Origin of the sequence: Veillonella criceti (assembly GCF_900460315.1) — a bacterium.
GTDB classification, from domain to species: Bacteria; Bacillota; Negativicutes; order Veillonellales; family Veillonellaceae; genus Veillonella_A; species Veillonella_A criceti.
In genome coordinates, this window is sequence record NZ_UHIO01000001.1 from 1307843 (window position 1) to 1365513 (window position 57671).

Below are 57671 nucleotides of genomic sequence, written 5' to 3' on the forward strand. Positions count from 1 at the left end.
CCGCTTGTTGTGCATCTTTAAAGACATAACTTGTAGTCTGATGAATTGGTACTGCCCGCGCACCGGTTTCATCGATTACTTGACCTTCATGTAATTGAATTGTTTCAAATTTGTACTGTTTGTTGTTGCTCATAATAAAATCTCTCCTTTTTCTCTCCGTCGGTTTCTCACGCCGACAATACCTAATCTCTCAATTTTACGGCATCTCTCCAGCTAGGCTATCATTGAAGATGCTCTTTTTAATTATAAAATAATAATAAACTTAACTCATTCACGATGAAGCCGTTGACGCTTCATTTTTTTTATTTGCTCAATAATATAAGGTGTTTCTTGATATACATAATAATTGAGCCAATTAGTAAATAATAAAGTCCCCGTGGACCGCCAACGTACAATAGGTGCTTTTTTAGGGTCATCATCTGGATAATAGTTTTCAGGTACCGCTATATCAAGCCCAAGTCCCCTATCACGTTCATACTCGCGTTGTAATGTATCACGATCATACTCTGAATGGCCAAAAACAAAAATATGTTTATTATCTAAACTACGTACGATAGCAGCTCCCGCTTTTTCAGAAGCAGCTAATATTTCGAGTTGTTTATTAGCCTTAATTTTATCAATAGGCACTGTGGTATGACGTGAATGAGGCATATAAAATACTTCATCCATACCACGCAACAACATAGGTTGCGTATTCAACACTTCATTCTCAAAAACTCCAAATAACTTACTTGGCAATAATTCCTTGTTAATTCCGAAGTGATAATATAAACCAGCTTGAGCCCCCCAGCAAATATACAAAGTGGAATATACATGATCTTCACTCCAGTCCATAATTTGCGTCAACTCTTGCCAATAATTAACCTCCTCAAACGACATTAATTCAATAGGTGCACCTGTAATAATCATACCATCAAAGTACTGCTCTTTAATTTCATCAAAGGTTCGATAAAACGAGCTCAAATGATATTCTGAAGTATGTGCCGCTTTATGTGTCACCATATGTAACAAGGTAATGTCTAATTGCAACGGTGTATTACTTAAGGCTCTTAATATTTGTGTTTCTGTAATTTCCTTAGTAGGCATTAGATTCACAATTAAAATTTGTAGTGGCCGAATATCTTGTGATTCTGCTCTTACCGTGTCCATGACGAATATATTTTCATCTGCCAATCGGGCAATGGCTGGCAAATCTTTTACCACCGTTATGGGCATTGCTACATCGCCTCCCCTATACCTAAACTCTCTACTTTCTCAATCCCCTACAGTTCTCTCTTTTTCTCAACTTTGTGTAAAACTCATTCTCAATACATAACAATAGGTAATCCTTGCATCGCAAAAGGTCTCTCACCTCTTTTGCTTCGCTATTAACAGTCAATACAGGTATAAAAAAACATCCTCTATTCACCACTGTGAACAAGGACGTTATAAACGTGTTACCACCTTGATTTAGTCAAGTCTCACAACTTAACCCTCAACCAGTACGTCTTACTAAACTGATACCTAAGATTATACTGTGGCATTATAACGGTTGCATCCGCCGAGACTAAAGCTTTCGCATTCCACCTCGGATACTCCAAGACCATTTTCCTCGCATTCTTTTGCATCCCTTTCCACCTTACGGGACTCTCTGTGCCAACGCCCTACGAATACTTATCTCTTCCTCGTCAATTCTGTATTTACCTGTTACCGATGTTGTATCGATGTGACTACTATACCAGCCCTCAAAAAAACTGTCAACAGAGTTTTTACACTATTCTCTTGTAAATGGACATTATGAGAGCTATTCCTTAGACACATATGACGCTCCCCATTTTACCTTTATAACCCTTAATCCTATATATAGTCTGGGGTATTCACTACCCCTTTCAGTAAATGAGTAAAATTTGATATAGCCCTAAACTATAACAAACCACAAACAACAACTATAAAGTTGTCCACTGTACAAATAACAAAAAAGGAACTGTCTATATCATTCTAACACTAGAATAGAATATACACAGTTCCTCAAATCATTAATTTTACTCAACGTATCAACAAGTAAAATTTAGCCAACTTTATTTTTAATGTCTAAGCGAAGTAAAGAACGTTGTAAGGCTAATCGTGCACGATCAAAATCTATATCAGCACTTTTACTATGTAACCGTTCTTCCGCTCTCGCTTTTGCCCGTTTTGCCCGTTCCACATCAATATCTTCTGGCAGTTCACAGTTTGGCGTCACAATGGTTACGGAATTATCTTTAATTTCCAAGAAGCCACCAAAATTAGCCAAATATGTTTTTTTACCATCTGTAGTATCAATACGTAATGGCGCAATTTCTAATGCTGCCACTAAGTTAGCATGGCGTGGTAAAATCCCTAAATCGCCAAGCTCAGTCCGAGCTACAATAAAGCTAACTTCACCTGTATAGACTGTTGAATCAGGAGTAATAATATTCAAATGCATAGTTTTACCACTACTCATGAATTATTCCCCCTTCTCCAACAATTCCTTTCCTTTTTCAACCGCTTCATCAATCGTGCCGACCATATAGAACGCATTTTCAGGTAAATTATCATGCTTACCTTCTAAAATTTCTTTGAAACCACGTAAAGTTTCTTTTAATGGTACATATTTCCCTGGCGAACCAGTAAATACTTCAGCTACGAAGAATGGTTGGCTGAGGAAACGTTGAATTTTACGAGCACGTGCTACTATTAATTTATCTTCTTCAGACAATTCTTCCATACCAAGAATCGCAATAATGTCTTGCAAGTCTTTGTATTTCTGCAATACTTCCTGCACACCACGGGCAATCTTATAATGTTCTTCGCCTAATACTAGTGGATCAAGAATACGACTCGTAGAGTCTAATGGATCCACAGCTGGGTAAATACCAATTTCTGCAATAGAACGGGATAATACAGTCGTAGCATCCAAGTGAGCAAACGTAGCCGCTGGTGCTGGGTCAGTTAAGTCATCGGCTGGTACATATACAGCTTGTACAGACGTAATAGACCCTTCTTTAGTCGATGTAATACGTTCTTGGAGCGCTCCTACGTCATTAGCCAAAGTTGGCTGATAGCCTACGGCCGATGGCATACGACCAAGTAAGGCCGATACTTCAGAACCAGCCTGAATAAAACGGAAAATATTATCTACGAATAACAATACGTCCTGTTTCTGTACGTCACGGAAGTATTCTGCCATAGTCAAGCCTGTCAAAGCAACGCGCATACGAGCTCCTGGTGGCTCATTCATCTGGCCATATACTAATGCAGTTTTAGAAATAACGCCAGATTCCTTCATTTCATTCCAAAGGTCATTCCCTTCACGGGTACGTTCACCTACACCGGAGAATACGGAATAACCACCATGTTCAGTCGCAATATTATGTATTAATTCCATAATTAATACAGTCTTACCTACACCAGCACCACCGAACAAACCGATTTTACCACCTTTTACATACGGTGCAATCAAGTCAACAACTTTAATCCCTGTTTCAAGAATTGTTGTTTCTGGTGCTAAATCATCAAATTTAGGTGCTGGGCGATGAATTGGCCACATTTCAGCAGATTTCACTGGTGTATCATCATGGTCAACGGTTTCACCTAACACGTTAAAAATACGGCCAAGCACGCCATCCCCAACGGGCACAGAAATAGCAGCACCCGTATCGACTGCTTCCATACCACGAGTTAGGCCATCGGTAGAGCTCATAGCAACGGCACGAACCGTGTCGTCCCCTAAGTGTTGCATAACTTCAACTACAATCACTTCGTCTTTACCAGATTCGCTTGTCTTTTTAATATGTATTGCGTTGTAAATAGCTGGTAAGTTCCCGGCCGTAAAAAGAACGTCAACTACTGGTCCAATGACCTGTACAACTTTACCTATATTATTACTCATTTAAGAGGTCTCTCCTCCTTTGTAGTTACCCTATTGCAAGGCATTTGCGCCGCCCACAATTTCCGAAATCTCGTTTGTAATGCCAGCTTGGCGTAATTTATTGTATTCCAAATTCAATGTACTAATTAATTCACCTGCATTATCGGTTGCGGACGTCATAGCCGTCATACGAGCACCAAGCTCACTAGCAGAAGCCTGCAATAATGCATTATACATAGTAATTTCTAAATATTTAGGTAACAATTGATTGTAAATAGTTTCTACATTTGGCTCATAAATATATAACTCATTTAATTCGCCTTCCACATGACTTTCGGTTTCAATGGGCAATAATTTAAGACTTTGCACATTCTGGGTTAAGGAGTTAACAAAATGTGTATAAATCAAAATCACCTCATCCACAGCACCCTCTAAAAATAATTTCGTAGCTTCTTGCACGATTTGACGAGCATGGCTATATTCAGGCTTATCAGAAAACCCTACATGGGAATGAGTAATGCCATAATGATGATACTGTAGAAAATCAGTGGGTTTACGACCTACTGTAATGGTTTCAAAAGCAGATGCCTCTTTACCTTCAGTCGCTTGCAAAAAGAATTTAATCAAATTACTAGTGTATGCACCAGCTAAGCCTTTATCAGCCCCCACCAAGATATAACAAGTACGATTTACTTCACGCACCTGCATCAATGGATAAGTGGCTAATACTTCACTATCTAATGTACTCGCTACATTATTAAGAATCTGACCTAGTTTTTCCGCATATGGTTCTGTAGATTTAGCTTTGGTTTGTGCACGGCGCAATCGAGCAGAGGCCACCATTTTCATGGCTTTTGTAATCTGCTGCGTATTCGACACACTTTTAATGCGTTTACGCAAATCTTGTGCACTACTCATACCCCTATGCCTCCTCGGTAATTAAGTGATGGGATTCCCCAAAAGCTTTAATACATTCTTGAATTGCTTTTTTCAATAATTCTTCTGTTGCTTCATCTAATTTTTTAGAAGACGCAATATTCGTTAAAATTTCACTATAATTACCATGTACATAGCGTAATAATTCAGCTTGGAATACTGGTACATCAGCTACTTCAATAGTAGCAAAATAGCCATTAATCCCTGCATATAAACATACAACTTGTTCTTCAACTTTTAGTGGTGAATATTGTGGTTGTTTCAGCATTTCTGTCAAACGCTCACCACGATCAAGTTGTGCTTTTGTCGATTTATCAAGGTCAGAACCAAACTGAGCAAAAGCCGCTAATTCACGATATTGTGCTAAATCAAGACGTAATTTACCAGCTACTTGCTTCATAGCTTTAATCTGAGCACTACCGCCTACACGTGATACAGATAAACCAACGTCAACTGCTGGTCGAATACCTGAATAGAACATATCGGTGCCAAGGAAAATCTGACCATCCGTAATAGAAATTACGTTTGTAGGAATATAAGCGGATACGTCACCAGCCTGCGTTTCAATAATAGGCAACGCAGTAATAGAGCCGCCCCCTAATTCATCAGATAATTTAGCAGCTCGTTCTAATAGACGAGAATGTAAATAGAACACGTCACCAGGATATGCTTCACGTCCTGGTGGACGACGAAGTAATAAACTCATGGCACGATAAGCCGCTGCTTGTTTGGATAAATCATCATATACACAAAGTACATGTTTGCCTTGATACATAAAATGTTCGCCCATAGCTACACCAGCATATGGCGCAATATATTGCATTGGAGCCCCTTCAGAAGCACCTGCTGATACAACGATGGTGTACTCCATAGCCCCTGCTTCTTGCAATTTTTGAACTACACGGGCTACGGTAGATTCTTTTTGACCAATGGCCACATAAATACAAATTACATCCTGCCCTTTTTGATTCAAAATGGTATCAATAGCAATGGCCGATTTACCAGTACCACGGTCACCGATGATTAATTCACGTTGACCACGACCAATTGGAACCATAGCATCAATCGCTTTTAAACCAGTCTGTAATGGTTCAAATACTGATTTACGGTCAGCAATCCCTGGCGCAGGATATTCAATAGGACGATATCCTTCTGGTGTAATCGCCCCTTTACCATCAATGGGTTGTCCCAAAGCATTAACAACACGACCAATTAACTGATCACCTACTGGCACCTGCATGATACGGCCAGTACGTCGCACTTGATCGCCTTCTTTAATCAAAAAATCATTACCTAATAGTACAGCCCCTACATTGTCTAACTCTAAGTTCTGTACCATACCATATACACCATGAGGTAATTCTAATAATTCACCTGCCATGGCCTTTTCAAGACCGTAAATATGTGCAATACCATCGCCTACTTCAAGCACAGTACCCACATCATCAACGTTAAGTTCCACATCGTAGTCCTGAATCTGCTGTTTAATTATGGCAGTAATTTCTTCAGGCTTCATTTTCATACTTAACCATTCACCCCAATCTCTGTTGTATCGGATTTAAGCAAATGTTTCTTCAAGTCTTCCATACGACGTAACACGCTTGCATCTATACGCGTATCACCAATTTGGACAATAAACCCACCAACAATAGTAGGATCGACTTTAACAGTAAAAACATATTGCTTACCTGTAATTGCTTTTAATTTATCTGCCAACTGTGTATATACTTCTTCTGGCATAGCTTGACTCACTGTAACGGTAGCTGCAAATATACCACGTGCTTCCCGCGCTTTATTAATAAATTCTGCAATAGTAGCTTGAATATACCGTATGCGCCCTCGTTTCACCATGATATATAAGGTGTTTAATGCCATTTTATGAATCGCCTGACCAAAAATTTTAGTCAAAATATCACATTTGGCTTGTGCTTCTAGGGCAGGGTACAACAACAATGTGCCTAATCCAGGTTGCGTATCCATAACTTCTTTTACGTAGGAAAGATCCGTTTCCATTTGTTCAAGGATTTGCTGTTCCTGCGCCAATTCAAAGATAGCGGTACTGTATTTATCTGTTACAATGTTTTCGCTCATACCAATCACCCTAATGCTTTACTGTCAAGCTTTGCAATGGCTTCTTTTACAAGATCCACATTAGCTTGACTATCCATATTTTTAGCCACAAGTTTGCCAGCAATTGCTACCGATAAGGTAACCATGTCTTCACGCATTTTTTCTAATGCTTTGGCTTGTTCACGGGCAATTTCATTACGAGCTTCTTCTTTTTCACGTACTAGCTGTTCTTTTAATTCCTTAATTTGAGCTTGCGTATTACGCTCTGCTATCTGAGTTGCTTTTTCAACAATAGCTTGTGCTTCTTTACGAGCATTAGCCAATTGCGCCTCATACTCTTTACGAGTCGCTTCTGCTGATTCTAAAGTAGCTTGAGCATTCGCTAAATCGCCTTCAATCTTTTTGCGTCGAGCTTCCATAACGCCAACTAAAGGTTTAAACGCAAATTTCGCTAAAATCGCCACTAAAATAAAGAAATTGATAAATTGAACCAGCAATGTACCGTTTATTTCTACCAACGGCGTAACCCCCTCTTAAACTTGGAATTATAACTTGCCTTGTTGTATTCGTTCAATTTAAAAATCAGCCAATTATAGTTTTCCGATAACTACATCCGTGAATACAAGAACGATGGCAATAACTGTTGCAATGATTGGAATAGATTCGATCAAACCAATGGAAATAAATAAATTAGTCATGATCTTACCAGCCATCTCAGGTTGACGAGTCATCCCTTCAAATGCTTTACGAACTGCCAACGCATCACCAAAAGCAGCTGCCAATGCGGCCAAACCAGCTACTAAACAAGCACTGAAAACACTCACTGACAATAAGATTGCTTTTTCCATAATAAAATTCCTCCTAAAAATGTAATTAATACTATCTAATACTGACTCAATTAGATTGTAAAACTATGGTGATTAATGTTCTTCTGAAACCGCCATTCCTAAATAGGATGTTACTAAGATAGTAAATACAAAGGCTTGAATAACACCAACAAAAAGACTAAACACAATCCAGATGATTGGTGTTAAGTACGGTGCCAAACCATTTAACAATTCCAACACAATTTCACCGGCCACAATGTTCCCAAATAGACGGAAACTAAGGGTAATCGGTTTAGAAATTTCTTCCATCAGATGGAAAATTACGAAAACGGCAAACGGTTGAAAGAAATGCTTAAAGTAAGCAGGCCCTTTGATACGTGCCCCAATAACCCAAATACTAAACGAACTAGCCAACGCCAGCCCTAACGTCGTATTCAAATCATTAGTAGGCGATACCAAGATATGTGGGCTTGGTATTAATCCCAATTCATTACTTACTAAGATAAAGAAAAAGAACGTAAATAGTAGCGAACTTACCTTATTAAAGTGCTTACCTAAAGGACCTTTCAACTGGTTGCCAATAGCTTCTAATATAAATTCCACAACATTCTGAACTCCTGTGGGAACCATGTTAACTTGTCGCGTAGCAAAAAAGGCAATGACAATAAGAATACCAAATACAATCCAAGTCATATATAAAGTATCCATATTAAACGCCATGCCCCACATGTGAACAACGGTATGGTTACCGGTATGTAACTCCATAAGGTTCACCTCCTTTCATGAAATTTAGCTACTATTTATCTGAATTTGCGAGTATATACTAAATTAAACTATTCCAACCATTCTGCATATTATAGCGAATACGCTCTATAATAGACAACGGTCGCCATGCCAGTAAACCTATCATATAAGCTACAAATGGAAAATTCTCAAACAAAAAGGCCGCTAATATAGTTCCAACAGCAACTAATGTCAATCTCACTGCTGAGCCTGCCTTGGTTGCCTTTTCTATCACACGAATATCCTTATGACGAACTCGATAAATCCATAAACCTAAAATAAATAAATACAAAAAGTTGATGCCACAGCCCCAAAGCCAACCTAGAATATATCTTTCTAAATCTAAAACTTCTAGTAACAACATAATACTGATTGTAGTAAAAAACAAATAGGCTGCCATACGCTTTAAAAATTCGACAAAATCCGCCATGTTCAATCCCCTTTCAGGAAACTACTCTCAAATATAAAGAGTATAAGCCACCTAAACCTCCTACAATGCCTCCTATTAGAGTGCCCCACGGCGATACATCAAATAGATAATCTATGCCACGCCCCATTGCTATACACCCTAAAATAGATACAAGCAAGGAAAACCCTGCTGATAATGCTACATTTAAAGCTTTTAAAGTAGTGGAATCCAGTCGTTTCATAGAATCACCTACACTTTGTTAACTGCTAAGTTATTTACTCTATTATACTATCTATTTCAAGTATAAAATAGACAAATACAACATTCACTAAATTATAACATTTTGCCATAAGTTTATCCAATGCGCCTATTACAACTATATTTTTCTTATTTTTTGACTCATTATATATTTAAATAGAACGCCTCAAACAAAATCTATTTTTTTCTATATAAAGAAAAGTCTACATAATGCTATTCTCACCAATGATAGCTGTCAAAAAATACTAAACAGACAACAAAAATATTAATATCTGTAATATATTTTTATAATCACATTACGCTATTTCAATCATGACTCACAAGAATAATAACGGCTTATTTTTCTTCATTTTGTATAAATTAATATAGCTGTTAAAGCAAGTAGCACGCACTTCTTAGAACTAACAAAGAACACTCTATTAGTAAGTCTACTAATAGAGTGCACTTTACTTAAACCACTAATAACCAAACCGACTTGGTTTCTTGCCGCTCTGCAAGAATTCATAACGTAATGCTTCTACAATACGTTGTGATGCAATCCCATCCCCATAAGGATTAACGGAATTAGCCATCACATCATAGGCTTCTTTGTCAGCTAACAAGCGATAAGCAGTTTCATATACTGTATTTTCATCAGTTCCTACTAAGCGAACCGTACCAGCTGTCACCGCTTCAGGCCGTTCCGTCGTATTACGCAATACAAGCACGGGTTTACCTAAAGCCGGCGCTTCTTCTTGAATCCCGCCCGAATCAGTCATCAACAAATAGGAGCGGGCCATTAAATTAGCAAACGGTTCATATTCTAAAGGATCAATTAAATGCACCCGTGCTACATCGCCTAATTCTTCCTTAACAATACTGCGTACTTTTGGGTTCTTATGGACAGGGAATACTACTTCAATATCGGTAAAGGCATCTACTAAACGGCGGATTGCTTTATACACATGACGCATAGGTTCCCCTAAGTTTTCACGACGATGTGTCGTTACTAACACAATACGACGATTTTTATAATCTAACGTATTCAATAACTCTTCTTCAAATTGATAGCCTTCTTTAACTGTCGTTTGTAAAGCATCAATAACAGTGTTACCTGTCACATATAAATGGGCAGAACTAACATTTTCCTTCATCAAGTTCTTCTCGGCACTAGATGTAGGAGCAAAATGATAGGTAGCTAACGAGCCTGTTAATTTACGATTCATTTCTTCTGGGAATGGCGAATAAATATTACCAGTTCGCAAACCAGCTTCTACATGACCTACTGGAATTTCTTGATAGAACGACGCCAAGGCCCCAGCAAAGGTTGTAGTCGTGTCACCATGCACTAATACTACATCTGGTTTCGCTTCTGTCAACACATCTTTAAGACCTTCTAAGGCACGAGTTGTCACATCATATAAAGTCTGACCTTGACTCATAATATTCAAATCATAGTCAGGAGTGATAACAAATAAATCTAATACCTGATCAAGCATTTCCCGATGTTGCGCGGTAACAGTTACGATGGACTCCATGTCAGGAGCCGCCTCCAATGCTTTCACTACAGGTGCCATTTTAATCGCTTCTGGCCTTGTTCCAAAGACTGTCATTACTTTTAACATACATTACCTCCCATAAATCGCTAGCCCACAGATATCATCCCTGTATGCTAGGAAGGCGCCTGTACAATCCGTACAAGCGCTCGTAGATTACCGTCTATTTGTAACTGCTTTTTCCTTAGCTACTACTTCATCCTTAGCAATCATACCAAGTTTCGTAGCAATAAACACACAAATACACAAAATAGCTAACACTATGGCAATGCCAACTAAAATATTTACTTTCGCTAATAAAATAGCTACGTAGCCTAGCAAAGCTGTCACGGCATACATCAACAATACAGCTTGTTTCTGTGATAAACCTAAGGCCAATAAACGATGATGCATATGACCTTTATCTGGTTTAAACACTGGCCGCCCATTAATTTTACGACGAATAATCGCAAAGGTCGTATCTAAAATAGGCAAGCCTAATACAATAACAGGAACTACCAAGGAAATAGTAGCCGCTGTTTTAACAGCCCCCATCACTGAAATAGTAGCCATCGTATAGCCTAACAGCATACTGCCTGTATCGCCCATAAAAATCTTAGCAGGGTTAAAATTATAGCGCAAGAAACCACAAGCGGCACCGGCTAAAGCTAAGGCAATGCACGCCAAATCTACCTGTCCCATTTGCCATAGCACCGTAAAAATAGCCATGCAGGAAATTAACGAAATCCCTGCTGCCAGGCCATCTAACCCATCAATTAAATTAACAATATTGGTAAACCCAACAATCCAAAAGATAGTCAAAGGAATCGAAAAGATGCCTAAATAAAAGACATGCCCCCAAGGATTAGTAATAAATTCTACTTGATTACCAAAGGCCACGACTACAGCAGCCGCTAAAATTTGGCCTGTCAATTTTGTTTTAGGACCAATTTGTTTCACATCATCCCATATACCTACAGCAACTAAAACGAGCGAGCCCACTAAGAGCCCCATTTCAGCGCTTAAATCATCTACGGAATAAATAACGGAAACCATATAGCCAATATAGATGGCTAAGCCACCTAAGCGAGGTATAGCTCCATGATGCACCTTACGCGCATCTGGTTTATCCATAGCCCCAATATTAATCGCCAACTTTTTAATCAGCGGTGTAATCGCATACGTAATGACTAAAGCAATTATGAATGCCCACACGTACACCGTCATTACTGCACCTCCTCGTGCTTGTCCTTAGTTTGTAAGACTGCGAATAGGTGCTGGAATGCGTCCACCTCGTTGGATGAACTCTTCTGCCCCAAACGGACTTACTTCAATAATTGGGCAATACCCCAATAAACCACCAAATTCAACCATATCCCCTACTGTTTTACCAGGTACTGGAATAAGACGAACGGCAGTCGTTTTATTATTAATCATACCAATAGCTGCTTCATCGGCAATAATAGCAGAAATAGTAGCCGCTGATGTATCTCCTGGCACAGCAATCATATCAAGCCCTACCGAACATACACAAGTCATCGCTTCTAACTTATCTAAACTCAAACTACCTACGGAAACAGCATCAATCATGCCTTTATCTTCACTAACAGGAATAAAAGCACCACTTAAACCACCTACATGAGAAGAAGCCATGAGGCCTCCTTTTTTGACAGCATCATTGAGCAATGCTAAGGCTGCTGTTGTACCATGAGCCCCACAGGAGGTAATACCCATTTCCTCTAATACATGCGCTACGGAATCACCCACAGCAGGCGTAGGAGCTAGTGATAAATCAATAATCCCAAACTGCTTACCTAATCGCCGTGAGGCTTCCTGAGCCACTAATTGACCAACGCGTGTAATCTTGAAGGCCGTACGCTTAATCGTTTCGGCCACTTCATCAAAAGGTCGTCCACGCACAGCTTCTAAAGCATGCTTGACAACCCCTGGACCACTGACACCAACGCTAATCGTTGTATTACCTTCTGTGACACCATGGAACGCTCCTGCCATGAAAGGATTATCTTCGACAGGATTACAAAAAATGACAAGCTTAGCACACCCAAATGCATCACGGTCTGCTGTTAGCTCTGCTGTCTGTTTTACAATTTGCCCCATTTCAGCAACAGCATCCATATTGATGCCTGCTTTAGTAGAGCCAATCCCTACCGAACTACACACTAAATCAGTCGTTGCCAACGCTTCTGGAATGGATGCAATCAAACGATGATCCCCTTCCGTATAGCCTTTGCTAACGAGAGCAGAAAAACCACCAATAAAGTTAACCCCTACTGCTTTAGCCGCTTTATCAAGCGCTTCTGCTACTGGTACATAACTTTTTAAATCGCTGCCCGCTGCCACTAGAGAAATTGGCGTAACGGCCACCCGTTTATTAATGATAGGCACACCGTACTCCTGAGCAATGGCTTCGCCAGTAGCCACTAGATGTTCAGCTTCTTTAGTAATGTGATCATAAATGCGCGTGCAAAGAGTCTTGCCATCTGAAGCAGCACAGCCTAGAAGGCTAATCCCCATAGTAATGGTACGCACGTCCAATTTATTATCACGAATCATTTGGTTAGTTTCAATAATATTCTCAATACTTAACATAATACCACCTACCCTACGCGGTGCATGCTAAGAAATATATCCGCATGTTGTGCCTTAATTTGAACGCCTAACTGTTCCCCTTCGACAGTTAATGCTTCTTGTACCTTTTGGAGGGCCGTTGGTTCTTTCGTTTCACACATCATAATCATATTAAAGATACCATCTAAAATAGTCTGATTTATGGATACAATATTTACATTATTTTCAGCTAGCACAGCAGCCACCCGAGCAATAATCCCCACTCGGTCTATCCCTACTACAGTTACAACTAATTTCATGTGATTCACCTTTTCCTTAATACCTAATTCAACGTTTCTCTCTGTATTTCAATAATGTTATATTATATCACACTTTATTTTACAATTCTACCGTGCAGTAACCTCGTTTACAAGGTCTTGACCTGCTTTTAGCAAAGATTTTAAGGCGTCTTCGCCATTGAAACTTTCTGCATATACTTTGTATAAATCTTCCGTACCTGACGGACGAGCTACTAAAAAGCTATTAGCCGTTGTAATGCGCAAGCCCCCCAAGGCATACTCACCATATAAAGAAGTTGTCCGAATAGACTCAATAGGCTCCCCTGCTAATTCCGTAGCCGTTACATCACTAGCCTTTAATTGACTTAACGCTTCCTTAGTCGCTTTAGTGCAAGGCGTGTCAATACGCGTGAAAACAGGCGTACCATATCGCTGTGTTAATGCTTCATACAATTGATCTGGTGTACGCCCTGTAACTGACCACATTTCCATAGCAAGTAAAGCCATAATTATGCCATCTTTGTCAGTAGTCCAAACAGTGCCATCTTTTTTAAGGAACGATGCACCGGCGCTTTCTTCCCCACCAATGCCAATTGTCCCATCGAATAATAAAGAGGCAAAATATTTAAAACCTACGGGCACTTCATAGACAGTAATCTCATTATCGGCACAGAATTTATCCACCATACCCGTGACTACAGCGGTCTTACCAAAGCCCTTGCCAGACCACTGACGATTATAGAATAAGTACGCGCCAGCAGCTACTAAGAAATGATTAGGTGGCATAAGGCCCGCCTTTGTTACAATCCCATACCGATCATAATCAGGGTCATTGCCTACAGCTAAGTCAAATTGGCCAATCTCTTTCACCACATCTGCCATTGCATAAGCGGAAGAGCAGTCCATGCGAACTACCCCATCATGGTCATAAGGCATGAAACTAAATGTAGGATCATATTCATTATTAATAATTGTTAAATCCAACTGGTAGGTATCGCTAATGGCTTCCCAATACGCCATACCACTGCCACCAAGAGCATTAACTAACACCTTTGGTTTTGCTTTGCGAATGACATCAAAATTAATAACATCTTCTAATTCAGCTACATAAAGACCTTTATAATCATATTCCCATTGCAAGGCAGAATCTATTTCATCAATAGCCACGCGGCGAATTCCCTCACCACCGTTTTTAATATACTCATTCGCTTTGGTTTCAATCCATTTCGTAAGGGTCGTATCAGCCGGCCCCCCATTAATAGGATTATACTTAATACCCCCTTGGTCTGGCGGATTATGAGATGGTGTAATGATAATACCATCAGCCTTACCTTGCCCCACTTTATCTTTTAAAAAGGCAGGCACAAAGTCTAAGGCTAATTGTTTATCAATAATCTCATTATAACGAATGATAGCCCGTGAAACGCTAGGCGTTGGCACAAAACCATTTTCCCCATCTACAGCAGCCACTACGCCATTAGCGGCCAATACTTCTAACACCGTTTCAATGGCCGGTTCTGACAATGCATGTGTATCATGACCAACAAAACAAACACCAGTAGCCCCAAATTCTTTACGGCCATCACAGATAGCTTGCGCAATAGCAGCCACATGCAACTCATTGAAACTACCAGCCAAAGATTTACCTCGATGACCTGAAGTTCCAAAGGAAATTCGTTGTTCTTTATTATCATACTGAGGCACTATTTGATAATACGCTTCAATAATAGACTCTAAATCAATCAAATCTTCTGAACGCACCAAAGTGCCTGCTAATGCATGTGCCATAAAAACCTCCATTATTTCATTTATATATCATCAATTAGCTAGCATCTATTAATTAACTAACTAATAACTAACATCTATCATCTATCATCTAACTAAACTCTATCAACGCCTAGTGTGTACGCTTTCACAATGACCTTTCACTAGACTAAGGCGTAAAAGTAAATGCAACCACGTATTACTTACTAATCATTCATCTCTACCCGTGCTCGAATACGCTCAATAGCTTGCTGAGTTTCCGCTTTTGATGGCAAAGTAAAACCTCCGCCAATAACTTCAGCCACATCAGTTACCATTAAAAAAGCCGTCGGATCTTCTTCCTCTACTGCTTTTTTAAGTTTAGCAACCTGCATTAAGCTAACTACTACCAAAATCACCTGCTTATGCTGATGTGTATACGCCCCTTCCCCATTCAAAATAGTGGCGCCACGGCCAATTTGATTAATAATCAAATCACAAATTTTATAAGGTTTATAGGAAATAATAAACACGGCTTTACGTTGATCAAAGCCCACAATAACGCGATTAGTTAACATAGCTGAAATATACAAACTCACCAAAGTAACCGCAGCCGCTTCAATATTAACTACAAAGGCCGCTATCGTCAAAATCACCATATTAATGGCTAGTACAATACTACCAATTTGTAAACCATAATATTTACGAATAATTAGCGCAATAGGATCAAGGCCTCCTGCATTACCGCCTGACCGATATACAGTACCTACCCCAATACCACAAAACAGGCCCCCTAAAATGGCCCCTACCAATGGATCATGCGTCAAATCATAATCTGCTAAAAATCGTAACATATTAATAAACAGCGAGGACACAACTGTACCAAAAATAGTAATCATTACATGCCAACGACCTAGCCAACGGTAGGCTGCATATAAAACGGGAATGTTTAAAAGTAAATTCAATGTACCGACTTGAATGCCCGTTAAATAATACAACATTAAGGCAACCCCACTAATGCCACCACTTACCAATTTATGTGGCACTACAAAGGCATTAATCCCTATGGCAAATAAAAACGTACCCAACGTGACCATAGCCATTACATATAAAGTTGAACTCCACTTTTTAAACATGTCGCCTCCTAATTCTCAATTCGTCTATTTTGCTAGTTTCCCATTAATTTTTAGGGGTTTCTGCAATTGTCCCTTCCGGCGCATCTGGCAACGAATCCCCCATCGCCCCCGACTGCACGGACCGCTCAATAGCCGCATTCACCGATTCAGGGGTAGCCAATGGAATGGTAAAACCTTGACCAATCACTTCCGCTGCATCAGAAATAATCATAAAGGCCGACGGGTCTTCTTTCTGCACCGCTTCTTTTAACTTAGCCACTTGCATTAACCCAACAACAACTAAAATGACCTGTTTATGCTGATGTGTATACGCCCCTTCCCCATTTAAAATGGTCGCCCCACGGCCTAACTGGTGAATAATTAAGTCGCAAATCTTATATGGTTTATAGGAAATAATATAAATAGCCTTCCGTTGATTAAAGCCTACTACTACCTTATTGGTAACCATAGCTTGCACATAAATACTAATAAGCGTAATAGCCGCTGCTTCTACACTAATAACTAAGGCCGCTGCAAATAAAACTAATACGTTAATACCAAAAATAATGCTCCCCATTTGTAAGCCATAATACTTACGGATAATCAGTGCAATAGGGTCCAATCCGCCCGTATTCCCACCAGCTCGATACACAATACCTAGGCCTAAACCGCACATAATACCACCCAGTAATGAACCTACCAACGGATCGGAGGTCAACTGGTATTGCTCCATAAATTCCATAGCATTAATTAAGAAAGATATAACAGCTGTCCCAAATAGTGTTATCATTAAATGCCAACGACCCAGCCAACGATAAGCAGCATACAAAATAGGCACGTTTAATAGCAAGTTTAAGGTACCTACTTGAACGCCCGTTAAATAATATAGCATTAGCGCAATCCCGCTTAAACTACCACTTACTAACTTGTGTGGTACAATAAAAGCATCAATACCAATGGCAAACAATAATGAACCAATCGTTGTCATCACTAAAGCATTCGTTGTTCGGCCCCATTTCAACTGCATAGTTCCTCCTGGAAATTGAAATTTCTCACTTAATAGCGTATAATAAATTGATTAAATATAAAAAATCATTAGGTTAATATTTCTATGTCCATCTTAACCTAACCACCTTATAATTTCAACTACTAAAGCAGTTTCATCTGTAAGTTCATCAGCAAAAAGGAGGCTCCCCATGGAGCAATTAAGCTTCAGTAAAATTAATATTGGTTTGGCCATTCTCAATAAACGCGATGATGGCTATCACAATATCGACACTATTTTTCAATCTATTTATTTAGGTGATTCCATTTACTTTGCCAAACACCACTCCGTAGTTTTTTCTGGCATGGCCCCTGAACTACCTACCTATATGAACGATATGATTCCTTATGACGAATCAAACCTAGCGATGAAAGCCTTGCGAGCTATTCAAGCCTATACAGGTTGCACTACAGGTGGCGCCATCCATTTATTAAAACGAGTGCCTCCAGCAGCTGGTCTCGGTGGTGGTAGCTCCGATGCGGCGGCTATGCTACTGGGCTTAAATAAATTCTGGGATTTACGCCTCACGGAGAAAGAACTCATGAAACTAGCCAACGACTTAGGCTCCGATGTGCCCTTTCTCATGAAAGGCGGCACAGCCCGTGGCACTGGTCGTGGAGAAATACTCAACTATTTACCAACCGACAAACCCCATTGGCTATTAATTGTAAAACCAGAACTATCTGTATCCACAGCCGCAGCCTATAATCGTTTCAACAATCAATCCCAAGTAACGAGTGAAACTATCGATACCGTAGAAAATGCTATGCGTGAAGGAGCTGTCAAAAAAGCCATGCAGCATAGTGGCAATACCTTCGAAGAATTGCTATTCCCACTCCATCCAGAACTCATCACTTGTAAAGACTTTTTCACCAGTCGTGGCTATACAACCATCATGACAGGAAGCGGTCCAACTATGGTCGTCTATCTTGATACAGCCCTTGAAGCCTTAACATTACAAGAAGAAATCAAAAAGGCTGGACATACTTGGTTATCCTTAATTACTAAAACTCACGGTAAGGAGGCATTATCCTAATGAATAAAGATTTAGGGCGCTTACAGCCTATCGTATTAACATCTTACAAACCATTACGTGAAGTCGTATGTGAAACCTTGCGTCAAGCCATCCGTGATGGTATCTTCAAGCCTGGTGAACGCCTCATGGAAGTGCCTCTAGCCGAAGAATTAGGCGTGAGCCGTACGCCAGTCCGTGAAGCCATTCGCAAACTAGAGCTAGAAGGCTTTGTTGTCATGATTCCTCATCGGGGAACTTATGTAGCCGATATTTCCCTCAAGGATATTACCCAAGTCTTTGAAATTCGCTCCGCCCTTGAAGAATTAGCCGCCCAGCTAGCAGCCGAACGAATTACCCCTGATGAAATTGAGTTCTTAGAACGCATGTTGGTAGAAATTGGCACCTTCATGGAACAAAAAAACATGGAAAAAGTAGTTGAAGCAGATATTAACTTCCATGAAGTATTATATAAAGCATCTCGCAATGAACGGTTAGTAGAAATTATTCACAACTTACGAGAACAAACCTTGCGTTTCCGCACAATGTCAATGAATCAACCCGGTCGCTTAGTTAAAACTTGGGAAGAACACCGCATGTTAGTCGAAGCAATTGCTGAACGCAATCCAGCGCAAGCCCGTGAAATTGCACGACTCCATATGGAACACTCCGAACAAGCCTTATTAAAAGGCATGAATATTGACAAACCTTAATAACGTATAGCTCTTTAACAAAAGGGACTGGAGCTTACATAATGAATAATTCTGTATTCATGCTGTAAGCAACAGTCCCTTTTTATGTTCAAATACAAATTCATTTAAAATTCTAAATTTACTTGTTTATCCATCTCTCATGTATTTATATCGAATTTTATTGCTTTATTAACTATATATTTACTATAAACACTAAATAATATATATTTTTTCATTTCGTGTATTTTACTCTATTTTTTAATACTTTCTTAAAGGTAATATGATTTCTTTGTCGAAATCTTACACTATAACACTTTGATATAATTCGATATACTTATTAGCATATCGCTTAAAATCAATTTTATTATGTATTTAGTATAATCACAAGAAAGTGAGATGATTACAAATGACACAACCCGCTTCACCCGCTCCGGTACCTGCTAAGACTCGTTCCCATAGCCAGAACATTGGCTTGATTCTTAGCTTCTTGGTCTTAATCGGTATTCTATGTATTCCTACACCAAGCGACTTATCTACAGCAGGACATCGCATGATTGGCCTTCTTTTCTTTGCTATCGTACTGTGGATAACAAGCGCCGTTTCCTACCCCGTTAGTGCTACCATGCTAACGGCCTTAACAGCCTTACTCTTAGGAACAGCACCCAACATTGATGCCCCTGATAAAATATTAGGCACCAGCAACGCATTAAAGTTAGCCATTTCAGGCTATTCGACACCAGCTTGGGCCCTTGTAGCTGCTGCTATGTTTATTTCCGTAGCCATGACTAAAACGGGGCTTGATCGGCGTATTGCCTTAAATGTATTATCTCGCATTGGCACTAAAACAAGTCATATCTATATCGGTGTTATCTTCACCGGGTTCATTCTTTCCTTCTTCGTGCCAAGTGCCACAGCCCGCCTAGCTTGCTTAGTCCCTATCATCATTGGTATTTTGGATAGTCTAGGTATTAATCGCCAAAGTAAATTAGCAGCCCTACTCGTAGTTGGCGCCACCCAAGCGGATACAGTTTGGAACATCATGGTACAGACTGCGGCGGCCCAAAACTTAGTAGCTGTCGGCTTTATTTCTTCACAGCTTAATACGTCTGTTTCTTGGCTAGATTGGTTACTAGCAGCCGCACCCTATTCATTAGTAATGATCGTCATCTACTACTTCTTATCCATGTGGCTTTTAAAACCAGATGAACATGATTTAGAAGGTTCACAACAAGAACTACAACGGCATCTAAAAGAACTAGGGCCTATGAGCTTTAATGAAAAGAAATTATTAGCCTTATCCCTTATTTTGCTTGGCTTCTGGGCTACTGGTGGTCATTTACACAAATATGACACCTCTACTACCACAATTGTAGCTATCGCTTTATTCTTAATGCCTGGCATTGGGATTATTGATTGGAAATATGCTCAAAGTCGTATTGATTGGGGTTCCATCGTTATGTTCGGCGCTGGCATCAGCTTAGGTACCGCACTTTTAAAAACCAAAGCCGCTACTTGGCTAGCGAACGCCTTTGTTCACATGTTTACCCTTGAAACCTTATCCGTATTCATGTTAATTGGCACGATTACCTTCTTCCTTATCGCGATTCACCTTGGCTTTGCTTCCGCTACGGCCCTAGCTTCTGCGATGATTCCTATTGTCATTTCTATTGTACAAGCCGTGCATATTCCTGGTATCAATCCAGTAGGCCTCACCATGATTGCACAATTCTCCATCTGTTTTGGTTTTATTCTACCAGTTAACTCACCACAAGGTATGGTTGCTTACAGTACCGGTACCTTTGATGTTAAAACTTTCATGAAAACAGGCATTCCTATTACCATCATTGGCTATGCTTTACTGGTAGTCTACGCCGCTACCTACTGGCATTGGATTGGTTTAGTTTAATATTATCTTATAATACATAAAGCCCCCTCTACCGAACATTCGCTAGAGGGGGCTTTTATTATATTCAGTTATATTAAAACAGTCTCTAATTAAAACAACACACTCTAATTATTTTTGAAGAATTGTTTGCATAGCGGCCTTTAATTCATTAATTTCAGATTGCTGTGCTTGTAAACGCGCTTCTTGATCTGCTAAGCGATTGCGAAGTTCTTTATTTTCTTCACGAATATTAACGCTTGCATTAGGCGCGCTACCAACGGCCCAAGAAATACCTGCATTGATCATAGTATCATTGTTACCGCTATAAGCTAAGCCTGCACTAACACGAATATCTTCATTAACACGATGAGCTACGCCAAGCGCGATAGCTGATTCACCTTTATAATAACCAAGACCCGCATTAATAGCTGTTTTTTTGTAATCTAAATCATACGTACCATTAAGAGCCGCTAAGGCAGCACCCATAGCACCTGTTTTTTCAATTTTAGTATTTAATTTTGATTCCACTCGACCAATTTCATTATGAGCATTTTGAAGGCCTGTCGTTAAATCATTGTTTATATCGGTTTTTAAATCCTTTAATTGACTCACATTAACTGCATCAGTAGGCTGCTCACCAGGTGCTACATGACTAATTACTTTATCACCTGCATTGATACCCTTATCTGTAATCTGCACGCCACCATTTGTAATAATGCCATTTTTATTAATCGTTGTATTGCCAGCTTTTACACTACCATCAGCGCCAAGATTAATATCTTTATTCAAGCCAAGCGTTACTTGTTTTGCCTTCCCATCATTAATCGGTTTGTTACTCACAGATAAATTACTATCAGCGATGAATGTAACATCTTGAGGCCCCATATTATTTTCAATCTTCTGTTCAAGTGCTTTTAACTGCGCCACATTGACTGCATCTGTGGCATCATAACCGCCGGCTACATTGATGATGCGGCGGGTGTTAGCCGTAATTTCAGTAACATCATCTCCAGAACCTACTTCATATTTTACATTACCTACTGAAACGACACCTTGCTCTTTACTAAATACTTCTTCTGATAAATAAGCTGCCTTGGCATAACTCTCTGACGGTGCTGCCAAAGAATCTTTTCCTAAAGCTACTGAATTATTCATCAGAGAAAGTGCATGTGAACCTACGGCCACAGAATTAGATACTCCTTCTAACCGAGTATAATCACCTATAGCTGTATTATTTGTCCCTCTAACCCGTGAATAATACCCTAAAGCAGTAGACTCCTGACCATGTGTTTCAGCATAGTGACCAATTGCTACAGCATTATCAAAAGCTGTACGAGATTGTTGGCCAATAGCCACCGAGTAATTACCTTTAGCAATGGAAGATACACCTAAAGCAACCGTATTAGAATCAAGGGCTTCTGAGGCTGCCCCTAAGGCTATAGTCTGAAACCCGAATGCTTTTGCCTTGAAACCTATGGCCATAGAATTTTCTGTAGCATTAACTGCTTCTGGTGCTTTTGTATCATCTACCCCAATCGGATGATATTTACCGCCAATTGTATAATCTACTGTATAATCTTGATCACGTGGCGGTTCTTCTGCAATTGTATTAGTTGGATTTTGCTCATTAATTTCACCAACATAAGCTTGACTCCCAATAGCAATACTATTTCGTGATGTTGTTTCTAAACCTGCCTGACTCCCAAGTGCTACGCTTTGTCCCGCCTTATTATTAGTGAAAGTGCCAATTGCTACCGTATCATTACCATCAGCTGTAGCTTGAGCTCCAATTGCAACCCCTTGACTTCCGTTACCTTTTGAATATACCCCTATTGCAATTGCATTAGCAGCCTCTAATTTAGTAGATGAACTATATCCTAAAGCAAGCGAAGCCTCTCCTAGTGCTTTTGCATTAAATCCAACAGCTGTTGCTCCTTGTTTTTGTGCCAATGCTGTATTCCCAATAGCAGTTGTTTCTTTTAACCTTGCATTACTTTCCTTACCAATAGCAGTACTATCTACTGCATTGGCAACAGCAGAATTTCCTAGTGCAGTAGAACCACGAGGAGTTGCCTTTGCATTATTGCCTACAGCAGTACTCGTTGCATCATATGTAATCGATGTTTCCCCGACAGCTAATCCAGCCCCACTACCTTTTAATACGGGGTCTGCTGCCCACACGTTACTCCCAGTCAGCGCTACCACAACAGCCAATGCCAAACAAACTTTAGATTGTTTTGAAATTACCTTCTTGCTCATGATACACACTCCTTCTAATATTTTATATAAAATAAATAAACAAACTCCCTAAGTCATGCATCTAACAAACAATATATAATTAAAATTTACCTATTACATCTAAAATTTTCATCATTATTTAATACAAGAATAACACGTTTGCCCCCCCGACAAGACATTCCACTCTATTCCAAATTCAATCATATATACTAATTTTGAATTATAATTTTATTTCTGTTTATTTAATTTAAGTATTTTTCAAAATATCTATAATTCATATGATTACCGTAAAAGCTAAATATGCAATAATAACAATAATCCCAATAGTAATACTATGATATAGATTTATTATGCCTTTTTGTTATTTTATAATATATTATTCAAGAAGATTTATGCCTTAATTAGCCAAAAAAGACCTAATCTAAAGTAACCAGCTCATATTACTAGTCACTGCAGATTAAGCCTCTTCCTTTCACACTATATTAAATTTTAAATTAACTATCCCACTACATTTAAAACTAACTATACCGCCACATTTAAAAATAACCGCAACGCTACATTAGTCTTCAAATAATTTCTGCAATAACGATCGATGCGACGCTACTACATCAGCATTATAAGGAGATAAGGTTTCAAGAAAAGCTTTATTCTTTGTCGCATGCGTTTCAAAAGATGCATCATAATGATTAATTACATCGAGCAATACTTCGGCCCCTTTATAGGCATCAAAACCAGAATAATAAAAACCCACCCCTGCATCACGAAGCAGTTCAGAGTTATGCACTAATGGATAATTGCCATATAAAGCTTCATAGTACGCATAATTTAGCCCCAGTTGCCATTGATAAGAAAGCACAATATCCGTATAACGGGATAAGAAATAAGGCATTAAATGACGACTTTCTACAGTCATAACATTGTCTTTCACCAATCGAGTATACCCAATAAAGTTATGGAACCCACTCACATCTTTTAAATGATATGTATTACAGAGGTACACATGGGCTAACGCCTCTTTATCTTGTTTGTACACCGCTTCAGCAATCAGAACCGGAATATAGCAATTTTTTACCACCGATGAATTAGGCTCAAATACGGAAACGCGTCGACCACGCTTAGTTTTATCCGGATTATATCCAAAGGTAAGCCCTTCCTGTAGTTGTGCTACTTGACGGTCAAAGAAAAAAGAATTCCAAATATGCGGCACTTCATATACCGTTGTCCCCGTCATAATGCTCAAATAATCTTTATTAGTTTCATATACTTGAGGAATGAGCCAAACTTGATCATAGGTAGAACCATTAAAAGCACGACCACCATCTTTACCTACAATGAATTTCTCCATATCCCAAATGAAATCATTCCCCATGCGATAGGTAACAATTTTTGCCCCATGCTTTCTAAATTCTTTTTCATAGAAGGGTTCTAATGTTAGCGTGCCTTCAATAAGCACATCCGTTGTTTCCACAACCTCTTCATAGGGATATACAGCAATCCTCATAGCATCTACTTCTAATTCTTTAGGTAATGTTTTTAAATCATTTCCCCAAAACACAAAATACACATCATCTACTTCAGGAATTTGCATCAACGTTTCACGAAGAAAATACATATTTTGCCCTGCTCCATTGGACCAGATATGCTTATAGGAAGGCCCCCAAAAGAAGGTAATCCCTATACGCAAACCAGATTTCATACACTTCAACCTTTCTCGTTACTACTTAATGTATAAGATTTATGAATACTATATCATACTCTATATGATAGTTTTGTGAAACAACCTGTCTAATCGGCCCAAGATATACAATAAGCTGAAACAATATCCCCTATAGAAAAGGCGATTTAAAAGGAGGGGGTTCCTTTCAAATCGCACTTTTCTAAGGCTAACAGCCTATCTAATATGGGGTTGTCACTAATGATGAAACGATAGTAATACTACCATCTCATCATAAAGTTTCACGCAAACTACTATCAGTTGAGTCTAATTATCGTTGTGCTAATTGTTGTACCAAAGCTTCTAATTTAGCGATACGATCATTTTGTGCATCAATCTGATTTTGTTTTGCCGACAATTCAGATTCAAATTGAGCTTTTTGAGCCTGATTTTGAGCTTCTAAGGTTTCTACTTTATTAGAAAGTGAAGCAACTGAACTTGTCGTTTTAGCAGCATCGCCTGCGCCAATGCGGAATGTGGCCCCTACATTAGCCATCGCTTTGCCACCTTGACCATAAGATAAACCTAAGGTGTATTGTTGATCATTATTAGGTGCATATGCATAACCTACTGCCAATGCTTGTTTGCCGCGATAAGTACCTACACCAGCCATCACTTGACCACGTTCACCTTCTACGTAAGGAAGTGGATTCAAGGCAGCTAAGGAAGCAGCCATAGCATCGCCTTCAGCTGATTCATCGCGAACGTTTTGAATTTCAGAGGCTAACCCACGGATTGCTTGACCATGTGCATTTACTACTTCACCAAGAACGCCGATAGATGCTGTATTTGTTTCAACTTGCTGTTTAATTGGATATAATTGACCGCCAGTAATAGCTTGACGAGATCCTTCCGCAATATTGCCATCAGCAATATTATTGGTTTCAATTAAGCCCGTTTCACTATTCTTCGTAGCGAATTCAACACCACCAATAGCTATGGATGTAGCGGTTAACTTAGTTTGATCACTCGTTGCATTCTTATCTGCCGCACCGCCACCAATTGTTAACGCATCGCCAGTTAAGGACGAACCATTTACATTAAGAGCTGTGCCTGTTAAGGAAGAACCATCAACAGTAAGGGCTTTATCTGTTAAAGAGGTAGTATTACCAATTTGTAAACCTTCTCGACCATACCTTGCATCAATTTCGCCCTCACTATTTCGGAAGGTTACATCGTTGCTACCATAATCGGCTCTTAAATTATCGTCAGTGGCATTAACCCAAACTTGTAAGCCATCAGTTTTCAAGCCAGCATTACCAACATAAAAACCGCCTTTATCTTTATTCAATATAATCTTATTTGGCAATTTTACTCCACTAGTATTAGTTGGTTTTGTTGGGGCTCTAAATCTCGATTCTGTGCTACTATTCTTTCTCGAATCACTAGCAGTATCACGATCTCTACCGCCAATAATTTCACCCGGATTTTCAATAACAATTTCTTCATAAATCTTAGCATAAGTTGCATCATCAATTTCAACAACTGAGTATTTTTCACCAGTAGATTTATCAGTCATATCCGTTACTTTAATGCCCGTATCCCCAACTACGTGGAATGCTTTGCCAATGTTTTCTTTACCTTCTTTTGTAAGATTAGATAAATCCTTATTGGCTGCATTTTCTGCATTAGCAAGGCTTTCTTTAGCACTGTCAGATAAATCAACCGTAACTTTATTGCCATCAACTGCGGTTACAATGTTTTGTTTACCAGCTTCATCAGTTTTACCAACGATGTCAACACGGTTCTTTTCTTTGGAAATGTTAACGCCATCAGCTTGGCCATTTTCATCAGCACCAATAGTTACACCTTGTAGAGCACTACCAGCTGTTTTTTCAACATTCGTAAGTCTATCGTCAAAACCATCTACTTTATCGCCTAGGTTCTTCACATTGTCATTTAAGCCCTTAACTTGATCACCCAAACCTTTAACGTCTTTATCAAGACCGTCAACGCGGTTATTTAAGCCATCAACTTTATCACCTAAACCATCTACTTTAGAGCCTAAGTCTTTTACATCTTTGCCTAAACCATCAACCTTATCATTTAAGCCGTCTACTTTACCGCCTAAATCGCTAAGACCTTTGTCTAAGCCATCGACTCTGCCATTTAAGTCATCTACTTTGCCACCTAAATTACCTAAGCCTTTTTCAAGAGTATCGACTTTACCACCAATACCATTAACCTTAGTATCTAAACTGTCAACGCGATTATTCACTTTATCAAGTTGACCTTTATTAACAGCATCGCCCGCATTTTGACCTTCTGCAATATTAGTAATTACTTTACTACCTGCATCAATGCCACCTTTAGTGATGGATGGACCATCTTTAATAGTTAAACCATCATTTGCTACTGCTGTATCGCCTACAGTTACGCCACCATCAGTAACGCTAGTATTACCAGCAGTTGGGCTGCCTACCGTAATACCATTATCGCTAATGGTAGTACCACCAGTCTTAATGAAACCATCACTACCAAGATCTACATTCTTATCTAGGTTAACTGTAAATGTCTTAACATCATCCTTGGTGCTTGTATCAACAGTAATATTCTTACCACCCACTACATCAACCGCATTTTGACTCACTTCTTTAATAACATCTTTACCTTTATCATCAAGGTTGGAAAGTTGTTTGTCTGCTGCATTGTTAATACGTTCTTTAGTAGCTGCCGTTAAATCAACTACTAAGTTCTGACCATCAACTTTGCTTTCTACCATGCCACCATTTGGATTGCCAATAATACCGAAGCTTGCATTGCCTTTGTTTACAGTGACTACACCGCCATTGCCATCATTAATGGTAATGGATTGTAATGCGGAGCCAGCTGTAGCTGCACCACCTTCAGCAATATTTTTAACCTCTTGTAACTGGTTGTAAGTAACTACATCGCCATCTTGGGTACCATTAGATACATTAGTAATCTTAGTACTACCTGCATTAATGCCACCAAGACTAATAGATGGGCCATTTTCAATAGTTAAACCACCATTTGAAATTGTTGTACCACCCACAGTAATAGTGCCTAAATCACCAACTGTAATACCACCATTGTTAATAGTAGTACCACCTACCGTTACACTACCACCATTGATTACAGTGTCACCTACTTTGAATTCACCTTGTGGCTGTAAAGTTACACCACCATTATTAATAGTTGTGCCACCTACTGTTACGTCACCAGATTTAACAACTGTATCACCAAGAATAATGGAGCCATCGTTACCAAGATCTACATTCTTATCTAGGTTAACAGTGAAAGTCTTAACGCCATCTTTAGTATCATTAGTGACATTGATATTTTCGCCACCAACTACATCAACAGCATCCTGACTGACTTCTTTAATAACGTCTTTACCTTTATCGTCAATGTTGGATAAATCTTTATTAGCAGCATTATCGATTTTTTCTTTAGTGGCTGCATTAAGATCAACTACTAAATCGTTACCAACTACCTTGCTTTCTACAGCACCGTTTTCAGCACCTTTTACACCGAAACCAGCATTAGCTTTATTAACAGTGATTTCACCATTATCGCTAGCTACGGTTACGGATTGAAGGGCATTACCAGCTGTTTCTTTTACAGTTTCTAGATTGTTGTTGATTGTATCAACTTTATCCGTAATTGTATTTACTTTGCCGTCAACACCATCAATACGTTTGCCTAAATCGGTCGATACATTATGTAATTGACCACCAGTTACCGCATCAGTGGATCCAGCTTCTACTTTTCCTTCACCAAGGTTAGAAACAACTTTACCACCAGCATTGATGCCGTCTTTTGTTACGGATGGACCTTCTTTAATTGTTAAGCCCTCAGTACCTAAACTTGCACCACCAACAGTTACACCATTAGCATCAACTTTAGTAGTATCACCAACTGTAATGGCACCTGCTTCACTAACAGCAACGCCGCCATTGTTAACAGTCGTACCACCAGCTGTGATAGACCCAGTAGTGCCAAGGTCAATGTTGTTTTTCATATTAACTGTGAAAGTCTTAACGCCATCTTCCATAGCATTGGTTACTTCCACGTTGTTACCACCTTTAACGTCTACAGCACTTTGCGTTACTTCTTTAATAACGTCTTTGCCTTTGTCATCAAGGTTGGAAAGATCTTTATTAGCAGCATTATCGATTTTTTCTTTAGTTGCTGCCGTAAGATCAACTACTAAATCATTACCTACTACTTTGCTTTCTACCGCGCCGTTTTCAGCACCTTTTACACCAAAGCCAGCATTGGCTTTATTAACAGTAATTTCACCATTATCGCCAGCTACTGTAACAGTTTGAAGGGCATTACCAGCTGTTTCTTTTACAGTTTCTAGATTATTGTTGATTGTATTAACTTTATCAGTAATTGTATTTACCTTGCCATCAACACCATCAATACGACTACCTAATTCTGTGGAAACATTGTATAATTGACCACCTGTTACAGCATCAGTGGAACCGGCTTCTACTTTGCCTTCGCCAAGATTAGAAACAACTTTGCCACCTGCATTGATGCCATCTTTAGTTACGGATGGGCCTTCTTTAATTGTTAAGCCATCAGTACCCAAGCTTGCATCACCAGCAGTAACGGAGCCATTAGGGCCAAGGTCAAGATTATTCTTCACATTTACTGTGTATGTTTTAACGCCATCTTCAGTGGCATTAGTAACTTCTACATTATTGCCGCCTTTAACGTCTACAGCACTTTGTGTAACTTCTTTGATAACGTCTTTGCCTTTATCGTCAAGGTTGGATAAGTCTTTATTAACAGCATTGTCGATTTTTTCTTTAGTGGCTGCATTAAGATCAACTACTAAATCACTACCAACTACTTTGCTTTCTACAGCGCCATCTTTAGCACCTTTTACACCGAAACCAGCATTAGCTTTATTTACAGTAATTTTGCCATTGTCGCCAGATACTGTTACTGTTTGAAGGGCATTACCTGCTACTACAGTGCCATCTTCTACAGACTTTTTAAGTTCTTGTAATTGATTATAAGTAACAACATCGCCAGCTTTTGTACCATCCGCTACATTAGTAATCTGCGTATTATTAGCATTGATGCCGCCTTTAGTAATGGATGGACCTTCATTAATAGTTAAGCCACCTTCATTAAGTGTAGTACCACCTACATTGATGTTACCGCCCTTAATTACAGTATCGCCTACTTTAAATTCACCTTGTGGCTGTAAAGTTACACCACCATTGTTAATGGTTGTGCCACCTACCGTTACATTCCCAGATTTAACAACTGTATCACCAAGCGTAATGGAACCATCATTACCAAGATTTACGTTCTTATTGAGGTTAACTGTAAAGGTCTTAACTCCATCTTTGGTATCGTTAGCAACATTAATGTTATCGCCACCAACTACGTCAACAGCATCTTGACTTACTTCTTTAATAACGTCTTTGCCTTTATCACCAAGGTTGGAAAGGTCTTTATTAGCTGCATTGTCGATTTTTTCTTTAGTTGTTGCATTGAGGTCAACTACTAAATCATTGCCAACTACTTTACTTTCTACCGCGCCGTTTTCAGCACCTTTTACACCAAAACCAGCATTGGCTTTATTAACAGTAATTTCACCATTGTTGCCAGATACTGTTACTGTTTGAAGAGCATTACCAGCTGTTTCTTTTACAGTTTCTAGATTATTGTTGATTGTATTAACTTTATCCGTAATTGTATTTACCTTACCATCAACACCATCAATACGTTTGCCTAAATCGGTAGATACATTATGTAATTGACCACCTGTTACAGCATCAGTGGAGCCAGCTTCTATTTTACCTTCGCCAAGGTTAGAAACAACTTTACCACCAGCATTGATACCATCTTTTGTTACAGATGGACCTTCTTTAATGGTTAAACCATTAGTACCTAAGCTTGCATCACCAGTAGTTACACCATTAGCATCAACTTTAGTATCACCAGCGGTAATAGAACCATTAGCTCCAAGGTCAATGTTGTTTTTCATGTTAACTGTGAAAGTCTTAACGCCATCTTCCATAGCATTGGTTACTTCCACATTGTTACCACCTTTAACGTCTACAGCACTTTGCGTTACTTCTTTAATAACGCCTTTGCCTTTATCGTCAAGGTTGGAAAGGTCTTTATTAGCAGCATTGTCGATTTTTTCTTTAGTTGCTGCATTGAGGTCAACTACTAAATCATTACCAACTACTTTGCTTTCTACAGCGCCATCTTTAGCACCTTTTACACCGAAACCAGCATTTTCTTTGTCAACAGTAATTTCACCATTATCGCCTGCTACGGTTACAGTTTGAAGGGCGCTACCTGCGGTGCCTTCTACACTAGTTACACGGTCAGTTAAATTATTAACTTCTGTCTTAACTGTGCCCACATCGTTCTTAACAGTAGTTACTTCTGTTTTTAATGTGCCAACATCATTTGTAACGGTTTCAAGATTGTTGTTGATTGTATTAACTTTATCAGTAATTGTATTTACCTTGCCATCAACACCATCAATACGACTACTTAATTCTGTGGAAACATTATGTAATTGACCACCTGTTACAGCATCAGTGGAACCTGCTTCTACTTTGCCTTCACCAAGATTAGAAACAACTTTGCCACCTGCATTGATACCGTCTTTAGTTACGGCTGGGCCTTCTTTAAGTGTTAAACCATCAGTACCCAAGCTTGCATCACCAGCAGTAACGGAGCCATTAGGGCCAAGGTCAAGATTATTCTTCACATTTACTGTGTATTTTTTAACGCCATCTTCAGTAGCATTAGTAACCTCAACATTGTTACCACCTTTAACATCTACAGCACTTTGTGTAACTTCTTTAATAACATCTTTGCCTTTATCGTCAAGGTTAGAAAGGTCTTTGTTAACTGCATTGTCGATTTTTTCTTTAGTTGCTGCATTAAGATCAACAACTAAATCATTGCCTACCACTTTGCTTTCTACCGCGCCATTTTCAGCACCTTTTACGCCAAAACCAGCGTTAGCTTTATTTACAGTAATTTCGCCATTGTCGCCAGATACTGTTACTGTTTGAAGGGCATCACCTGCTACTACAGTGCCATCTTCTACAGACTTTTTAAGTTCTTGTAATTGATTATAAGTAACAACATCGCCAGCTTTTGTACCATCAGCTACATTAGTAATCTGCGTATTATTAGCATTGATGCCGCCTTTAGTAATGGATGGACCTTCGTTAATAGTTAAGCCACCTTCATTAAGTGTAGTACCACCTACATTGATGTTACCGCCCTTAATTACAGTATCGCCTACTTTAAATTCACCTTGTGGCTGTAAAGTTACACCACCATTATTAATAGTTGTGCCACCTACTGTTACGTCACCAGATTTAACAACTGTATCACCAAGAGTAATGGAGCCATCGTTACCAAGATCTACATTCTTATCTAGGTTAACAGTGAAAGTCTTAACGCCATCTTTAGTATCATTAGTGACATTGATATTTTCGCCACCAACTACATCAACAGCATCCTGACTGACTTCTTTAATAACGTCTTTACCTTTATCGTCAATGTTGGATAAATCTTTATTAGCAGCATTATCGATTTTTTCTTTAGTCGCTGCCGTTAAGTCTACTACTAAATCGTTTCCTACTACTTTACTTTCTACAGCACCATTTTCAGCACCTTTTACGCCGAAACCAGCGTTAGCTTTATTTACAGTGATTTCACCATTGTCGCCAGCTACTGTTACTGTTTGAAGTGCGCTACCTGCTGTGCCTTCAACACTTGTTACACGGTCAGTTAAATTGTTAACTTCTGTCTTAACTGTGCCTACGTCATTCTTAACCGTCGTTACTTCTGTTTTTAAAGTACCTACATCATTCTTTACAGTGGTTACTTCTGTTTTTAATGTTCCAACATCATTTGTAACCGTTTCAAGTTTATTATTGACAGTCTTAATGTTTTCAGTATTGGTATTTACTTTTTCTGTAAGCGTATTTACCTTACCGTCAACACCATCAATACGTTTGCCTAAATTGGTAGATACATTATGTAATTGACCACCTGTTACCGCATCAGTGGAGCCAGCTTCTATTTTACCTTCGCCAAGGTTAGAAACAACTTTACCACCAGCATTGATACCATCTTTTGTTACGGATGGACCTGCTTTAATGGTTAAACCATTATCAGTTACAGATGTTACGCCTGTTTCTAAACCGGAATTGTTTAGTTTGGTATTGCCTACTGTAATAGAACCATTGGAACCAAGGTCAATGTTGTTTTTCATGTTAACTGTGAAAGTCTTAACGCCATCTGCTGTAACATTGGTTACTTCCACATTATTACCACCTTTAACGTCTACAGCACTTTGCGTTACTTCTTTAATAACGTCTTTACCTTTATCGTCAAGGTTGGATAAGTCTTTATTAGCAGCATTATCGATTTTTGCTTTAGTCGCTGCCGTAAGATCAACTACTACATCGTTACCAACTACTTTGCTTTCTACGGCGCCGTCCTTAGCACCTTTCACACCGAAACCAGCATTTGCTTTATTAACAACAATCTCACCGGTATCACCTTTAACACTTACAGTCTGCAAGGCACTGCCAGCTGTTTTTTCAACATCACTCACACGACCTGTTAAATTAGTTACATCGGATTTCACTTGTCCAAGATCTGTTTTAACGCCAGCTACATCAGTTTTTACACCAGCTACCTCAGTTTTCACACCGGCTACATCAGCTTTCACGCCAGCTACATCACTGGTCACTTTATATAATTGACCACCAGTCACAGCATCAGTAGAACCATCAAGTATAGCCCCTTCTGCTACATTTGTTACTTTTTGATTACCTGCATCAACGCCAGCTTTAGTTACTGATGGACCATTTTTAATTGTTAAACCATTATCTCCAAGCGCTGTAGCCCCCATAGTAACTTGAGCGCTATAATGCATGTCGATTCCTTTACCATTGATTGTCGTAAGACCAACTTTTAGACCATCATTATTCATAGAAACACTGCCCGTTTTTACAGAACCATCACGGCCAAGATCAAGTTGATTATTCACATTCACAGCAAACGTTTTAACACCATTATCTGTAGTAGTATTAACGGTTACATTGCTACCGCCAGTTACATTAACAGCATTTTGAGAGGTTTCCTTAATTACATTTTTCCCCGCCTCTGAAACATTGGATAAATCTTTATCAGCTGCATTATTAATTTTTGCTTTAGTCGCAGCCGTTAAATCAAGAGCTACATTTTGCCCAGAAACATTACTTTCAACCATGCCACCCTTAGCACCTACGATACCAAATGCAGCATTTCCTTTATTAACAGTTACCGTTTTACCTGTATCATCTTTTACAGTAACGGACTGAAGCGCAGAATCAGCTGTTGTTTTAATTGTATTAACATTACGTTCTACCGTTGTTACACGGCCATCAATACCATCAACACGCTTACCTAAATTATCTACACTTGTTTTAACGCCGTATAATTGACCACCCGTTACGGCATCTTTAGAATTAGCCGCTAACGCACCATCTGCAATATTGCTTACTTTTTTACCAGCTCCATCAATGCCCGCTTTAGTCACAGATGGACCACCAGCAACAGCCAAGCCATTTTTATCCAACGTATTGCCGCCCGCTTTAATGCTACCATTAGTCCCTAAATCCACACTAGGCGCTAAATCAACAGTATATGTTTTACTACCATTAGCATTCGTAGCTTCTGAAACGGTTACGTTCTTACTGCCTTTAATATCTGTTCCTTTTACATTCTTAACTAAATCGTTAAGTTTCTTTTCCCCTGCATCAGATAAATTACTTAAATCACGATTAGCGGCATTCTTAGATTCATCAAGTGCCGTTTTAGAATTACTATTCGCATCATTAATTTTCTTTAATGTCGCATCATCAAGGCCAATGGAAAGCACTTGGTAACGACTTTCATATCGTTCATTAACAGCAGGTTTATTTCTACCTGGACGAACTGTTTCTTGTGAGCCATTCAAGAAGGACCCCATCTTAACTGTTACACCACGATTAGCAGCGCCTTCTACTAATAGTTTATACTGTACCCCATTACCAGCATCCCAACCTACACCATTGTAGCCTTGATTGGTTTTATTGGCATCCATGAACATCTGACTGCGATCTGTTGTAATCAAACTGGCATCCGCCGTTCCAAAAGCCCCTAACAATACAGCGCCTACTAAACCAGAAAGAACGACGCCTTTAACGCGTTTAGATGTGCCATTCTGATGACTTTTAGCCAGTTCAGACACAACCACATACATTCCTTTAGTTTTACTCCACACAACCTTAAATACCTTATTCATGTTATATTGCTCCTTTACTTTCCCAATAACAACCCTAAGCAAATAACTATTTGTACATACTGCTTATCACACTATGACATCACACATAAATTTATACCAACACACATTACTTATTACAAATCCAATCAAAACATCTACGACTTTCAATATTTAAAGTATAAAAATAATTTTATAATCACAATATCGTAAATTATTTTTTGATTTTCTTATTTCTAAAGCCTACCAACATTGTATAAATAAACAAATCGTGTAATTATCACTCCTCTTCCATGAATAGCTCTATGCTTTGATCAACATATTCTCCCTCAACGCCCCTTTTCTCATTACTAAATAAACTCAACTATAATATTCTACGATATATAGTCACAGGTTCTTAAAAGAGCACATTTATTGTCAGGCATACAGCTCATTTATTTATCACTTCATTTAATTCTTTATTCATATTATCACCTTTTATTTATATGTGCAACTACACTAGACTAAATTATTTCACAAAAAACTCATTGATGTATTATTTATATATAATACTGTTTATAAAATCAATAAAATCAAGGTTTATAAGCTTATAATATAATATTTTTATGTTAAACGATAAACTAACAGCTCATTTCCCTGGATCGATAAGTCCATTCACAAGATACACGTAATGTGTTCGATAAATATTTTATGAATATTTTTTAATTCGAATTTATTCAATTCACAATTTCCCCATAATCTTTTATTATCAACACTACTTGTTAATGACAATAATTAATACGATATCTCTTCTCACTAAACTTTACGCCCTTTTTGTGTTACATCAAGTGTACACCTGTCTATTTTTACTCTTTTATAATCTCTACAAATTTTATCATTAATTCACAGCATGAATTTTTATTTACTTTTATGTATTTTTAATCCACTAAGCAAAAACAACAACACAAAAAGCAAAACACTAATTAACCAGAAAACCTCTTAAATTTTATTAATAATAACTTTATTGCCATATCGTTTTTTAACAATAAAAAAAGGCCATAACTAAATACGGAATCATTCCGTCTCTAGTTACAGCCTTTGGCCTTTATATTCACTCAGTTAATTATGTTCTTTACAAGTCATTGATTCGCAAACAAGTTTCAATACTGCTGTATTCTTCACAGCTGCTAGGGGCAACTCCCAATCAGTGGTATGCGTATAGTGCTTCATAATCATTTGCAACGCTTTTATTTTCTCTGCGTCCTCTTCGACAAATGAAACTTGACCTTCACCAATAACACTATAGAAAGTGGAAGAATAACCACAAGCAACTGCCGCTGGTATTATCTCATAGCCACCATCCAACTCGAAGCCTACATAACCATTCGTTTTTAGTAGATTAATTTTTTTACCTTCTGAGGCACCATGACAATAGAAGACATAGCCTCCATCGTCCCGTTCATAACCAAAATGAAGAGGTACAATATAAATTCGCTCCTCATCATGAATACCTAAACGAATAATTTGACACGCCTCTATAATTTCTTCGATGCGCTGCTCTGAGGTAACCTCTCTATCACTACGTCGCATTTTAACACTTAGTCTTGATGAGAAGTTAAAAACTCTGCTAATTTTTCAACAGCTTCTGCTTCATCAGGACCATCAGCAGTCAATACGACTTCAGAACCTTTAGTAGCACCTAATGTTAATACGGTTAAAATTGATTTAGCATCTGCTTTCTTTTCACCTACGGCAATAGTAATCTTGGATGCAAATTTAGCAGCTAACTGCGTAAAAAGTGTAGCAGGGCGAGCATGTAAGCCAGATTCATTTGTAATTACTACTGTTTTTTCAGTCATAATGGATACCTTCCTTTATAAAATGCATTATAATGCCATTAACACAAGTATAAAACAGAAACTAGTCCCAATTTAGGTACTACTCTACTTTATATCTTATAAAACTTTTACTATTATAGCAAGTATGGGTATAAAGTTCAGCTACTAAACTTCATATAGCCAAGCCTTTTTCAGCTAACACCGCTTTGGCATACGCTACAATGTCACCCGCCGCGCTCATAGTCAAGACCTTTTGTGCCATTGCTTCGCATTCTGCCACGGTGACAGAGCGAATGATATTTTTAACTACAGGAATAGCCGAAGCACTCATACTAAATTCGTCAAGGCCAAGACCAATAAGAATCATTGTGGCTACTGGATCACCAGCTAATTCACCACACATACCAGTAATTTTTTTAACATCATGGCTGGCTTCAATAGTATGCTTTACTAAACGTAACACCGCTGGATGTAATGGTTGATATAAATGACCAATTGCTTCATTCATTCGATCCACGGCCAAGGTGTATTGACATAAATCATTGGTGCCAATACTAAAGAAGTCTACATGAGGTGCAAATAAATCGGCCGCTACAGCAACGGCAGGAATTTCTACCATAATGCCGACTTGAATATCTTTATTAAACGCAATGCCTTCAGCACGGAGCTCATCTTTAGCGGTTGCCAGAACAGCATTAGCTGCCTTAACTTCTTCAACCGATGCAATCATAGGATACATAATTTGAATGCCCCCAAACACACTAGCTCGCAAAATAGCACGTAATTGCGTTTTAAAAATATCAGTCCGATCTAAACTGATGCGAATAGCTCGGAAGCCTAAAAATGGATTCATCTCTTTAGGCAATTGCAAACATTTCAATTCTTTATCGCCACCAATATCCATGGTTCGAATAATGACTGGATTACCTTGCAGCGCCTCCGCTGCTGCTTTATAAGCTTCAAATTGGTCCTCTTCCGTAGGCAGCTCATCATGTTTCATATATAAAAACTCCGTGCGGAATAAACCAATCCCGGCCGCCCCCATCTGGCACGCATGGGCCGCATCTTCAGCTTTGCCTACATTACCAAATAATAAGATTTCTTTGCCATCTTGAGTCACTGCTGGTAACGAGGCTGATTCTTTTAAAATCTGCAATTGTTCTCGATAAGCTACCGCTTCTTTTTCATAGGCAACAAAATCCACCGCACTAAGCTGACGCAATACTTCCCCTTCTGTGCCTTTTACAACAACCTTTTCACCATCTTGAAATGAGGAAATATCGCCTAAGCCCATAACTGCAGGAATTTCTAATGTCCGTGCCATAATCGCTGCATGGCTTGTAGGACCACCACAAGCTGTTACTAGCCCTTTTACAACAGTCTTATCTAACGATGCTGTATCAGATGGCGTTAAATCTTCAGCCACTAAAATAACAGCCCCTGTTAAATGAGCTAACCCTCTAGGATTCATCCCCAATAAATTGCGCAATAAACGATCCCCAATATCTTTAATATCAGCACCACGCTCACGCATATAAGGATCATCCATGGCTAAAAACATATCGGCAAAGGTATTAATCGATTGTTCAGTGGCGGCTGCCGCTGACTGCAAACCATCAGTAATAAGAGCTTTAATGCCATCGGATAAGGACGGATCTTGCACAATTAATGTATGGGCTTCAAAAATAGCGGCTTCATCGTCCCCCATCGTTTCACGGGCCCGCTCTTTAATTGCTTGCAACTGCGCTACCGTTTTGTCCAAAGCGGTTTCAAAAGTGGCTAATTCTGTAGCGACTTCCTCCTCTGTAATAATTCGTTTAGGAATAACAATCGCCTCTTGTTTATATACATATACCGTACCAGTCCCTACGCCACGCGCCCCTGAAATTCCTTTAAGTATTACCTGCTCCATATCGTTCCTCCAGCGTACTACGAGCCCTTATATATTACCTTAAATTGCTAACTCCGTTTCAAATACTTCTGCAGCAGGGCCAGTCATAAATACGGTACCATCTTCTGCATAACGAATATGTAAAGTTCCTAAATAAACGGCCACATCAACGTCACGGCCGGTAAAACCATTTTCATGGGCCATAACAACACTACTGCAACAGCCTGTACCACAGGCTAAAGTCGCTCCAGCCCCACGTTCCCAAGTACGCACTTTAATATGCGTAGCATCTACGACTTCTACAAAATTCACATTTGTGCCTTGCGGAAATAGAGGATGACGCTCCAAAGCAGGCCCTAAGGTAGTCAATGGCACTTTAGTCACATCCTCTACAAACACTTCGGTATGAGGTACGCCTAACAACACCGAACTCACTTCGTACGTCTGCCCGGCTACCTCCACAGGAAAGTGTTTAACCATCGGTACATCCGCCTTCATAGGAATATCCTTAGCTGCAAAATGAGGTTTGCCCATGTTAACCGTCACTTGTTCTACTTTGCCATTATTAATATGAAGCGTTGGCTCCATAATACCGGCCAAAGTTTCAATCGTAAAGGTTTCTTTCGCAACCAACCCTCGCTCATATACATATTTAGCAAAACAGCGAATACCATTACCACACATTTCAGCTTCACTACCATCTGCATTAATAATACGCATTCGTGTATCAGCTACTTCAGAAGGTACCACCACGATAAGACCATCAGCCCCTATACCTGTTTGGCGGTGGCATAAACGTTGTGCCAATTCCGTATAGTCCTTAGTAGCACCTGCTTCATCGGTGAAAAACACGAAGTCATTCCCCAAACCATGCATCTTTGTCAATTTCATATACAATCTCCTATATAACTATAAATCTCTATATTAATATCATCTCTATAGAAACGAGCAAACTCCAACCTATTATGTATTATGCTTATTATATCACATTTTCAACCATACCAATTATGCAAAACGCTCATAAAAAATCATTTTCATGCAAATTCAATCACATAAAAATCAATTATGATAGTTACTCAAAATTTTGAAAAGTCCCTTTGTAATACTCTTTTGGTATTCTTGTGCACACGTTATAACTAATCTGAATAGCGTAGTATTCCAATTCTTTGATTTCTATGCTATACTGACAGTATCCTAATCTGACAAAGTTTCTATAGAGTGTATACAATTCGGAGGAAATGGCCTTAGCTAGTCCCCAGCTATTAATAAAGGAGTACTTTATTATATTTCTAAAAGTACGCTTTATTATAGGCCCCTTAGAGTTGTTTATACTCTTTATCTTTTAATGTACAAAGGAGGTCCGCGCAGTTCTAGTAGTATCACAAAATCATAAAATAATTTTATGTAGGCTATAACGGCCTCCTCCCCTCAAAGGTGTTTGTATCATAAGCACCTTGCTCAATTATTTTTTTACCATTCGTCATTATTTAAATTTGTAGATACAGTAGCATTTAGGATTATATTTCATGAATGCAAAATTCGAAAACCATGTATCTATTTATCCAATTGTAAAGAAGTTATTGTAAAGAACTTGAAGTAAGTTTGTATTGTGTATCGTGAGAGGATGATTTCACAAATGTTGACTACATTTTTAGCATTATTGCCAATTCTTTGGCTCATTGTAGCCTTGGCCATTCTTAAAATGCCAGCTTGGAAAGCTTGTTCCATTGCTGCTATCGGCTCTTTCATCATTGCCATTACGCACTTTGAAAAAGCGGCTGGCATCATGTTCTCTGGTGCCTTAGAAGGGGTTGCCCTTGCTGTATGGCCTATTTTACTTGTTATTACAGCTGCTATTTTTACGTATAATTTGGTAGTCCATACAAAAGCTATGGACACTATCAAAATGATGTTATCTTCCGTAACCTCTGATATGCGTATCTTAGCCTTACTCTTAGCTTGGGGCTTTGGTGCTTTCATGGAAGGTATGGCTGGCTTTGGTACAGCAGTAGCTATCCCAGCCGCTATGATGGTAGCCGTAGGTTTTGATCCTTTAAAATCTATCCTAGCTTGTTTAGTAGCTAACTCGGTACCAACTACCTTTGGTTCCATCGCTATTCCAACAACTACATTAGCATCATTAACAAACCTTGACCCAATTCATCTTGGCACCTTCATTTCTTCTCAATTATTTATTTTAAACGTTATTGCACCATTCTTCGTAGTAGGTATCATTGGTGGCGGATTCAAAGCCTTGAAAGGTGTATTTACCATTACCTTATTATCAGGCCTAGCTTTAGCAGTACCTGAATTACTTATCAACGTAGCTGCTGGTCCAGAATTATCTGTAATGGCCTCCTCCGTAATCATCATGGGGGTTATTATCTTAGGGGCTAAATTCTTGCCAACTAATGACCCTCAATACCAATTCGAAGCAACTACTCATAAAGTAACTGGCAAAGAAGGCTTTATCGCAGCTTTACCATTTATCTTAATTGTTATTTTATTAATCTTAACATCTAAATTAGTACCAGCTATCAACACGCCACTTGCGAGCATTAAGACAGCCGTACCTATCTATCAAGGCGAAGGTGCTAAACCGTATACTTTCGTTTGGGTAGCTACCCCTGGTATTATGATTTTCATTGCCGCCTTCATTGGTGGTGCTGTTCAAAAATCTGGCTTTGGTGAAATGCTTAGTGTATTAGGTAAAACAATTTCTAACTTAAAATTCACTTACCTCACCATCATTACAGTTGTTGTAACAGCTAAATTGATGACATACTCTGGTATGACGGCTGACATTGCTAGTGCCTTGGTATCGGCTACTGGTTCTTTATATCCAGCCTTTGCTCCATTAGTTGGCGCTCTCGGGGCCTTCTTAACTGGTTCTGGTACCAATGCGAACGTATTGTTTGGACCATTACAATTAGCAGCTGCGCATGACTTAAATCCTAACTATGCAGATCTTCCATTGTGGTTGGCTGCTATTAACTCTGGCGCTGCTGGTATTGGTAAAATGTTCTCCCCTCAAAGTATCGCCATCGCTATTGGCGCCGTAGCACCTGCGTTGGACGCTTACATTGAAAGCAACAAAGTAGATAGTGCCAAAGCTAACCAATTACGTGAAAGCATTAAAGCTAACGTAATCATGGTATCCGTATTGAAATACTTCTTAATCTTTATTATTGCCAATGGTGTTATTTCCTACTTTGGCCATAACTTCATTGAACACATCCAGCTTTTATTATTTAAATAAAAATTGATGTAAATAACTTGATATATATGAATTGATATAAACAGCTTAGTATATAAAAGTTGATATAAACAGTTTGATATATTTGAGTATGCAAAAAGCCCCCGCGCAAACGGGGGCTTTTATGATGCACTTTTAAACAATTAAATCTTCTACATCAATTACTTCAATTCCATGGTCTTTTAATAGGGATGCAAATATACCAGATCCAGCAATGCGCGTGCCGGAAAAGGTACCATCATAAATTTCCTTCACCCCACAAGAAGGGCTACGGGATTGTAAGATTGCTACATCCACCTGTTTCTCCCTAGCAATCTTTAAAGCTTGCCAAGCTCCTTGACGAAATTCTCGATCTACAGACTGACCATCACGGGTACGAACTTCACCATCTACAATTTCTGCTGGTATACGTGGCGTAGGCAAACCGCCTAGCACCTCGGGGCAAACGGGAATAATTTCCACAACGCTCTCTCTATCCCCAGTCACCAGTTCTATAGGTTCCATAATTGTTTTACCAAGTCCCATAGCTGTTTTACTAGGTTCCATAAATCCCATAGTTTTAGACTCCATAGGCTTCATAGGTTTCATAGCGCCCTTAAGTTTACTAGAATTTGCTCTATTTACAAATTGGTCCTCAGTCTGAGGCTTAGCCATTAAGCTTACTTGCTCAATAAAGCGAGCTAAAGCCTCACTATAATTATTACCACCATTGTATTTGCAATTTTCTCCTAACAAACAAGCACTACACAATATTTTCATGGCCTATCTCCCTACGTCCCAGTCATCAGTATAAAAAGACTTAAGCAATTAAACAGTCTACAAACTATAAGAAACGCTTTGCAAATACATGACCAAAATTAGTAATCATTAAGCCTATAATAATAATCCCCCCTCCCATCCATTGAATAAGAGCTAACCTTTCCCCTAATATAAATTGAGCGGTCAGCATGCCTACGACGGGCACTAATAACGATAATGGCACAATCTTATGGGCCGAATACTTTGCTAACAGCATGCTCCATAAACCATAGCCCATAATGGTTGCCAGAAAAGCTAAATAAAATACAGAAAAAATAGCCGACCCTGAAATACTATCAAACGAAAGAAGTGCTAACTGCGCTTTCTCTAAATACAACGAGGCTAATAACATAGGGATAGGTGGAATTAAACTAGACCATACAACCAAACTTAACATATTTAACGGCTTATTTTCTGCCGCTGCTATGAGTGAAATTTTACGTACTACAATATTGGACAAGCCCCAAAAAGCAGCACCCAACAAAGTCAATAGAAAGGCCCCTAAAGGAATACTGGCACTATTAGCAGCGCCTATAGCACCGCTTATAAACACAAGCCCCATAGCGGCTACTACTAAGCCCAATAACTGATTCAATTTTATATGTTCCTTAAATATAAGAGCTGTAAATAGTATCGTAAAAAAGGCTTGCGCCTGCAAAACTACAGAGGCTACACCAGCAGGCATACCTATATGAATCGCATAAAACAAACAGGAAAATTGCCCCACACCTACCGTTAGGCCGTATGCTAAAATCCAGGATAATTTAACCTGAGGTCGTTTCACAAATAAGATGGCTGGAAACGCAGCCAAACAATAGCGCAACGCCACTAATAATAAAGGAGGTAACTCACTGACACCCCATTTTATAACTGCAAAATTTAGTCCCCATACAACAATCACAGACAAGGCCAATACTATATCTCGTAACTTCATTATATACACTCAAGTCCCTTCTTAACAAGCTATATAACACTATCTCTGATACCAAGTGGCATATAGCCATTTATAATAAAATCAATTATACTAATTATAACATAACTAATAAATTCAACTATTATAAGGCGGTGTATAATGATTATTCGACAAGAAAAGCCCTCTGACTATGAAACAGTCTATCAGCTTATCATTGAGGCTTTCAAAGAAGCAGAACACAGCGATGGTAACGAACAAAATTTAGTAGTTGCATTACGTCAAAGTCAATCCTTTGATCCTAAACTATCTTTAGTTGCTGAAATCAACAATATAATTGTCGGCCATATTCTATTTACTAAAGTGCAAGTCGGGAAAAAAGTAGCGCTTGCCCTTGCGCCATTATCCATATTACCTGACTATCAAAAGCGAGGAATTGGCTTAGCCCTAATAAAAGAAGGCCATACGATTGCCAAACAACTGGGCTATACCTACATCATTGTCTTAGGCCATCCCCAATATTATCCCAAAGCAGGCTATCAACTTGCTAAAAACTATAATCTCAAAGCACCTTTCGAAATCCCAGACGAATACTTTATGGCTATTAAGCTTGATTCACAAGCAGAACCTATAGAAGGAATTGTAACATACGATCCTGTATTCAATATTTAAAATCAAAAACAATAATATATCCTCTATAGAAACATTCTTCTACACACTTAGTGCCAAAAGAAGACCTTACATCTTTCATAGTGACCATTGTTGCGTAGCAACTCAGGGAGCCATTTTCCTCTCCCCTCTTACATACAGAAAAAAGGCAAGACATCTTTCGTAGTGACCATTGTTGCGTAGCAACGCAGGGAACGAGGAAGATGTATTGCCTTTTTATTCCTTCCCACTCTCCTTAAAGTAAAATGTCGATAGATTTTTCAATGTATGTTTTTATGATAAAAGTATGATAAAAAGCCTGTATGACTTCTGTCGCGACCATTGTTGCGTAGCAACTCAGGGAGCAAAGGAGTCATACAGGCTTTTATTCATAAAATATACCGAAAATCTATCGACTTTTACTTTCTATTCCCACTCAATCGTAGCTGGTGGTTTAGAAGTAATATCATACACGATACGGTTAATATGTTGTACTTCATTTACAATACGAACCGAGATTTTATCAAGCACATCATATGGAATGCGTGCCCAATCAGCTGTCATAAAGTCAGTTGTTGTCACACCACGAAGCGCCAAGGTGTAATCATATGTACGGAAGTCACCCATAACACCAACTGTGCGAGTGCTAGTAAGCACCGCAAAGTACTGATTAATGGAGCGATCGAGTTTTGCATTAGCAATTTCTTCACGGAAAATAGCATCCGCATCACGAAGAATATCTAATTTTTCACGAGTAATTTCACCCATTACGCGAATCGCCAAACCAGGACCTGGGAATGGTTGACGCCATACAAGATAATCAGCCAAACCAAGTTCAGCCCCTAATTCACGAACTTCGTCTTTAAATAAGTTACGAAGTGGTTCAATTAAGCCTTTAAAATCAACAACTGCTGGCAAACCACCAACATTATGATGACTCTTAATCACCGCTGCATCACCGGCACCCGATTCAATAACGTCTGGATAAATCGTACCTTGTGCTAAGAAATCAACGGAACCAATTTTACGGCCTTCATCTTCAAATACACGAATGAATTCTTCACCAATAATTTTACGTTTTTGTTCTGGTTCTTCAACGCCAGCCAAACGACCTAAGAAACGATCAGCCGCATCTACACGAATAAAGTGCATACCAGAATCTTTAAAAGCAGCTTCTACTTCGTCACCTTCGTTTTTACGCATTAAACCATGGTCAACGAAGATACAAGTTAATTGTTCACCTACCGCTTTAGAAATAAGAGCTGCTGCTACCGAACTATCAACACCACCAGATAAAGCCAATAACACTTTACCATTACCTACTTTGTTACGAATTTCTTCAATAGCTACTTTTGCATAATTAGCCATTGTCCATTCACCATGGCAACCACATACTTCAAATAAGAAGTTATGAATCATTTCTTTACCATGTTCACTATGAAGAACTTCTGGATGATATTGCATAGCATACAATTTACGCTCTGTATTCTGCATAGCAGCTACAGGACAGTTAGCCGTATGACCGACAATTTCAAATCCTTCAGGAACAGCGGCTACATAGTCCACATGGCTCATCCACACAATTTCATTTTCACTAAGACCTTTGAAAAGAGGCGAATCCGTTTTTACCGTTACAGGGGTTTTACCAAATTCGCGAGCTTCAGCGGATTTAACTTCGCCCCCTAATGTATGCGCCATCAATTGCATACCATAGCAAAGACCAAGCACAGGAATTCCCAATTCAAATACTTCTTTTTCAATGCGTGGCGAATTATCTTCGTACACACTATTAGGACCACCTGTAAAAATAACGCCCATTGGATTCAATTCTTTAATTTTAGCTACCGCTTTATCATACGGATACACTTCGCAGTATACGTGATTTTCACGAACACGACGGGCAATCAGCTGATTATACTGGCCGCCAAAATCAACAACAATGACAAGCTCTTTTTGGTTCATTATACCCTCCATTAATGCAACAGTAATATATTACGTTCCTTTTTAATTGCCTATTGAAATACAATTCACACCTAAATCTAATAACCTAGCTATGAAAAGACCGTTTCTGAAACAACAACTAAAAAGTTCTATTACATATTTTTACATTCTATTATACCATAGAAAACTTGCACATGCGAAAGAAAAAACAATATATCCTTATAACTTACATATATAATGTAAATCACAACCCAATACTTTATAAAAAGACTTTACTATAAGCATTACGACGCTTCATATCACTGATAGTCGTATTTCAGACGACAAGTTTCTATACTGAAATAAAGAACGAGCAACATTTAAATTCTCTAAACACAAAGAGAATATCCTGCTTATTATTTATAGAACTTAGTACATAAAATTAAGGAGCTTCTATGACCGAACTTGAAAAATGCTTAGCTGGTGAAAATTATAATTGTCATGACCCCATATTTCTCGAATTTAAGCGCCACGCCCGTCAATTATTAAAAGAATATCACTGTCTATCTTATGAACAAAAATCTGAGAAAAATACTATCCTACAACAATTATTCGGCCATATTGGTCATAACGTATCGGTAGGCCAACCATTTATTTGTGATTACGGTCGCAATATTTATATTGGTAATAATGTATCCATCAATATGAATTGTACCTTTGTTGATTGTAATACTATTACGATTGGCAACAATGTATTAATTGCCTCAAATGTCCAACTTTATACAGCCACACATCCGATTGAATTATCAGAACGATTAACGCCCAATTGGTCAAACGATTCTAATGAATATTTCTGCCAAACCTATGCACAACCTATCACGATTGGCGATGGTTGCTGGTTAGGTGGTGGTGTTATCGTTTTACCTGGTATTACTATTGGCAAAGGCTCTGTTATCGGGGCCGGTAGTGTCGTAACTAAAGATATTCCTGAAAATTCAGTCGCTGTCGGTAATCCTTGCCAAGTCATTCGAACTATAAACAAACCATAGATTGTAAAATAAGCCTTATCGAATCGACACATCTTCACCTGCTAAAATATGTTTCATAGTCCTTGCAGGGCACATTTTACCACACATGGTGCAAGTGCCTTCACATTCTGGTTTGCTCGATTCATAGTAACGTCGTGCTTTTTCAGGGTCAATAGCCAATGAAATCATCGTATCAAAATCAACCTCAGCACGGGCTTTACTCATCGCATCATCCCAAGCCTGAGCTCCCGGAATCCCTTTTGCTAAATCTGCTGCATGAGCCGCAATACGGGTTGCTATAATCCCTTCTTTTACATCATCCACCGTTGGTAAGCGCAAGTGTTCTGCCGGTGTTACATAACACAAAAAGTCAGCCCCACAAGAACCTGCTATAGCGCCACCAATAGCACTCGTAATATGATCATACCCTGGTGCAATATCTGTAACTAATGGGCCTAATACATAAAATGGCGCGCCATGACAAAGGCGTTTCTCAAGTTTCATATTTGCTGCAATTTCATTGAGCACCATATGTCCAGGCCCTTCTATCATAACCTGCACATTATGGGTCCACGCCCGCTTCGTTAATTCCCCCAGTGTAATCAACTCTTCAATTTGAGCCGCATCAGTAGCATCGTGCGTACATCCTGGACGACAAGCATCGCCTAAACTTAACGTAACATCATAGGTTTCACAAATGTCTAACAAGCGATCATAATATTCATAAAAAGGATTTTCCTGATTATTCATTTCCATCCAAGCAAATAGTAACGAACCACCACGAGACACAATATTGGTTAAACGAGGATTATCTTTAATCCGTTGGGCTGTTTTACGATTCATGCCACAATGAATGGTCATAAAGTCCACGCCATCCTTGGCATGTTGTTCCACCACGGAGAAAAATTCATCCACTGTAATATCCTTCAGATCTTTATCCAACATGCCAACTGCATCATACATAGGCACGGTACCAATCATAGCCGTAGATATATCAATGAGTTTTCGGCGAAATTCCTGCGTTTTTCCAAAATTCGACAAATCCATTATGGCTTCAGCCTTCATAGCAATAGCGTTACGCACTTTTTCTAATTCTTCTTCTATATTATTATGTTCTGGTGAAACGCCTAAATTTACATTGATTTTAGTACGACAATGTTCACCAACCGCTTCGGGGGACAAACTTATATGATGTTTGTTAGCGGGAATAACTACTTTACCAGTTGCTACTAGCGCCATTAAATCATCAATTCGCATCTGCTCTTTTTCTGCTACAACCTTCATCTGTGGTGTTACAATCCCCTTGCGAGCCGCATCCATTTGAGTCGTATACTCTGCTTGCTTTGTTGCTACCGTGTTTTGTAATTGAGTGTCTTGTGGTTTCATTAAAAGGCCTCCCATATAGGTCCAAATATACAAGTAACTACTTTGTAGTTTTCATAAAACACGCAAAAAAGCAAAATAAAAAGCTCATCCACGTGGATGAGCTTTTAAACGTCCTGTATAGCTTTCCTACGTCGGCATTATCCGAATCAGGTCAAGGGTCAAGTGTTCGAGCACTTTTCTCAGCCTACAGGCTCCCCTAGCTTTTTTGTGTATTTTCTTTATTATAGTACAGGCTTGTTACTAATACAATGTCATTTTAAAATATATAAATTTTATATCACATCATAAACTACTTTTTACTTAAAACTTTAAAGTACTAGTAACATCACAGAATAATTTTTACTATATTTTAACTGCCAAATTCAATTCTTGCTTCTGAAACAACAGGTTCTCCATCAACAGTTTTAGGGCGGTAGGCACTATTTCTAGCTTGTTGCAAAGCCCAACGATCCAGCGAGCCATTACCACTACTGCTAATAATATCAACTTCCACAGCACGACCAGCTTCATTAATCATTACATAAACAACCACGTTACCACTACCTGGCAAGGTTCGAGGGCCTAAATATTCAGCCCCAATGACCACTGGTTCATGAACTGATGCTGCGTTTTCTCCTTCATCTTGACCACCCTGACCATAACCAGAACCAGAGCCACCGTCCTCATTACTACCGCTATAACTACCACCAACGGCCCCTGTATTTTGGGTCGTATTCGTAGTTGTAGTGGCTACTTGTGCCGAAGGACTCACCTGCGGTTTCACATCTTGTTTAATCACTTGTTCCACAGGCACACCATTTTTAATATCTGCTACTTGTTGCTCAGTCAATGGTGCAGGCGGTTGTACTGTTGACTTTTGCGGCGCCGCTACTTGAGGTCCACCAGCTGAAACGCCTGTATCATTCACTATATTAATAGAAACTGGCGTTCTATCAGGTACTAAGTCAGGTTTTTGTAAAAAAGACCATACCATACCACTAACAAGAGCTAGATTGATAATTACGGAGGATGTTATAGCCATGCGCCATCGATTCTTATAAATATGAGCAAATGGCGAGGTCTGCTTCACCATATCTTGCGAGGTTTCACCCATAACTATCACCTACTTACTCTCAGTAGCCACAGCAATTTTATTTAGATTCATATTTTTTAACGTATCTAATACTTGCACAAATGTACCATATTGTGCTTTTTGGTCTGCGCGTAAAATAATCGTTAAATCGCCACCCTTAGCTTTTTCTGCTTCTAACCGTTGTGCCATACCTTCTAAATTAGCATACGAATCCTGTTCTACATAAATTTGACCATCGGCGGTAATTGTAATTGGAATTTTGCGTTGCAAATCCACAGAACTCGCTGTAGCTACCGGTAAATTAACAGGCATTGATTTTTGGACAACCATGGAAAGCATACTCATCATGAAAAACACTAACAGGAAGAATATAATGTCAATCATCGGAATAATCATGAGTTTCGGTTTATTGGTTGTACGAAGGCTTCTAATTTGCATTAGCCATACCTTCTTCCGCGGTTACACCTACAGCAGCATTCATATACACATTACCGATTTCTTCCATATCCGTAATGAGTCCATCTTGCTTATGTACTAAATAGGAATGAATAACGAGTGCCACAATCGCTACGCAAAGACCCGTGGCTGTTGCAATCAAGGCTTCGCCAACACCACCAGTAATAGCAAATGGCTGACCATCAGATACAGACAATACACTAAAGGAACTAATCATACCCGTTACAGTTCCAAGCAACCCAAGTAATGGTGCCAACGTAACGATAGTTTCCAAATAACTTAAACGAGAACGAAGACGGCCAGCAATGGCACCAGCAGCCCCTTGTAAGGCTGCATTTTTAGATTTAACAGTTTGGCGACGAATCGCTGCATTTAACATTTCAGCCGCTACACCACCATCTTCAGCACATAACTCTTCTAATCCTTTTTCATTATTAGCAGCCGCTAATACTGGCACTTCCTCACGTAAACGCTCCATATTAGATTTAGCCGCACTATAGGTGCGTACACGTTCCACTAAAATAGCAATCGCAATGATTGAACAAAGCAAGAGTGGATACATTACGAGTCCACCTTGATGAAATAATTCTAATAATTCCATATCAATCTCCTTTTTCTATATAAAACTAATTAAAAGGTATGTTCTACACCAACAACATAATGACGGCCTGGCATAGCAAAGGTTCCAATAGGATACATGTTATAACCTTTATAAGTACCCGGTGCTTCTACTTCATAGGACTGATTCGTTAAATTCAATCCTTGTGCATATATCTTAGTGGAATCATTAATTTTATAATTTACATTAATATTCCAAAGAAGATATGAAGAGTCTGTATAACGAGTTTCAGCACGTCCAGTTACATAGGTAAAGTTATTATTTACTAACCAACGATTTTTTTCATAAGTAACATCTAAACTATATGTATTTGGCTGTCTATTATAAAAAGCCGATAATGAACCAGTTGTATCATTACTATTAACATATAAGTAGCGATAACCTGCCTTTACACGCCATGCAGGATTTACTTGATATGTTGCACTCAAATTTAAACCTCTACGTTTTTCTAACCCAGAATTTGTATAATAGCCTGCTACATAGTCATCAGGAGTTTTTATATAATCATTATCAGGATCATAGCCAGGTATCCATACTAATGCATCTTTTATACGACTAGTAAATACGCTTGCCGACACAGATAGTTTATCTGTTACCTCACTATCTACACCTAACGTAACAGTATATGATTTTTCTTGTTTTAAATCCGGATCACCTTTCCACCATTTAGTATTAGAGTACAGCATCTTCATAGTCGGATTGTTAACGGCTTGCCCCCAGGAAACATATGCATGTGTTTTATCATTGATTTTTTTATTTAAACCTACATGCGAAGCAAAATCTCCGCCAAAATTATTATGATGCTCATACCGAGTCCCTAAATTAGCAATCCAGCCTCTACCAAGATCCCATTTATCTTCCAAATAAACAGCTTTACTATTAGCATCTTTACCAAATGGAGTTCCATCATTAACCTCATCAATAGTTTCACGATTATACGTTACCCCACCAATTAAAGTATGATTTCCTAACTTCCACATCTTTTGACCTTCTAGACCAAACATAGTTAAGTCATGCTCGTAAGGAACGCCTGCAAAAGGTGTATTGGCTTTTTCTGTATTTCGATATGCTCTAACAAATGTACCTTCATCCATACCAAAATTATAAGTTACACCATAACTCATATCCGTAGTTTTAGATTTCATACCTTTGCCATAAATTATGCCTTGTAATGGATCTGTTAAATTAATCCCAAAGCCATCATTACGACGACTATATGAAAAATCTAAAGACAATTTATCTTCAGCATAATAATGATCAAAGCGAGCCGTTATATTATCGTGATTAATTTCACTGTCAGGGAATCTATGAGAATTACCATTAGCATCTTTATAATGATAATCATCTTGACGTTCTTTGCTATATGATACAAAATATCCATTTTTTTCATCCCCACCTTGAGTAGTGATTCCGGTTTTCCAGTACCCCCAACTACCTACTTCTGCTTTAGCTGTTGTCTTTTGGCCCATAGTGCCTTCTTTAGTAATGATATTAATAACACCGGCCATGGCTCTCTCACCATACAAAGCAGAGTTAGGACCTTTTACTACTTCAATTCGTTCAATATTTTCAATAGGAAATTGATCAATATCAATCGAGTTTTCTGAACCAGATACTACTAAATGATCCCAATTCATTTTGCGACCATTCACCATTACAAGTACACGAGTATCACCGTTTAACTCTGGATAAGAGGCAAATCCTTTTTGAACAACAGTGACATTATTAGCTTTTAAGGCGTTAGACACACTGTTAAAATTCCCTTTTTCAATATCCTTCGCCGTAATTACTGTTGTATCAGCTGGTACATCTACTTTTTCTTCTGACAAACGACTGGCCGTTACTAATACAACTTTACCTAAATCTTGTAAATTTGCTTCATCGTAATCAGCCGCCCACACACTACCACTGATAGCACTTACAACTAAGGCAGTTAATACTGCTTTACTTACTGCACTAGGATGAGTTAATTTCATTTATTTTGTTCCTCCTCAAAACCTTGAGCTATTTTCTCTAAGGCATCCACCACACGACCATTGCCATTATTTACATCCGCAAAAGGCACTGCTATAATTCTCCCTTCTTGAATGGCCCGCATATTGCGTAAATTAGGATCAGCTTTTAATTCAGCGATTGCTTCCGCTTCACGCAACGTGCGATTACTTTGGCTCACAGTCACATACACAATTACATCAGGATCAAAGGCCAACACACGTTCAGGCCCAACCATTGAAATCTGTCGGTTTGTCAAATTTTGACCACCCGCTTTTTTCACGATGTCATCAACAAGATACACAGGCCCATACAAGCTATAAGTGCTATGTCCATGAGCTTGTAAAATAATAACCTTCGGCTTATAGGTCCAACGATTTACTCGATTTGTCACCGTTTGCACTCGCTGTTCTAACTCTGACTTATAAGCACTGGCCTTATCAGGGATTTGAAATAATCGTCCCATATCATCAATAAAAGGATAAATTGCACTCTCCAATGTCGGCTGATTCTTGCGAATTGTAGCGGGTACAATATATACACCAATATCTCTTTCATACCACTGTCTAACATCACCTAACGCCGCTGGCGTGAAATGATGCGACCACCCCATTAGCACATTAGGCTGCATGGCTAATACTTGTTCCCTACTTGGCACATAGCTATTCGTAATTAAAGGCAACTGACTATATATGTCACGATACCGCTCTGGCTCTTCACCATAAGGCGCCACCGTTCCTACAATACGATCTGAAAGGCCTAAATCAATCAATAACTCCGTAGCACCAGGATAGGTAACAATAACACGCTTAGGTGGCTCGCCATAGGTGAAACGCATAGGATTGCCATCACTATCTACATTTTGTAATGTAATACCCGTTACACTTTCATTGCTAGCCCCTACAACACGCCAATGCCCATTTGTATAAGCTAGCCAAACTATGAAGATCATTATTGCGGATAAAACGGCCCCTATACAGCGCCGACTCCATCGTTCCCAAGTACTTGTCATACACCATCACCTGCACGGCTTGCCCCTTGGCTAACTGCCTCACTTGAGTGAAATGCACCACTATGCCGCAAAGGCTGTCTCTCATAAGTAACAATGGGAACCCCATCTTCATGGTAAGATACTACACTCGCCACTTCATATACTTCGCGAATCAACGTTTCACGCACAATCTCACGTGGCGTCCCTTGAACTACTAACTGACCTTGTTTCATAATAAATAATTCATCACAAAATAAAGAAGCCAAATTCAAATCATGAAGGGCCGCAATCACACCAACACCCAACCCTTTTATGACTTCCAACAACTCTAGCTGATAGGTAATATCTAGATGGTTAGTTGGTTCATCCAAAATCAAGTATTCTGGCTCTTGGCAAAGAACACGCGCTAACATAACTCGCTGTTGTTCACCTCCTGATAAGGACGCAAAACTCCGATACGCTCTATCCCACATGCCCACTTTACGAAGGGCTTCCATGGCTAAGGTCATATCGTCTTCAGTATCCTCATCAAAGCCTTTCTTATATGGCGTGCGCCCCATCATCACAATTTGCCACACTGTAAAATCAAAATTAATACTGTGAAACTGCCCCATCACACCAATTCGCTTAGCCGCTTCTCGTAGAGGGATCTGCCCTAAGGGCGTTTCATCAAAATAAATTTCTCCCTGTTGCACAGGAATCACTCGATATAAATGTTTCAGCAAGGTCGATTTACCACAACCATTAGGCCCCATAAGACCTACGAACTTATTGGCTGGAATCGTAAGGGATAATTGATTTAAAATCTGCGCATCGCCAACACGATAAGTTAGGTTCGACACTGTGATTTGTTTCATAGGTACCTCCTAACCACCGAAATTACGACTTGAACCAAAAAGAAGCTTCATAAAAAGAGGCGCTCCCATGAGGGCCGTCAAAATACCAATAGGCAAATCACCAGCTGGCAATAACACACGGGATAACAAATCAGCTAATACTAAAAATATAGCGCCACCTAATGCTACTACGGGCAATAAACGTTTATGCCCAACGCCAACCAAAGCCCGTGACATATGAGGAATGACAAGTCCTACAAAGCCAATAATGCCACATTGTGAAACAAGTACACCCGTAAGTAAGGCCATACAAGCCATATAAATGTACCGTTTACGAGTGGCATTAATGCCTAAAGTCGTCGCCATCTCTTCACCTAACAAGAGCGCATCCAATGCCCTTACTTGCGATAAAAAATAAACGGTCATGCCACCTACGACAATAGACGGCCAAAATAACATTGACCACTTAGCATCAGCTAAGGACCCCATTGTCCAAAATGCCGCACTTTGCATGCCTTCTGCATCACCGGCCATATAAATAATAAAATTAGATAATGCTGTACATAATGCGCTTACTACGGCCCCTGCTAACACTAATTTTACGGTAGAAATACGGCGCCCCATACCAGCCAGCGCCATTACAGCTAGCGTGGCTATGATAGCACCACCAAAGGCCCAAACAGGGACGCCCACATTAGCAGCCCCTAATAAAAACCCTAGTAAAATGGCCATAACTGCACCCACTGAAGCGCCTGAAGCAATCCCCAAAATAAAAGGTTCCGCCAACGGGTTTTGTACAGCCGCTTGCATAACAGCGCCTGATAAGGCAAGGCCTGCACCGACTAATGCGGCTAATAGGACACGCGGTATACGAATATCCCATACAATATCAATCATCGCCGGACTCACGGTTTCAGGAATTGGCATATTCATTACTTTTCCACTAAGTATCGTCAACACATGGCCTGCCGATATAGTTACACTCCCTAATGCGATGGCTGCTATAATTGCGCATACTAAAAGGGCAGTCAGAACCGGTACGGCCCAACTGCCCCATATTTCAGAACGGTGCTTCGTAGCGGTCTGTAACTCTTGCAGGTGTTGTTGACGAGTTATGATTTCCACATCATTCATCAAATACCCTCATTTCGCTTATGACATAAAAACAGGTCAACAGTATACGCCTTTGATTTCATACGGCACATATTTTGGCTTACTATTAGAGCTTACTCAAGCTCTACTGAAATCATCACGCAGTGCTAACCTTATCGAAAGAGGCCAAATTCTTGGCTACAAATATTACATTGTCCTATGCTACTTAGCATACTTATATTTATATATTAGTAATTTAAAAATTGAGAAGTTTTTCTTCTATTTCCTAAAACATTTTATAGTAAATAATATTCACTGTCAATAAAACTCTAAAATTAAATCCTCTCTTAACAGTATATATTATCACATTTTTCAAGTTCTCCCTCTTATTTTATAGGATTTTTATATTCTATTTCCCAGTTTATATACAAGTTATATGAATTTTTATAAAAACTTTAAATATCTAACAATACTTATTTTACAACTTTTAAAAATATAATCCATTAAGACGCCAGTAGATCTAGCAACTTGCAATAGTATATTTTAACTATACAACTGACTGCTTACCAACTTTTACCAAACTGTATAGTATAGATATACAATTTAAAGTATTATTCCTATATACCCCTATTGTATTGATATAAAATATCAAAAGTAGCTAGTAGTTATTGATAATTATTTATCATCTACTAGTTGCTTTTTAATAGCCCCGACAGGACAAATCTCGTAACAATCACCACAGCCAATACAGCCTTCACCGATAAAAAATTGCTGTGGTTGTTCACAAATAATTTGCTCGGGACAGTCCATAGCACAAGCGCCACATTTTACGCAGCGCTTGCCATCAATAACAAATGTTACTATGCCCATATTTCTGAAGCCCCCCTAATATATTATAAGGCCTTCGTTGCTTCTAAAACCAACCGAATCATTTGAGCTACACCATCTTCATCATTAGTAGGTGCTAAAAATTTAGCCGTCGCTTTAGCTGTCGTTTCACCATTCATCATAGCAAACGATGTACCAGCATACGCAAGCATAGTTAAATCATTATTACTCTCCCCAATGGTCATTACTTCATCAGCAGTATATCCCAAAGACTCCGCTAAAGCAGCTACCGCACGGCCCTTACTAATTCCTGGTTGAACAAACTCTAGATTACCTTCGCTAGATTGAATGATTACAAATCGATTATCCGCTTTAAAATGATCTAAAATAGCCTTCTTCTTAGCTTCCGTACCATAAAATAACTGAATCTTTTCTAAATCCATACCCGTTTCTACAATATGGTCTCGTAAATTAGGAACCATGACGCGACTTTCTTTCATAAGTGGTACTAAATGTGGTGGTAGCGTGCTTGCAAATTCTAACATGCCTTCCGTTTCACCGTAAATATCTTTACCACTATACGCTTCAATATACACATCAAAAGGAGTTAACGCATCCAATAATCGTAAGCCCTCAGCATTACTGAATGACTCATGGAATACGGTTGTCGTTTCACCGCCATGCTGTTCTAAGACAAGAGCGCCATTACTGCAAATATAATGATGAATCTCAGGGATACGGTGAATCACTTCGCCCATTTCACCCCACGCACGGCCACTTGCTACAGCTACTGTCACACCAGCCACCATAGCTGCCTTTACAGCCGCCACCGTTTCATCACTAACATGCTTATGTATATCTACCAAGGTGCCA

Annotated in this window: 45 protein-coding genes, 1 riboswitch and 1 other annotated feature (2 of these 47 running past the window's edge); of the genes, 6 read left to right on the forward strand and 39 right to left on the reverse strand. The window is 39.0% G+C overall.

Annotated elements, in window-relative coordinates:
- From DYE54_RS05950 to DYE54_RS06040, 19 genes are all read right to left on the reverse strand, one after another.
- A protein-coding gene (locus tag DYE54_RS05950; RefSeq protein WP_115310373.1) for an O-acetylhomoserine aminocarboxypropyltransferase/cysteine synthase family protein crosses the window boundary here: on the reverse strand, positions 1 to 133 show its start. It extends 1145 nt beyond the left edge of the window; the window shows 133 of its 1278 coding nt (coding positions 1–133); it begins with the start codon at positions 131 to 133; its stop codon lies off the left edge, out of view.
- A gap of 134 nt (positions 134 to 267) precedes the next feature.
- Positions 268 to 1215, reverse strand: coding sequence for a homoserine O-acetyltransferase MetA (metA, locus tag DYE54_RS05955; RefSeq protein ID WP_115310374.1), 948 nt, complete (start codon positions 1213 to 1215; stop codon positions 268 to 270).
- A 200-nt stretch (positions 1216 to 1415) separates the two neighbouring features.
- Positions 1416 to 1674 (reverse strand) — a binding site (T-box leader).
- A gap of 373 nt (positions 1675 to 2047) precedes the next feature.
- The gene (locus DYE54_RS05960; protein ID WP_115310375.1) at positions 2048 to 2464 is read right to left on the reverse strand and encodes a F0F1 ATP synthase subunit epsilon; all 417 of its coding nucleotides are present in this window, start codon (positions 2462 to 2464) and stop codon (positions 2048 to 2050) included.
- A gap of 3 nt (positions 2465 to 2467) precedes the next feature.
- Positions 2468 to 3892, reverse strand: coding sequence for a F0F1 ATP synthase subunit beta (gene atpD / locus DYE54_RS05965; protein WP_115310376.1), 1425 nt, complete (start codon positions 3890 to 3892; stop codon positions 2468 to 2470).
- Between the two features lie 30 nt (positions 3893 to 3922).
- Complete coding sequence (gene atpG, locus DYE54_RS05970; RefSeq protein WP_115310377.1) at positions 3923 to 4789, reverse strand: ATP synthase F1 subunit gamma; 867 nt, start codon at positions 4787 to 4789, stop codon at positions 3923 to 3925.
- A gap of 4 nt (positions 4790 to 4793) precedes the next feature.
- Positions 4794 to 6329, reverse strand: a complete 1536-nt coding sequence (gene atpA, locus DYE54_RS05975; protein WP_115310378.1) for a F0F1 ATP synthase subunit alpha — start codon at positions 6327 to 6329, stop codon at positions 4794 to 4796.
- Positions 6330 to 6331: 2 nt separating this feature from the next.
- On the reverse strand, positions 6332 to 6898 hold the full coding sequence (gene atpH, locus DYE54_RS05980) for an ATP synthase F1 subunit delta (RefSeq protein WP_115310379.1): 567 nt from the start codon (positions 6896 to 6898) through the stop codon (positions 6332 to 6334).
- Positions 6899 to 6903: 5 nt separating this feature from the next.
- On the reverse strand, positions 6904 to 7395 hold the full coding sequence (atpF, locus tag DYE54_RS05985; protein ID WP_115310380.1) for a F0F1 ATP synthase subunit B: 492 nt from the start codon (positions 7393 to 7395) through the stop codon (positions 6904 to 6906).
- Between the two features lie 72 nt (positions 7396 to 7467).
- Positions 7468 to 7725: a F0F1 ATP synthase subunit C gene (gene atpE, locus DYE54_RS05990; protein WP_115310381.1), complete on the reverse strand. Its 258-nt coding sequence runs from the start codon at positions 7723 to 7725 to the stop codon at positions 7468 to 7470.
- Between the two features lie 72 nt (positions 7726 to 7797).
- Positions 7798 to 8469 (reverse strand): F0F1 ATP synthase subunit A, encoded by a 672-nt coding sequence (atpB, locus tag DYE54_RS05995; RefSeq protein WP_115310382.1) that lies wholly within the window; start codon positions 8467 to 8469, stop codon positions 7798 to 7800.
- Positions 8470 to 8527: 58 nt separating this feature from the next.
- Positions 8528 to 8917 carry a hypothetical protein gene (locus DYE54_RS06000; protein ID WP_115310383.1) on the reverse strand — a complete coding sequence of 130 codons (390 nt, stop codon included), beginning with the start codon at positions 8915 to 8917 and terminating at the stop codon, positions 8528 to 8530.
- Between the two features lie 13 nt (positions 8918 to 8930).
- Positions 8931 to 9137 carry an AtpZ/AtpI family protein gene (locus DYE54_RS06005; protein ID WP_115310384.1) on the reverse strand — a complete coding sequence of 69 codons (207 nt, stop codon included), beginning with the start codon at positions 9135 to 9137 and terminating at the stop codon, positions 8931 to 8933.
- 475 nt (positions 9138 to 9612) lie between these two features.
- Positions 9613 to 10758, reverse strand: a complete 1146-nt coding sequence (gene wecB, locus DYE54_RS06010) for a non-hydrolyzing UDP-N-acetylglucosamine 2-epimerase (protein ID WP_115310385.1) — start codon at positions 10756 to 10758, stop codon at positions 9613 to 9615.
- 87 nt (positions 10759 to 10845) lie between these two features.
- Positions 10846 to 11895: a glycosyltransferase family 4 protein gene (locus tag DYE54_RS06015; protein WP_115310386.1), complete on the reverse strand. Its 1050-nt coding sequence runs from the start codon at positions 11893 to 11895 to the stop codon at positions 10846 to 10848.
- Positions 11896 to 11919: 24 nt separating this feature from the next.
- A complete protein-coding gene (locus DYE54_RS06020; RefSeq protein WP_115310387.1) occupies positions 11920 to 13278 on the reverse strand; it encodes a PFL family protein in 1359 nt (452 codons plus the stop codon).
- Positions 13279 to 13286: 8 nt separating this feature from the next.
- Positions 13287 to 13556: an ACT domain-containing protein gene (locus DYE54_RS06025; RefSeq protein ID WP_115310388.1), complete on the reverse strand. Its 270-nt coding sequence runs from the start codon at positions 13554 to 13556 to the stop codon at positions 13287 to 13289.
- An 87-nt stretch (positions 13557 to 13643) separates the two neighbouring features.
- Entirely contained in the window at positions 13644 to 15323 is a 1680-nt protein-coding gene (locus DYE54_RS06030; RefSeq protein WP_115310389.1) for a phosphoglucomutase, read from the reverse strand.
- 182 nt (positions 15324 to 15505) lie between these two features.
- On the reverse strand, positions 15506 to 16414 hold the full coding sequence (locus DYE54_RS06035; RefSeq protein ID WP_115310390.1) for a YitT family protein: 909 nt from the start codon (positions 16412 to 16414) through the stop codon (positions 15506 to 15508).
- 43 nt (positions 16415 to 16457) lie between these two features.
- Positions 16458 to 17420: a YitT family protein gene (locus DYE54_RS06040; RefSeq protein ID WP_115310391.1), complete on the reverse strand. Its 963-nt coding sequence runs from the start codon at positions 17418 to 17420 to the stop codon at positions 16458 to 16460.
- 169 nt (positions 17421 to 17589) lie between these two features.
- Between DYE54_RS06040 and ispE the strand changes: the two genes are divergently transcribed.
- From ispE to DYE54_RS06055, 3 genes are all read left to right on the forward strand, one after another.
- Positions 17590 to 18474, forward strand: coding sequence for a 4-(cytidine 5'-diphospho)-2-C-methyl-D-erythritol kinase (gene ispE, locus DYE54_RS06045; RefSeq protein ID WP_115310392.1), 885 nt, complete (start codon positions 17590 to 17592; stop codon positions 18472 to 18474).
- A complete protein-coding gene (locus DYE54_RS06050) occupies positions 18474 to 19163 on the forward strand; it encodes a GntR family transcriptional regulator (RefSeq protein WP_115310393.1) in 690 nt (229 codons plus the stop codon). Before ispE ends, DYE54_RS06050 begins: the two co-directional genes overlap by 1 nt.
- Positions 19164 to 19548: 385 nt before the next feature.
- Positions 19549 to 21048 (forward strand): SLC13 family permease, encoded by a 1500-nt coding sequence (locus DYE54_RS06055; protein WP_115310394.1) that lies wholly within the window; start codon positions 19549 to 19551, stop codon positions 21046 to 21048.
- Between the two features lie 108 nt (positions 21049 to 21156).
- On the opposite strand, the gene DYE54_RS06060 is transcribed toward DYE54_RS06055, so the two are convergent.
- From DYE54_RS06060 to dapF, 7 genes are all read right to left on the reverse strand, one after another.
- Positions 21157 to 23286, reverse strand: coding sequence for a YadA-like family protein (locus DYE54_RS06060; RefSeq protein ID WP_115310395.1), 2130 nt, complete (start codon positions 23284 to 23286; stop codon positions 21157 to 21159).
- A 538-nt stretch (positions 23287 to 23824) separates the two neighbouring features.
- The gene (locus tag DYE54_RS06065) at positions 23825 to 24961 is read right to left on the reverse strand and encodes a DUF2827 family protein (RefSeq protein ID WP_115310396.1); all 1137 of its coding nucleotides are present in this window, start codon (positions 24959 to 24961) and stop codon (positions 23825 to 23827) included.
- A 289-nt stretch (positions 24962 to 25250) separates the two neighbouring features.
- Positions 25251 to 35282, reverse strand: a complete 10032-nt coding sequence (locus DYE54_RS06070; protein WP_115310397.1) for an ESPR-type extended signal peptide-containing protein — start codon at positions 35280 to 35282, stop codon at positions 25251 to 25253.
- A 1074-nt stretch (positions 35283 to 36356) separates the two neighbouring features.
- A complete protein-coding gene (locus tag DYE54_RS06075) occupies positions 36357 to 36827 on the reverse strand; it encodes a pyridoxamine 5'-phosphate oxidase family protein (RefSeq protein WP_115310398.1) in 471 nt (156 codons plus the stop codon).
- Between the two features lie 8 nt (positions 36828 to 36835).
- The gene (locus tag DYE54_RS06080) at positions 36836 to 37096 is read right to left on the reverse strand and encodes an HPr family phosphocarrier protein (protein ID WP_115310399.1); all 261 of its coding nucleotides are present in this window, start codon (positions 37094 to 37096) and stop codon (positions 36836 to 36838) included.
- Positions 37097 to 37247: 151 nt separating this feature from the next.
- Positions 37248 to 38987 carry a phosphoenolpyruvate--protein phosphotransferase gene (gene ptsP / locus DYE54_RS06085; protein ID WP_115310400.1) on the reverse strand — a complete coding sequence of 580 codons (1740 nt, stop codon included), beginning with the start codon at positions 38985 to 38987 and terminating at the stop codon, positions 37248 to 37250.
- Between the two features lie 39 nt (positions 38988 to 39026).
- Positions 39027 to 39857, reverse strand: coding sequence for a diaminopimelate epimerase (dapF, locus tag DYE54_RS06090; RefSeq protein ID WP_115310401.1), 831 nt, complete (start codon positions 39855 to 39857; stop codon positions 39027 to 39029).
- Positions 39858 to 40602: 745 nt separating this feature from the next.
- On the opposite strand from dapF, the gene DYE54_RS06095 reads away from it, so the two are divergent.
- The gene (locus DYE54_RS06095) at positions 40603 to 42225 is read left to right on the forward strand and encodes an L-lactate permease (RefSeq protein WP_115310402.1); all 1623 of its coding nucleotides are present in this window, start codon (positions 40603 to 40605) and stop codon (positions 42223 to 42225) included.
- Positions 42226 to 42357: 132 nt separating this feature from the next.
- On the opposite strand, the gene DYE54_RS06100 is transcribed toward DYE54_RS06095, so the two are convergent.
- Together DYE54_RS06100 and DYE54_RS06110 are read right to left on the reverse strand one after the other, a co-directional pair.
- Positions 42358 to 42981, reverse strand: a complete 624-nt coding sequence (locus tag DYE54_RS06100) for a 2-thiouracil desulfurase family protein (protein WP_245935698.1) — start codon at positions 42979 to 42981, stop codon at positions 42358 to 42360.
- A gap of 64 nt (positions 42982 to 43045) precedes the next feature.
- A complete protein-coding gene (locus DYE54_RS06110; RefSeq protein ID WP_115310403.1) occupies positions 43046 to 43954 on the reverse strand; it encodes an EamA family transporter in 909 nt (302 codons plus the stop codon).
- 138 nt (positions 43955 to 44092) lie between these two features.
- Here DYE54_RS06110 and DYE54_RS06115 point away from each other — a divergent pair, with 138 nt between their 5' ends.
- The gene (locus DYE54_RS06115; protein WP_115310404.1) at positions 44093 to 44602 is read left to right on the forward strand and encodes a GNAT family N-acetyltransferase; all 510 of its coding nucleotides are present in this window, start codon (positions 44093 to 44095) and stop codon (positions 44600 to 44602) included.
- A 402-nt stretch (positions 44603 to 45004) separates the two neighbouring features.
- Here the strand turns inward: DYE54_RS06115 and guaA are convergent, their stop codons facing one another.
- Positions 45005 to 46540, reverse strand: coding sequence for a glutamine-hydrolyzing GMP synthase (gene guaA / locus DYE54_RS06120; RefSeq protein WP_115310405.1), 1536 nt, complete (start codon positions 46538 to 46540; stop codon positions 45005 to 45007).
- Positions 46541 to 46953: 413 nt separating this feature from the next.
- Here guaA and DYE54_RS06125 point away from each other — a divergent pair, with 413 nt between their 5' ends.
- The gene (locus tag DYE54_RS06125; protein WP_115310406.1) at positions 46954 to 47547 is read left to right on the forward strand and encodes a sugar O-acetyltransferase; all 594 of its coding nucleotides are present in this window, start codon (positions 46954 to 46956) and stop codon (positions 47545 to 47547) included.
- A gap of 15 nt (positions 47548 to 47562) precedes the next feature.
- Here the strand turns inward: DYE54_RS06125 and thiC are convergent, their stop codons facing one another.
- From thiC to DYE54_RS06175, 10 genes are all read right to left on the reverse strand, one after another.
- Positions 47563 to 48912, reverse strand: coding sequence for a phosphomethylpyrimidine synthase ThiC (thiC, locus tag DYE54_RS06130; RefSeq protein WP_115310407.1), 1350 nt, complete (start codon positions 48910 to 48912; stop codon positions 47563 to 47565).
- Between the two features lie 106 nt (positions 48913 to 49018).
- Positions 49019 to 49120: riboswitch (TPP riboswitch) on the reverse strand.
- A 141-nt stretch (positions 49121 to 49261) separates the two neighbouring features.
- Positions 49262 to 50005 carry an energy transducer TonB gene (locus tag DYE54_RS06135; RefSeq protein ID WP_115310408.1) on the reverse strand — a complete coding sequence of 248 codons (744 nt, stop codon included), beginning with the start codon at positions 50003 to 50005 and terminating at the stop codon, positions 49262 to 49264.
- A 9-nt stretch (positions 50006 to 50014) separates the two neighbouring features.
- Positions 50015 to 50422, reverse strand: a complete 408-nt coding sequence (locus tag DYE54_RS06140) for an ExbD/TolR family protein (protein WP_115310409.1) — start codon at positions 50420 to 50422, stop codon at positions 50015 to 50017.
- Complete coding sequence (locus DYE54_RS06145; protein WP_115310410.1) at positions 50412 to 51041, reverse strand: MotA/TolQ/ExbB proton channel family protein; 630 nt, start codon at positions 51039 to 51041, stop codon at positions 50412 to 50414. Before DYE54_RS06145 ends, DYE54_RS06140 begins: the two co-directional genes overlap by 11 nt.
- A gap of 29 nt (positions 51042 to 51070) precedes the next feature.
- A complete protein-coding gene (locus DYE54_RS06150) occupies positions 51071 to 53035 on the reverse strand; it encodes a TonB-dependent receptor plug domain-containing protein (RefSeq protein ID WP_115310411.1) in 1965 nt (654 codons plus the stop codon).
- Positions 53032 to 54063 carry an ABC transporter substrate-binding protein gene (locus tag DYE54_RS06155; RefSeq protein WP_115310412.1) on the reverse strand — a complete coding sequence of 344 codons (1032 nt, stop codon included), beginning with the start codon at positions 54061 to 54063 and terminating at the stop codon, positions 53032 to 53034. The genes DYE54_RS06150 and DYE54_RS06155 overlap by 4 nt, the downstream gene beginning before the upstream one ends.
- Entirely contained in the window at positions 54060 to 54899 is an 840-nt protein-coding gene (locus DYE54_RS06160; RefSeq protein WP_115310413.1) for an ABC transporter ATP-binding protein, read from the reverse strand. Before DYE54_RS06160 ends, DYE54_RS06155 begins: the two co-directional genes overlap by 4 nt.
- Before the next feature lie 9 nt (positions 54900 to 54908).
- Positions 54909 to 56012 carry a FecCD family ABC transporter permease gene (locus tag DYE54_RS06165; protein ID WP_115310414.1) on the reverse strand — a complete coding sequence of 368 codons (1104 nt, stop codon included), beginning with the start codon at positions 56010 to 56012 and terminating at the stop codon, positions 54909 to 54911.
- 633 nt (positions 56013 to 56645) lie between these two features.
- On the reverse strand, positions 56646 to 56840 hold the full coding sequence (locus DYE54_RS06170; RefSeq protein ID WP_115310415.1) for a 4Fe-4S binding protein: 195 nt from the start codon (positions 56838 to 56840) through the stop codon (positions 56646 to 56648).
- A 23-nt stretch (positions 56841 to 56863) separates the two neighbouring features.
- Positions 56864 to 57671, reverse strand: the 3' portion of a protein-coding gene (locus DYE54_RS06175) for an HAD family hydrolase (RefSeq protein WP_172460567.1). The gene runs 149 nt beyond the window's last position; only the last 808 of its 957 coding nucleotides appear in the window; its start codon lies off the right edge, out of view — the gene reads right to left on this strand; the stop codon is at positions 56864 to 56866.

Coding starts and splice junctions, on each gene's coding strand:
- metA (WP_115310374.1), bottom strand. CDS start 1,215: ATGCCCATAACGGTGGTAAAAGATTTGCCAGCCATTGCCCGATTGGCA.
- DYE54_RS05960 (WP_115310375.1), bottom strand. CDS start 2,464: ATGAGTAGTGGTAAAACTATGCATTTGAATATTATTACTCCTGATTCA.
- atpD (WP_115310376.1), bottom strand. CDS start 3,892: ATGAGTAATAATATAGGTAAAGTTGTACAGGTCATTGGACCAGTAGTT.
- atpG (WP_115310377.1), bottom strand. CDS start 4,789: ATGAGTAGTGCACAAGATTTGCGTAAACGCATTAAAAGTGTGTCGAAT.
- atpA (WP_115310378.1), bottom strand. CDS start 6,329: ATGAAAATGAAGCCTGAAGAAATTACTGCCATAATTAAACAGCAGATT.
- atpH (WP_115310379.1), bottom strand. CDS start 6,898: ATGAGCGAAAACATTGTAACAGATAAATACAGTACCGCTATCTTTGAA.
- atpE (WP_115310381.1), bottom strand. CDS start 7,725: ATGGAAAAAGCAATCTTATTGTCAGTGAGTGTTTTCAGTGCTTGTTTA.
- atpB (WP_115310382.1), bottom strand. CDS start 8,469: ATGGAGTTACATACCGGTAACCATACCGTTGTTCACATGTGGGGCATG.
- DYE54_RS06000 (WP_115310383.1), bottom strand. CDS start 8,917: ATGGCGGATTTTGTCGAATTTTTAAAGCGTATGGCAGCCTATTTGTTT.
- DYE54_RS06005 (WP_115310384.1), bottom strand. CDS start 9,137: ATGAAACGACTGGATTCCACTACTTTAAAAGCTTTAAATGTAGCATTA.
- wecB (WP_115310385.1), bottom strand. CDS start 10,758: ATGTTAAAAGTAATGACAGTCTTTGGAACAAGGCCAGAAGCGATTAAA.
- DYE54_RS06015 (WP_115310386.1), bottom strand. CDS start 11,895: ATGACGGTGTACGTGTGGGCATTCATAATTGCTTTAGTCATTACGTAT.
- DYE54_RS06020 (WP_115310387.1), bottom strand. CDS start 13,278: ATGTTAAGTATTGAGAATATTATTGAAACTAACCAAATGATTCGTGAT.
- DYE54_RS06025 (WP_115310388.1), bottom strand. CDS start 13,556: ATGAAATTAGTTGTAACTGTAGTAGGGATAGACCGAGTGGGGATTATT.
- DYE54_RS06030 (WP_115310389.1), bottom strand. CDS start 15,323: ATGGCACATGCATTAGCAGGCACTTTGGTGCGTTCAGAAGATTTGATT.
- DYE54_RS06035 (WP_115310390.1), bottom strand. CDS start 16,414: ATGTTTAAAAAGTGGAGTTCAACTTTATATGTAATGGCTATGGTCACG.
- DYE54_RS06040 (WP_115310391.1), bottom strand. CDS start 17,420: ATGCAGTTGAAATGGGGCCGAACAACGAATGCTTTAGTGATGACAACG.
- ispE (WP_115310392.1), top strand. CDS start 17,590: ATGGAGCAATTAAGCTTCAGTAAAATTAATATTGGTTTGGCCATTCTC.
- DYE54_RS06050 (WP_115310393.1), top strand. CDS start 18,474: ATGAATAAAGATTTAGGGCGCTTACAGCCTATCGTATTAACATCTTAC.
- DYE54_RS06055 (WP_115310394.1), top strand. CDS start 19,549: ATGACACAACCCGCTTCACCCGCTCCGGTACCTGCTAAGACTCGTTCC.
- DYE54_RS06060 (WP_115310395.1), bottom strand. CDS start 23,286: ATGAGCAAGAAGGTAATTTCAAAACAATCTAAAGTTTGTTTGGCATTG.
- DYE54_RS06065 (WP_115310396.1), bottom strand. CDS start 24,961: ATGAAATCTGGTTTGCGTATAGGGATTACCTTCTTTTGGGGGCCTTCC.
- DYE54_RS06070 (WP_115310397.1), bottom strand. CDS start 35,282: ATGAATAAGGTATTTAAGGTTGTGTGGAGTAAAACTAAAGGAATGTAT.
- DYE54_RS06075 (WP_115310398.1), bottom strand. CDS start 36,827: ATGCGACGTAGTGATAGAGAGGTTACCTCAGAGCAGCGCATCGAAGAA.
- DYE54_RS06080 (WP_115310399.1), bottom strand. CDS start 37,096: ATGACTGAAAAAACAGTAGTAATTACAAATGAATCTGGCTTACATGCT.
- ptsP (WP_115310400.1), bottom strand. CDS start 38,987: ATGGAGCAGGTAATACTTAAAGGAATTTCAGGGGCGCGTGGCGTAGGG.
- dapF (WP_115310401.1), bottom strand. CDS start 39,857: ATGAAATTGACAAAGATGCATGGTTTGGGGAATGACTTCGTGTTTTTC.
- DYE54_RS06095 (WP_115310402.1), top strand. CDS start 40,603: ATGTTGACTACATTTTTAGCATTATTGCCAATTCTTTGGCTCATTGTA.
- DYE54_RS06100 (WP_245935698.1), bottom strand. CDS start 42,981: ATGAAAATATTGTGTAGTGCTTGTTTGTTAGGAGAAAATTGCAAATAC.
- DYE54_RS06110 (WP_115310403.1), bottom strand. CDS start 43,954: ATGAAGTTACGAGATATAGTATTGGCCTTGTCTGTGATTGTTGTATGG.
- DYE54_RS06115 (WP_115310404.1), top strand. CDS start 44,093: ATGATTATTCGACAAGAAAAGCCCTCTGACTATGAAACAGTCTATCAG.
- guaA (WP_115310405.1), bottom strand. CDS start 46,540: ATGAACCAAAAAGAGCTTGTCATTGTTGTTGATTTTGGCGGCCAGTAT.
- DYE54_RS06125 (WP_115310406.1), top strand. CDS start 46,954: ATGACCGAACTTGAAAAATGCTTAGCTGGTGAAAATTATAATTGTCAT.
- thiC (WP_115310407.1), bottom strand. CDS start 48,912: ATGAAACCACAAGACACTCAATTACAAAACACGGTAGCAACAAAGCAA.
- DYE54_RS06135 (WP_115310408.1), bottom strand. CDS start 50,005: ATGGGTGAAACCTCGCAAGATATGGTGAAGCAGACCTCGCCATTTGCT.
- DYE54_RS06140 (WP_115310409.1), bottom strand. CDS start 50,422: ATGCAAATTAGAAGCCTTCGTACAACCAATAAACCGAAACTCATGATT.
- DYE54_RS06145 (WP_115310410.1), bottom strand. CDS start 51,041: ATGGAATTATTAGAATTATTTCATCAAGGTGGACTCGTAATGTATCCA.
- DYE54_RS06150 (WP_115310411.1), bottom strand. CDS start 53,035: ATGAAATTAACTCATCCTAGTGCAGTAAGTAAAGCAGTATTAACTGCC.
- DYE54_RS06155 (WP_115310412.1), bottom strand. CDS start 54,063: ATGACAAGTACTTGGGAACGATGGAGTCGGCGCTGTATAGGGGCCGTT.
- DYE54_RS06160 (WP_115310413.1), bottom strand. CDS start 54,899: ATGAAACAAATCACAGTGTCGAACCTAACTTATCGTGTTGGCGATGCG.
- DYE54_RS06165 (WP_115310414.1), bottom strand. CDS start 56,012: ATGAATGATGTGGAAATCATAACTCGTCAACAACACCTGCAAGAGTTA.
- DYE54_RS06170 (WP_115310415.1), bottom strand. CDS start 56,840: ATGGGCATAGTAACATTTGTTATTGATGGCAAGCGCTGCGTAAAATGT.